Here is a 53421-nt window from a genome sequence, read left to right as displayed (position 1 = left end):
GTCGAGATACCCCTCAGCTATGGAAGGGTCACCGTCAGGGGAAGGTATCCCATAAGATTCATGTACGTTAGCAACATCCCCATCATCCTGACATTCGCCCTTTATGCAAACGTCCAGCTGTGGGCAAGAATGCTTGAGAGGCTCGGCCACCCATGGCTCGGAACATTTGATCCCCAGACAGGTGCCGCCTTGAGCGGTTTCGTTACCTATGTCATTCCTCCGAGGGATATCTATCACGTCATGGCGGATCCATTCAGGGCACTGGTTTTTGCTCTAATGACAATATTCTGGGCACTGATCTTCGGGTTCCTCTGGGTCGACCTGACGGGGCTGGATGCCAAGAGCATAGCAAGGCAGCTCCAGCGTGCCGGCCTCCAGATACCGGGTTTCAGGAGAGACCCGAGGATTCTTGAGAGGGTGCTCAACAGGTACATCCCCTACGTAACATTCTGGGGGTCATTTACGCTGGCAATAGTTGCCGTGCTGGCCGACTTCCTCGGGGCCCTCGGTACGGGAACGGGCATACTGCTGACCGTGGGTATCCTGTACAGATTCTACGAGGAGATAGCCAGAGAACAGGCGAGCGAAATGTTCCCCGCATTGAGAAGGTTCTTCAGCACCTGAAGTTTTTCTTTTTATTCCAATAAACCTTTTAAACCAAGCCTCTTTTATTATTGCGGGACTCTCATTTTGGGTGATCTCAATGCCGTTTGTAGTCATCATAACCGGAATTCCAGGGGTTGGGAAGAGCACGATAACAAGACTTGCCCTGAGAAAGACCAGGGCTAAGTTCAGGCTGGTTAATTTCGGGGATTTGATGTTCAATGAGGCGGTCAGGCTGGGGCTTGTGAAGCACAGGGATGAGATGAGGAGGCTCAGCTTCACGGTTCAGAGAACACTCCAGATGAAGGTTGCAAAAAGGATAGGGGATATTGCAGAAAAGGAACCCGTCCTCCTGGATACCCATGCCACAATCCGAACGCCCGCCGGCTATCTCCTTGGATTTCCGAAGGAGGTTATCGAGGCCATAAACCCCAACTTCATTGTCATTATAGAGGCCACACCGAGCGAAATACTCGGCAGACGTTTAAGGGATCTTAAGAGGGACAGAGATGTTGAAACAGAGGAGCAGATAGAGAGGCATCAGGACTTGAACCGGGCTGCCGCAATAAGCTATGCCATGCATTCCAATGCACTTATAAAGATAATTGAGAATCATGAAGATAAAGGTCTTGAAGAGGCTGTAAATGAACTGGTGGAAATACTTGATCTGGCGGTGAGTGAATATGCTTGAGGGAATATATGAATTTCTGGACAAGGTGTTCGGGCCGATGATACTCAATTACCATCCCCTCTGGGTGGTTACAGTATCCGGCATCATCCTCGGTGCCTTCTTCACGCTCCTGAACTACGTCCTCGTCGACCAGGAAAAGATGAAGAAGCTCCAGAAGATGAGCAGGGAATTCCAGAAGGAGTATAAAGCGGCTCAGGCTGCAAAAGACGAGAAGAAGATGAGAAAGCTCCAGCAGAAACAGATGGAGCTCTTAAAACTGCAGAATGAGGTAATGAAGGACTCAATGCTCAAACCAATGATATTCACGCTCCCGATATTCTGGATATTCTTCGGCTGGCTGAGGAGATGGTATGTTGAAGTCGGTGTCGTTAAAGCTCCGTTCAACTTTTTCATCTTCGACTGGTTCCATAAGATGTATCACTCGGGACTTCCTGCAAACGAACTCGGCTACATCGGGTGGTACGTGCTAACATCAATGGCGGTCGGCTACATCCTGAGGAAATTCCTCGACATGGCTTAGTTAAATTTAAAAATGAATTGCAAAAAGCTAAAGCAGGTGATGAGAATGAAGCCAATGTACAGGTCAAGATCATGGAGAAGAAAGTACGTTAGGACTCCAGGAGGAAGGACAGTCATACACTTCGAGAGAAAGAAGCCCAAGGTTGCCCACTGTGCTCTCTGCGGAAGGCCGCTCAACGGCTATCCCAGGGGCAGACCGAGTGAAATCAGGAGGCTCTCAAAGACCCAGAAGAGGCCAGAAAGACCATATCCAAACCTCTGCCCGAGCTGCATGAGGAAGCTCATAAAGGCCCAGGTAAGGGCAGCTCTTTGAAGGGATTTCCATGCCAAAGAACTGCCTCGTAATAACCGTCAGCGGCTTAGCAGGCTCTGGAACAACGACGCTGTGCAGAAACCTTGCAAGGTACTACGGCTTCAAGCACATCTATGCGGGGCTCATCTTCAGGCAGATGGCAAGGGAGATGGGCATGACACTTGAGGAATTTCAGAAATATGCCGAGCTTCATCCCGAAGTTGACAGGGAAGTCGACAGGAGACAGGTAGAGGCGGCTGAGGAGTGCAACGTCGTTATTGAGGGCCGCCTGGCCGGGTGGATGGTTGAAAAAGCAGATTTAAAAATCTGGCTTGATGCTCCCATAAGGGAGAGGGCCAGAAGGGTTGCCCGCAGGGAGGGCATCTCCGTGGAGAAGGCCTTCATGGCCATAGCCGAGAGGGAAAAGCAGAACAGAAAAAGATATTTAAACCTCTACGGCATTGACATAGACGACATGTCAATTTATGATCTGGTAATTGACACTTCGAAATGGGGTCCCGATGGGGTCTTTAGCATAGTAAAGGCCGCCATCGACCACCTTTACCCCGACGGTGACGCGGGGTCGGGTGCAAACCCGGGCAACAAAAAATGAGGAGGTGGAATGAAATGCCTGCAATTGAGGTTGGAAGACTTGCTGTTATAATCGCCGGAAGGAGGGCCGGGGAAAAGGTAGTGGTCGTTGACGTCATCGACAGGAACTTCGTCCTCGTTACCGGTGCCGGGCTGAACAAGGTCAAGCGCAGGAGGATGAACGTCAAGCACCTCGAGCCCCTCCCGGAGAGGGTCAGCATCGAGCGCGGCGCCGACGACGAAGCCGTTAAGGCCGCCCTTGAGCAGGCCGGAATCAGCCTTGAGTGATACGAGGCCTTCTGGCCTCTTCTTACTTCTCAACGCTTTTAAGTCCCGTTTCCTAAATACTTCTGGTGATCTCATGAAAACTGCACTCCTTACAGGTGCCACAGGTGGCATAGGAACGCTTCTCGTTGAGGGCCTCATCGAGAGGAACTACCGTGTTGTTGGGGTGGCCAAGAACGAGGAAAAACTCCGTGAACTTCAGAAAAAACTGCCGGCTTTTGAATACATAGTTGCCGACCTGAGTAAAGAGGACTTTTCCAGCACGATTTTGGAGGGGCTTGAGAGGCTCGGTGTGGAGAAGGTTGACCTTCTCATAAACAACGCCGGCCTTGCGGTGAGGAAACCTCTTCTTGAGCAGTCTGCGGAGGAGATGAAGACTCTGTTCCGGGTGAATGTATTTGCACCCCTGGAACTTACAAGGACACTCCTTCCAATGCTCCCCAGGGGTTCGACCCTGGTGTTTATAATCAGCGGCGTTGCATTTATCAACGTGCCGGAGATCCCCTCCTACTGCGCCTCCAAGGGGGCCCTGCATTACCTAGCGATAAACCTCGAACGCGAGCTGAAACCTAGGGGAATCCACCTCATGCGTGTCTACCCGAAGCAGGTCAAGACCGGATTCTGGAACGGAAAGGTTCCGAGGGGCTCGATAGAGCCGGAAGATGTTGCACAGGCCGTGTTTAAGGGGCTTGAAAAGGGCAAGAGGGAGGTTTTTGTGCCGGGCTACCTGAAGCTCGTTAAATACCTCCCGAACTGGCCGGTTTTTACCTACATGTTTAGGTATTAGGTGGTTTTATAAAATGTTGCACCTTTGTATTATTCGGAGGTGAGCTGAATGGAGCTTCATGCGGTCATATGGGAAGAAGGGGGTGTCTATGTAATCAGAGAGGTTTTTACTGGAGTCACAACGCAGGGGGAGACACTGGAGGAGGCTATTGAAAATCTAAAGGAGGCCGTTGAGCTTTATCTTGAGGAATTTCCGGAGCTGAGAGAGGAACTGGAAAAAATCAAATTTGTAGGCGATTTCAATGTCCAGATTGCCAAAGCTATCGGGTGAGCAAGTTGTTAAAATCCTTGTCAAAAAGTTCGGTTTTGTGGTTTCCAGACGAAGAGGAAGCCACATGGTTCTGGTTAAATATAAAGATGGCAGGAAGATTGGAACCGTTGTCCCCCTTCATAAAGAGTTAAAAGCAGGAACACTTATGGGTGTTCTAAAACTGGCCGGAATCGAAAAGGATGAGTTTATAGAAGCTTTGAATGATCCATAGGTGATGCTCATGGCTAGAGATGAAGTGCAAAAACTTCCGGCTGACATAAGGAGAGAGGTTCTGGTTAAAGACGAAAAGGCCGAGACGAATCCGAAGTGGGGCTTTCCGCCGGAGAAGAGGCCCATGGAGATGCACATGCAGTTCGGAATAATAAACCTCGACAAACCCCCGGGGCCGACGAGCCACGAGGTCGTTGCCTGGATTAAGAGGCTGTTCAACCTGAACAAGGCCGGCCACGGAGGAACACTCGACCCCAAGGTCAGCGGTGTTCTCCCGGTGGCACTTGAAAGGGCGACGAGGGTGGTTCAGGCATTACTCCCGGCGGGAAAGGAGTATGTGGCTTTAATGCATCTTCACGGCGATGTTCCGGAGGATAGGATTAGAGCAGTCATGAAGGAGTTTGAGGGTGAGATAATCCAGAGGCCGCCGCTGAGGAGCGCGGTCAAGAGAAGACTGAGGACGAGGAAGGTCTACTACATCGAGATTCTTGAGATAGACGGCAAGGACGTGCTCTTCCGCGTTGGAGTTGAGGCCGGAACCTACATAAGGTCGCTTATCCACCACATCGGCCTTGCCCTCGGGGTTGGAGCACACATGGCCGAACTCCGCCGTACCAGAAGCGGTCCCTTCAAAGAGGATGAAACTTTGGTGACTCTCCACGACCTCATAGACTACTATCACTTCTGGAAGGACGATGGAATAGAGGAGTACTTCCGCAGAGCGATTCAGCCGATGGAGAAGGCCGTTGAACACCTGCCGAAGGTCTGGATTAGAGATTCGGCTGTTGCGGCAGTAACCCATGGCGCTGATTTGGCCGTTCCGGGAATAGTCAAGGTCCACAAGGGCATCAAGAGGGGCGACTTGGTTGCCGTCATGACCCTCAAGGATGAACTCGTTGCACTCGGAAAAGCAGCCATGACGAGCGGTGAAATGCTCCAGAGGAGCAAGGGAATAGCCGTTGATGTCGACAAGGTCTTTATGCCGAGGGACTGGTATCCGAAGATGTGGTAGCGGCCCTTGCTTCGCATGTTGAGGCAAAGCCTCAACACCTCGGAAGCTTCGCTTCCCAAGGAGCGCCGGCGGAAGGTTGGGTGCTTTTTTGATTTTCAGTTTTTTAGTGGGTTTGTTCTCAACTTTGCTTTTTGGTGAATGTTCCACTTTAAAACGGCGTCCTTCGGACGCCAATAATGAGTTGGAACCGCTTTAAAGTTTTCATTGACGTTAAACCCCTACCTGGGATTATTCAATCAGTGCACAACTGATTTTCTGCTCCTTGGAATGGGAAGGTGCTTTTTTCGCCAGCCTTTTCTAAAGGCTGTGCGCGAAGTTTCATCAAGGTTTGTGATTCTCTCATTGATCTCTCTTCTGTGTGTTTGCCTTTTGAGATTTGTTTCTTGGATTTAGAATTCTACCCAAGTGGGGATAGTTGCTAGGTTTACTTTTCTCGCGCTCCGAAGGAGCGCTTTTGGGTTAAACCCTTGTTCGGAAGTTATGGGGGTGAATTCTCGTTTAAGGAGCTTGTGGGTGAGAGTGCAAATGCTCTCCAAATTGCACCTTAAAAAAGGAATCACTATCCTTTGGTCAAGCTTTCCTAAAGCTTGCTCTGTACTCTCAAACCCCGAAGTGGGGCTTCGCCCTACGGAAAGAAACTTTACCTTCGCAAAGTTTCATCAAAGTTTGTACGTGCTTTTAAGGTGCCGTAATTCTGGAGGCTTTTTCTTAAGCGGATTTTTCTAAGAGGGGTTACTTTCAGTAGCGCCCAGAGGGCGCGGAAAGAATAAACCCAGCAAATATTGACCCCCCCACCTAAGAAAGCCCACTAAAACTCCCCCTACTACAAAGCACGTACGAACTACCCAAGATGATTAAATAGTGTTGGAACCATTTGGTCAAGCTTTGTGCAAGCAAAGATTGATAAACCCCCTTTCTTATCCCCACACATGAGCCACTACTACTCCGAAGAACCGAAAGTCCCGCTGAGGACGAAGACCATAGAAGTCTGCATCAGAGGCCACTGCTTCAGGTTCATCACAGCGAGCGGGGTCTTTTCCTTCGGGAAACTCGATCGCGGAACCGAGCTTTTAATCGAGAGCATGATTCTCAATGAAGGCTGGCGCGTCCTCGATTTGGGCTGCGGCTACGGGGCGGTGGGAATAGTGGCCTCCAGGTTTGTCGGGCAGGTTGTAATGACGGACATCAACAGGAGAGCAATAAGCATAGCAAAGAAAAACTTAAAAATCAACGGCGTTAAAAACGCAGAGGTAAGGTGGGGAAGTCTCTACGAGCCCGTTAGGGGTGAGAGGTTCCACAGCATAATAACAAACCCGCCTGTGCACGCCGGCAAAGAAGTGCTGAGGGAAATAGTTATAAATGCTCCCCTGCATCTTCACGATGAAGGCCTGCTTCAGCTCGTGATTAAAACGAAGCAGGGCGCAAAATATATTAAGGGTTTAATGGAGGAGAACTTCGCCGAAGTGAGAGAGCTGGCAAAGGGCTCTGGTTACAGGGTGTATGCCGGGATCGCCTAGCCTGGGATGGCGCGGGCCTTGAGAGCCCGTGGGCGTCCTGCCCACCGGGGTTCAAATCCCCGTCCCGGCGCCAAAATCCTTGCACAGGATTTGGAGGTGTATTCGTAATGACGGACAATTTCAGGCACATAGTGCGTGTAGCAGGTGTTGATTTAAACGGAAATAAACAGCTCAGATGGGCGCTCACAGGAATTAGAGGGATAGGAATAAACTTCGCTACAATGGTGCTCAGAATAGCAGGAATAGACCCGTACATGAAGGCAGGGTACCTCACAGCGGAGCAGGTTAAAAAGATAGAGGAAATCTTGGCTGACCCAATAAAGCACGGCATTCCTGCCTGGGCGGTCAACAGACCCAAGGACTACGATACCGGGCTTGACAGGCACCTCATCACGGCCAAGCTCGTCATGGCATGGCGTGAAGATGTGAACAGGCTCAGGCGCATAAGGGCATACAGAGGAATAAGACACGAACTCGGTCTGCCTATGAGAGGGCAGAGAACAAGATCAAACTTCAGACACGGTGCTACCCTCGGTGTTAGCAGAAGGAAGAAGTGAGGTGATTTGAATGGGAGACCCAAAGAGGCAGAGGAAGAGGTATGAAACTCCCTCTCACCCGTGGATTAAGGAGAGGCTCGACAGCGAGAGAGTTTTGATGAGGAAATACGCCCTCAAGAACAAGAAGGAGCTCTGGAAGCACGAAACCCAGCTTAAGGAATTCAGAAGAAGGGCCAGAAGGCTGCTGGCAGCGAGAGGAAGGCAGGCCGAGGTTGAGAGGCAGCAGCTCCTCCAGAGGCTTGCAAGACTTGGTCTCCTCCCAGAGGGAGCGGCTCTCGATGACGTTCTCTCTCTGACCCTTGAGGACATCCTTGAGCGGAGGCTTCAGACCATGGTCTTCAAGAAGGGCCTCGCGAGAACTGTGAAGCAGGCAAGACAGCTTATAGTCCACGGACACATAGAGGTTGCAGGTCAGGTCATAAGATCACCGAGCTACCTTGTCCTCAAAGAGGAGGAAACGGGCATAACCTATGCGAGAAACTCACCGTTCACAAAGGAAAGCCACCCTGAGAGAATGGTTATTGAACAGGCAAAGGGTGAGGCACAATGAGTGAAGGTCAGGTCAACCTCAGGAAGAAGGAGAAGTGGGGTGTCGCCCACATATATTCCTCCTACAACAACACCATAATCCACATCACGGATCTCACAGGTGCTGAGACAGTCTCAAGATGGAGCGGAGGTATGGTCGTCAAGGCTGACAGGGATGAGCCATCACCTTACGCCGCCATGATAGCTGCAAAGAGAGCCGCCGAAGAGGCCATGGAGAAGGGCTTCACCGGAGTGCACATCAAGGTGCGCGCCCCCGGAGGAAGCAAGAGCAAATCCCCGGGACCAGGTGCCCAGGCGGCAATTAGGGCTTTGGCCAGGGCAGGTCTCAGGATAGGCCGCGTTGAGGATGTTACACCGATTCCCCACGACGGAACAAGACCAAAGGGCGGCAGAAGGGGCAGGAGAGTCTGACCCCTTTAAAACTTCTTTTTTGGTGAGAAGGTGAGAAAAATGGAAGTTAAAATTCTTGAAAAACGGGAGGACTCGGTTCGTTTTATCCTCGGAGGGGTTAGTCACACGTTTGCAAATGCCCTCAGGAGGGCCATAATTGGCGAGGTTCCGACGTTTGCTGTTGATGAGGTTGAGTTCTTTGAAAATGACTCTGCTCTCTTTGATGAGATTATCGCCCACAGACTGGCCATGGTGCCGCTAACGACCCCTGTTGATAGATTTGAGCTCGATGCGCTTGATCTCGATGATTACACTGTAACACTGGGCCTTGAGTTCGAGGGGCCTGGGATGGTTTATTCGGGAGATTTGAAGAGCGACGACCCGGATATAAAGCCCGCCAATCCCAGCATCCCGATAGTCAAGCTGGCTGAGGGGCAGAGGATAACCCTCAATGCATATGCAAGGCTTGGAAGGGGCAGGGACCATGCCAAATGGCAGCCGGGTTATGCATACTACAAGTATCTGACAAGGATACACATAAGCAAGGAAATTCCGGGATGGAAAAAGCTTAAAAACCTTGCAGAAAGAAGAAAGCTGCCGGTTGAAGAAACCGGGAGTGAAATCATAATAACCACGTACAAAAGCTTTTACTTCCCCAGAGAATTTGAGGGCTACATGGGGAGTCTGATAAAGGAAGAGGTTATACCTGATACATTTGTCTTCACGGTTGAAAGCAATGGAGAGCTGCCTGTTGAGGAAATGGTGGCCATAGCGCTCAAAATCCTCATGAGGAAGAGCGATAGGTTTATAAACGAGCTTCATAAATTAGCCGTCTGAGCGGGGGTTGCCGAGCCTGGTCAAAGGCGCGGGATTCAGGGTCCCGTCCCGTAGGGGTTCCGGGGTTCAAATCCCCGCCCCCGCACCATAATGATCACCCCGTCCCTCGGTGCGAGAAATTTAGGAGGAATGATCATGAAGAGGACAGGTCCGACTGATATTAATTTGAGAAGGCTCATTCGCTATCTTAGAAAAAAGTCAAATGAGGAAGGAGTAAGGATATGGAAGGATATAGCCTGGCGTTTGGAGAGGCCAAGGAGACAGAGGGCTGAGGTAAATATAAGCAGGATTAACCGCTATACCAGGGAAGGCGACACGGTCATCGTCCCAGGAAGCGTCCTCGGCGCAGGGAAGCTCGGCCACAGGGTTACCGTTGCGGCATGGAAATTCAGTGAAAAGGCCAGGGAGAAGATAGTTGAGGCTGGCGGCGAGGCGATAACGATTGAGGAGCTCATGGAGAGAAATCCCAAAGGTAGTGGAGTAGTTATAATGGAGTGATGGGCTATGAGGATAATTAACGCTGAAGGTTTGATCCTTGGAAGGCTTGCATCAAAAGTTGCCAAGATGCTCCTTGAGGGCGAGGAGGTCATCATAGTCAACGCTGACAAGGCCATCATCACCGGCAACAGGGAGGACATTTTTGCAAAATTCAAGCAGAGGACAGAGCTAAGAACCAGGACTAACCCAAGGAGAGGTCCGTTTTATCCGAAGAGAAGCGATGAGCTTGTAAGGAGAACTATAAGAGGAATGCTGCCGTGGAAGACCAACAGGGGAAGAAGGGCATTCAAGAAGCTCAGGGTTTATGCGGGGATTCCAAGGGAGTTCGAGGGAAAGGAGTTTGAGACGATAGCGGAGGCCCACATGGCAAGGCTGGCAACTCCGAAGTACGTCACTGTTGGAGAGGTTGCCAGGTTCCTCGGTGGAAAGTTCTGAGGTGGTAGAAATGAAGGTTATCCAGACATCCGGAAAGAGAAAAACAGCCGTTGCGAGAGCCACGATAAGAGAGGGGAAGGGCAGGATCAGGATCAACCACAGGCCGGTGGAGATCATTGAGCCGGAGATGATAAGATTCACAATTATGGAACCTCTGGTTCTGGCAGGTGAAGAGATAGTCAGCAAGGTCGACATAGACGTCAAGGTAGAAGGCGGTGGAATCATGGGACAGGCTGAGGCCGCCCGTGTTGCAATCGCAAGGGCCCTTGTGGAGTGGACAAACGACATGAACCTCAAGGACAAGTTCGTAAAATACGACAGAACGATGCTCGTGGGAGATTCAAGAAGGACGGAGCCGCACAAGCCGAACAGATCAACAAAGGGTCCGAGGGCCAAGAGGCAGAAGTCATACCGTTGAGGTTTTCATTTAATTTCCTTTGAAAGTTTGAGAAGGTGATCTGGGTGATAGTGCCCGTAAGATGCTTCACATGCGGGAAGGTCATTGGAGATAAATACTACGTGTTCAAAGAGCGGGTTGAGCAGGGTGAGGATCCCGAGAAGGTGCTCGACGACCTCGGGATTGAGAGATACTGCTGCAGGAGAACATTCCTCAGCCATGTTGAGCTGATCGACGACATAATGAAGTACAGGGTGTATTGAAAAACCACATTTCTGGGGGGGCCGTGGGGTAGCTTGGCCCATCCTCCCGGCTTGGGGTGCCGGAGACCCGGGTTCAAATCCCGGCGGCCCCACCATACTGATGTGGAAACGACGGGGATGGGTTGGACTGGAATGGGTGGTGACTATGTTCAGATATACGAGATTTGAAAAGGCGAGGATTATAGGGGCAAGGGCTCTGCAGATCGCCATGGGGGCGCCGGTGCTCATAGACGTCCCGGAGGGCATAACCCCCTTGGATGCCGCAATGCTTGAGTTTGAGAAGGGTGTTGTGCCGATTACGGTAATAAGGCCGAGTTGATGACCATGACAGTAATAGAGAACGTGATTGGAAGGGTTGCTGTCCTCAAGGGTGGGAGATACTCCATTGAGGTCGACGTTGTAACCAGCTCCGGCTTTGGAAGATTTGCCGCTCCCGTTGATAAAGACCCTTCACTTTATATCGCAGAGGCGCACAGGGCTGTCAGTGAGGTTGATGAGATTATAGGGCCTGAGCTGATAGGTTTTGATGCCCAGGAGCAGGAGATTATTGACAGCTACCTGTGGGAAATAGATGGCACGGATAATCTGAGCCACATAGGTGCAAACACGGCATTAGCGGTGTCCGTTGCAGTGGCAAAAGCTGCTGCGAGTGTTAAAAAACTGCCCCTTTACAGCTACATCGGCGGGACATTTACAACTGAACTGCCTGTTCCCATAATGAGCGTGGGCAGTGATGGGATGTTTGATTACTATATCCTGGTAAGGGATCTGATGGAGATTACCGACATTGTGGATGCTCTCGTGAAGGTTGAGGAGCATGCGGGGAATATCTCACTTGAGAATCTCTCCGTGGCGTCAGAAAAGGCGAGCGATGAACTCGGTCTTGAAGTTGCCGTGGGAATAATCCAGAAAAGTCCCCTTGAGATGGAGAAGGTGCTCAGTCTGGTTGAGGACAACAACATCGCATACATAAAGCCAATGGGGGATGAAGAACTCTTCCTTGAGCTGATTGCCGGAACCCACGGTGTTTTCATAGATGGGGAGTACCTCTTCAAGGAGAAGGACATACTTGACAGGCGCTATTACAACGCGCTTTCCATAAAACCCATAAACCTGGGCACGCTCACCGATTTATACAATCTTGTGAACGATGCCAAATCGGAGAGGATAACTCCGATTCTGGCCGAGGCAGAGTTTGAATCTGCGGATGGGGCTCTGCCCCATCTGGCCGTGGGGCTTAACTGCCCCGCTTTAATGCTCCACAGGGATTCGATTGCCAAGATAAATGAGCTGATTAGAATCGCTGAAGATTTGGGTGAAAGGGGAAGAATAATAACATTTGAGGGGTGAAGAAGATGGAAGAATATTTAGTTCCACTTGACCAGTATCTGGCAGCCGGAATACACATCGGAACCCAGCAGAAGACTAAGGACATGAAGAAGTTCATCTACCGCGTTAGGCAGGACGGTCTCTATGTCCTTGACGTCAGGAAGACCGACGAGAGGCTCCGCACGGCAGGGAGATTCCTGGCCAAGTTCGACCCGCAGAACATTCTTGCTGTTAGCGTCAGGCTCTACGGGCAAAAACCCGTGAAGAAGTTCGGTGAGGTCACGGGTGCCAGGGCAATACCCGGCAGATTCCTTCCGGGGACGATGACAAACCCTGCAGTCAAGAACTTCATGGAGCCCGATGTTCTCATAGTAACCGATCCGAGGGCGGATCATCAGGCGCTGAAGGAAGCCGTTGAGATAGGCATACCCATAGTGGCCCTCGTGGATACGGAGAACTTCCTCAGCTACGTTGACCTTGCGATCCCGACAAACAACAAGGGCAGAAAGGCCCTCGCGCTGATATACTGGATACTTGCGAGGGAGATACTCTACAACAGGAAGGAAATTGAGACCAGAGAGGACTTCAAAATACCTGTTGAAGACTTTGAAATGAGGATTATAAGAACCTGAGCGGTGCTGTTGGGATAAGCCCGACAACGCCCTGAAAAGGCCACCGAAACCTTTTTAATTTTCCCTAGTGGGCTTATTCATGAGCGGGGGTGCCCGAGCCTGGCCAAAGGGGGCGGACTTAAGATCCGCTGCCGCAGGGCTGCGCGGGTTCGAATCCCGTCCCCCGCACCAGCGGATTCAAGATCATGAGGTGATTAACATGGCGAGATTTCCGGAAGCTGAGGCAAGGATATTTAAGAAGTACATCTGTATGAGATGCGGCGCCACCAATCCATGGAAGGCGAAGAAATGCAGGAAATGCGGCTACAAAGGACTCAGGCCAAAGGCAAAAGAGCCGAGAGGTGGAATGGGCCGCTGATGGCTCATTCTTCCAATTTCTCTATTGTGTTTCTAAGGAACTTCAGACCTTCATCAAGAAGCTTTCTGCCATCCTCTGTGAGCCGGTAGTATTTCCTTGAGGGTTTTCCAGTTTCACTCTCCTGCCATTCCGCTGTTACGTATCCTTCCTTTTCGAGCTTGTACAGGACGACATAGGAGCTCACGGTTGCGGGCTCAAACCCGAATCTGTCCTTTATCTTCTCCTTGAGCTCATAGGCATACATCGGTCTCTTCTTCAGGAGGGTCAGTATGTATATCCACAAAACTTCCTTGGTTAGCTTGTCCTTCAGTCTCTCCATAGGGCCAGTCATAAATATCACCGGTGGCATTCATATGCTGTAAATATTTTCATGCCGTGAAATTTAAACGTTTTGGAGTCCTGATGTTACGGGGGAGGATAAACTATTTATTCTCTCACTCCAATTCTCTGTGGTGGTGAAACATGGCAACGCTTGACATGAACGGCATGCTTGGTGATGTCGGGGTCGGAGGTGTGGTGGGCTTTATAACGGGCTTTGCCCTGAAAAAGCTGATGAAACTAGCAATGGCTTTAATCGGAGCCTATGTCCTGAGCCTCTTCTGGCTTCAGCAGAAGGGAGTAATAACGATTAACACGGACAAGCTCTTCAACCTTGCGGGGAGCGTGACCTCCCAGATCACAACCATCGGCGAGAAGGTCCTCGGAATACTGCCCGGGACAGGTGCCTTTGTTGCGGGGTTCTATCTGGGATTCCACAAAGGTTAAATTTCCTCTCCCCTTTACAGATTTTATGAGCTATGAAAGGAACCTTATCATCAGGCATTCTATTGCCTCTGTAGTCGCACTGGCAGTCTTCGGGAGCACGCGCTTCCTCTACAGCGTCATGATTTCACGGAGATATGGCATTGAGGTTCTCGGTTCCGCCAATTCCCTCATCTCCCAGGCGTTCCTGCTTGCAATTCCCCTGAGCTTCTTTGCGGTTGCCCTCGGGAAGTATTCCTCGGAGTTCCTCGGGCGGGGCGATGAGGAAAGGATAAAGTCCATAACCTCGGTTGCATTTCTATTCCCCCTTCTGGGGCTCTTCATAATCCCCTTTAATGCATACATCGGTCTGATCTCGGTTCTTCGGGCCCTTCAGCTTACTGTGAGAAATTTCTTCTATGGGATACACAGGGGCGAGGTTTATGCCTATGTTGTCCTGCTGGCTTTTGCTGGATTTCTGGCGGGATTTATGGGCTCCCTTGTGTACCTGCCGTACCTCCTCTTCCTGGGGGTGATATCTGCAGCCGCAGGGACATATCTGATTAAAAACCGCCTTGTTAGGAGACCTGGAGCCCGGGACATCCGGCTCCTCATTTCGTATTCATCCTTTGCATTCCTCGGAACGCTCTCGGGTGTTTTTCTGATTCAGGGCCCGTATTTTCTGAGCGAGAAGCTTGGAAGCGCCGGTATAGCGGGCAGGGTTTCGGCCTCCCTTTCGGCCGCTTTCCTCCTCACATACCTTCCTCAGGTTCTCCAGTCTGCCATAATGCCCCTGTATTCCTACAAATACGGCAGGGAGGAGATGGGGTATGTTAAAAACCTGTCCGAAAGGCTAACAGGGGTTCTGATTCTGGCAACCGCCATCATCGTATTCCTCCTGCTCCTCTTCGGCAGGGAGGTGCTTTCGATTTTCTTTGGCTTCTCGCTGGGAGATGAGTTCTACATTGCGCTCATTGCGGTTGAGGTTTACATTGCCTATAACCCGAGCATAGTCGCTTTAAGTTCAACAAAATATGTTAAGAGGGCAAGCATGGTGGCATTGCTTGGTGCGCTCGCTTCTCTTATTTCCTGGTTTTTCCTGATACCTTCCTCGGGGGAGTACGGCACGATGATTGGACTATTGGCAGGGTATTCATTGATTCTGCTGGGAACGGCATACGTTTCGATGAAGACCCTGGGTGTATCCCCCTCGGTCTATAAACCTCTCCTCCTGGCAGCTATCCTCCAGATGTCTGTATTCATTTCAAAAACCGCCCTTGCCGTGGCATTTCTTGTATTTCTGATGGTCTTAAGGGGGGAGCTGATGGATCTTATCAGACTCTTCCGTGGTAGAGAATTTTAACCAGCTCGGCCGGCAGTCCTTCATTCCTTATGCGTTCTTCTATGATTTTTTTATCGTACTCGACTTCCACGAACTTCGTGTGGAGCGTGCTAACATCTATGAGCGCGAATGTTGCCCTGTGCTCCCTCCCCGGAGGGAGCCCTATGCTGCCGGGGCACACAACCCTTCCGTATCTCGTCATGGCATTCACAGGATATTTCGGCGATGAGACAAGCAGAATCTCGTAATCCTTTACCGGCCGCATTATGGCCTCGTAGTATGAAGTTGGCTGTTCCGGCAGCACCCTTCCTTCAAATGGGTTCAGAGGACTGCCATAAACCCCGAATATGCTGTTCTTTCCAATCCTGTCCACGAGGTATATCGGGATGTCTCTGATGAATTCCCTTCCTTCATGGCCCAGCTTCTCCCACGTGTATTTAAGCGCCCTCCTGAGATAGCCGGGAATGCCCAGACTGTCAATATAATCAGGCCTCTCAGCTTGGGCGATGATCTGGTCATACTCACCGCGGATAATCTTTACGCTGCTGTTCTTGATGAGGCTTTTTACGCTCTTCACAATCTCCCGGGGGTATGGGAATGTCCCTGTGATGTTGCCGAGGATGTAGTATTTTTCTATCTCATATCCTTCCTCTTTGAGTTCTTCTATCCTTTCCAGGGCCTTTATCAGTGCGGGAAAATTCCCGTTTATGTTTGCAAGAACAGCCACATGGGTCATCGGCTCACCCCCCGATATTTTTCTTACCCAAATTAACTAAAAGCATCAAAAATATTTAAAGGTTTCGGGGCCCGGGGTGAGAAAAGCTCTCCTCTCACATCCCTCCAGAGCGCTAAACTCCTAAAACCAAGCTTTTTAACAGCACGTTTAGATGTGAAATCCTTCTGGAGAAGTTCTTAACTGAGAATCACATTGATGGCGGACCGGCGGGGATTTGAACCCCGGACCTGCGGCTTAGGAGGCCGCCGCCCTGTCCTAGCTAGGCTACCGGTCCACTGCCCGCTATCTCCTCAAGGAGAAGGATATTTAAACTTTGCGGTGGATTTGGGAATGGTGATGCTTTTGGTGGATGAGCTTGACAGGAAGATATTATCCCTGTTGCAGAGAGATGCCCGGCTTTCATACAGGGAGATTGCGAAAGAGCTTAAAGTTGCTGTTGGGACGGTTTACAACCGCCTCAAACGGATGGAGGAGAGAGGAATTATCCTGGGCTTTGCACCGAAGCTTAACTATGAAAAACTGGGCTATGAGCTAACCGCGATAATAGGAATAAAGGCCCAGGGAAAGAAGATCATAGAGATTGAAAGGGAGATAGCGAAGAACGAGCACGTGACGTGCGTCTATGACGTTACGGGGGAATACGACATCATAGCGGTGGCCAAGTTCAGGGGACGGGAGGACATGAACAGGTTCGTCAAGTGGCTGCTCTCAATTGATGGAGTGGAGAAAACCAACACGCACGTTGCCATGGATATAGTAAAGGAGGATCTGCAGCTTCCCCTTTAGCCTGTTAAGACAAAAACCTCCTTCATAAACCTCTCCGTGAACTCCTCCATGGATTCTGCGGGCAGTTTTACATTTTCTCCATTCACACTGCCCTCAAAAATGAAGGAACCGTGTATATCCTCCAGCCCGGCGAATACGCTGTTCCCTTCTATCGCAGCCTTCAAAACCCTCCGGAACTCCTCCCCGCTGACCCTCTTTATGGTTCCCCGGAGCATGATTTCCTTTCCGCATTCCTCTTCGGGACAGTGGAGAGTAAACAGGGTTCCCTCCTCGGCATCCACGGGAATGCTCATTCCGAGAACGTTATAAATGATAAAGCTGGGGATTTGAATCACTCCCCTATCTCAACGAGGGCATCAACGGGGATTTCATACTCCCCCTTCAGATGCTCGATAACATTCCCAACGCTTATGAGGAAGAACATTCCCACGGGTGTTGCCCCCGCCTGACGGCACATCTCCACAAGGGCCTTCTGGGTCTCCCCGCTCCTTATAACGTCATCGACGATGAGAACCCTCTCTCCTTTTTTGAGTGCCCAGTGCGGCAGGTAGAGCGTGGTAACGCTTCCGGAGGCGCTTGGAACATAACTAACCTCATAGAACTTCTCAACACCCACCTCTTTCTTTTTCTTGGCATAAACAACATCGGCATTTAGTTCCTTTGCTATATGGACGCCCAGGGGAATTCCGTCGGTTGCTGCCGTGAGAATCTTGGTGACGTTTTTATCCATGTATCTGGAGGCGACCTCCTCCGCAATCAGGCTCATAAGGGGGGTGTCGCTTAGAACCATCATATTGTCAAAGAACCCCATTTCATCGAATTTTATCCTCTTTCTGACTTCCTCTTCCAGGTTCACATACGGGGAAAGCATCTTCAGGAGCTCCTTTGTTCTCTCGGTGCTCGGGAGGACTTTTCCCCTCACGTATCTGTTCAGCACGGTTATCGGGAGACCCGTCATCTTCGAGAGCTCCTCGTAGGTATATGACTTTTTCAGTATCTTCAGCACCCTGACAAGCCTCAACTTCTCCTGTACTGCTCTTATCTGACTCATGCCCTTTCACCTCCGAGTAACCCAAATTAACAAGAAAATGTATAAATAGGTTTCGGTTCCCTGAATCTTTCTCAAAAACGGAATACTTCAGATTCCGGAGGACTTGAGTTTCCGCCCGTACTCCTCGATTATCTCGCTGAAATATTCTCTGATAAACTCCTGGTCTATCGTCTCTCCCTCCGGGTGGTTTATGCCCGGGCAGAACTCATCATTCCTGATGTAAACCTCCATAACCGAACCGTTTCTGATGAGAACAAATGGGTAAAGCCTGCATGCTCTGGGCCTGTGGGGGTATATCCTGCATCTGCTGTTCTCATCCAGGAAGATGCACGCATCATCGAATGGCCTCTTCTTCAGGGCATACCCGAGGAATCTGTCACCCCTGTAGAACATCTTTTCATAGTCCACAAACTCCCAGGCACTGTATCCGAGGTCTTCAATGGCGGCTATGTCCTCATCCCTGAGGGGGATGTCAAGCTCCATGCAGCACTTCCCGCAGTTTTTAACACATTTAAATTTAAAAGAAGAGCGCACCTCAATTTCCATCGTGTCCAGATGGATGACCGCAACGAGTGTTCTTTCCAAGCACCTGCCCCCTAGCTCCCGTAAGAGCTGGCTATTAAGGTCTCGGTCATTTCTATCTCCTTAATCCTCCTCAGGACACTGTCGTGGAACTCATCGAGCTCCCTGATGCTGTTAACCTCTATCCTGACAACGATGTCATACTCCCCATAGAGCCTGTATATCTCCCTGACCCGGGGATTGTCCTTGAGTCTGTTGAAAACCTTCTCCTCATTCCCGGGCTTCACAACAATAAGGATGAAGACCTCCATCATTTTCAGATACCTCCCAGATTAAATCCCCTTGCAAGTTTAGAAAGTTTTCTCTTGTCCATGCTCTTGAAGAACTTTTTCATCTGGTTGTACTGGTTCAGGAGTTCCTTCACGTCCCTGGGGGTTGTCCCGGAACCTCTCGCAATCCTTTTTATGCGTGAGTAGTTTATAATCTCCGGGCGCTCAAGCTCCTCCTCCGTCATGGAGTCCATTATTATTTTGAACTTCTTCAGCCTCTCCTCGCTAACCCTCACCGCATCGTCGGGCAGGGAATAGCCCAGGCCGGGGATCATCTGGAGTATCTGCTTCAGCGGCCCCATTTTGCTCATGGCCTCAAGCTGGGCATACATGTCCTTCAGGTTGAACTTTCCTTTGAGGAACTTATCTACATCCTGTTCCCTGATCTTCTGCTCCTTGCTCAGCTCCTCGAATTTCTCAAGGAGACCTTCTATGTCCCCCATCCCGAGCAGTCTTGAGACGAACCTCTTGGGGTCAAAAGGTTCGAGGTCATCAATTTTTTCCCCCGTCCCTATGAACTTTATGGGTGCCCCGGTGGCCGCGACCGCCGAAAGCGCCCCTCCTCCCTTGGCCGAGCCGTCCAGCTTGGTTACTATTATTGAACCCAGAGGGGTTGCCTCCTTGAAGGCCAGCGCCTGATTGTGGGCCTGCTGACCGATTGTTCCATCCACAACGAGGATAACCTCGTGGGGGTTTATTGAGCTGCTTATCTGTCTCATCTCCTCCAGGAGGCCTTTCTCTTCCTTGTGTCTTCCGGCGGAGTCAACGATAATTATGTCGACACCCTTCTTTCTGAAGTACTCAACCCCCTCCCTCGCAAGCTTCACGGCGTCCTTCTCATCCGGATCTCCGAAGACCTCAATTCCGAAGGGCTCCACAAGCTGCTTCAGCTGCTGGTAGGCACCGGGACGCCAGGTGTCGGAGCACACCAGACCGACCCTGTACCCCCTTTTCTGGAAGTATCTGGCCAGCTTAGCTATGCTCGTTGTCTTGCCCGAACCCTGTATGCCGACTGCCAGCAGAACCGTGGGTTTCTCCCTTATCTCAATCGGCTTGGCCTCCCTTCCGAGAAAGTTTGTGAGCTCTTCATAGACGATTTTTATTATGTGTTCCTTCCTTGAAACACCTGCAGGGGGCTTCTCCTCCAGCGCCCTCTTTTCAATCTTCTTGGTCAGCTGAAGGACGAGACGGACGTTAACATCAGCCTGAATGAGGGCCCTCTGAATATCTCTCACAACTTCCCTGATGAGAGCCTGGTCAACGGTGTTTGAACGGGCCAGCTTCCTTAATGCATTATTGAGTGCCTTCCCGAGGTTTTCTAAAGCCATTTTCACTCACCATAAGAAACAATGCTCGGGAGTTTATAATCCTTAGGGGTCTGTCCGTCATGTTTGCTGTCCCGGAGGGCTTAAAAATGGACATGCCCAGATACCTCTGGTGATCTGGATGAAGGTTCACTACGAATGCTTATCCTGCATAGTAACCCAGTCACAGAGGGTGGCGGAGCTGAGCACGGAGGATGCCGGGAAAAGGAGGGAAGCGATGATAAAGGCTGCAAAATTTCTGGGGGAACATTTTAATCATGATGCCATCCCCGCTATCCTCGGGAGCGAGGTCTTTCTGATGCTCTATGACTATCTGGAAAATGATGATCCCTTTAAGGCGTATAAGGTGAGGTCAAACCTTCTGGCAAAATCCCTCGTTGAAGACCTCAGGAAAAAGCTAACCATCGACCTTAAGTGCGCACTTAAGCTTTCAATAGCTGGAAATGTCATAGACTTCGCTGTGGGATATGATCCTGAGAAAATTGAGGAGGACATCATGAAAATGCTCGATGAGGAGCTTTACATAGATGAGAGCGGGGAGTTATTTGAAAGGCTCAAAAACGCCAAAACTTTGCTCTACCTTACCGACAACTGCGGCGAGATATACTTTGACAGACTTTTCATCGAGAGGATAAAAGAGGAATTCCCTGAGCTCAGGATTTATATCGCCGCCAAGGAGGGACCGATAATCAACGATGCCACCGTGGAGGATCTCCTGGCTGCGGGCTTTGGGGATGTGGGAATTGTGATTTCCACAGGCAGCAGGATCGTGGGGGTTCCCTCCGGTGGCCTGAGCAGCGAGTTCATGGAGGCATTTAAGGAGGCAGACCTCATAATAGCCAAGGGTCAGGGCAATTTTGAAACCCTGAGTGAATTTAAGGACGGGAGGGTGTTCTACCTCCTGAAGGCGAAGTGCCCTCCCCTAGCCAGGGAACTGGGGGTGCCCAGAGGGGCAATGCTGTGCCTGAGGCGGTGAATTCGACAATCAACGATATTATCTTTAACGAACGACGATTAGAAAGCTTTTTATATTTAAAGGTAGTATATAGTACCGGTGATGTCTATGCCAACGATAGTTAAGAAGGATATTGATAAGTTTGTCAGGGAGTTAAAGATGCATTACAGCGATGTCTGGAAGATGCCCAGGAGTGAATACCTGAAAAAGCCAGACTTCGTGGTTGTTGACCCCAAATCGGGCAAGAAGATAAAGGTGAGCTATGTATCCCTCGATGACGGGGAGATTATCAGCGTTGTCTATGACGACCTGAGCTGATTTTCGTTTTTTGTCTAATTCAATCTCAACACATTTCTAATTCCGCGGCTATTTTGAAAATTATTAAATACCCTGAGGTTTCAAAAAGTAATGGTGGAAATATGGATAATCCCGGTATCTACCGTGAGGTTCTTGAGCTGGCATCCCGGATAAGCGACAGATATCTCCGGGCTATAACATATGCCAGAATAGGGTATTACCTGCATAAACTGGAGGATGAAACGTATAAGGACGCCTTCAAGCAGTCCTTTGATGCAGTCAGCAGGATAGAGAGCCCCATCAGTGCTGTGCGGGCTCTGATTGAAATAGGGGGCTATCTGTATAAGTCCGGGCTTGTGAAGGCATCAAACAAGGTTTTTTATCAGGCATATGAGATAGTCAGGGGCTTTCCCCAGCCCCTTCATGATGAGATGATAGAGGCACTCGTCAACCGGCTTATGGGGCTTGGACTGCTGAACGATGCTCTGTTCTATGGCAGAAACATCAAAAGCAATGTTAAAAGAAATGACGTGCTCCTCAAGATACTCAGGGAATATCTGAAGGGCCGGAACATAAAGAGGGCATATGTTACCCTTAAATACATTCAGGGCGAGCCGTGGCACTCGATAGCGGCGGTTGAAATCCTTAAGGTTCACCTGGAGCGGGAGGAATTTGGAAGTGCAATAAAAATCCTGAGGAACCTCACCAGCGAATACTGGCTGTCCGAAGCAATGCGTGAAGTGGCGGTGCACTTGAAGAACGCGGATGTCCCGAAGGAGACCTACGAGAAATTTGTTGACATAGCCCTCAGCATGCCCAAATCAGTAAGCCCCGAGGTTCTGAGGGCTCTCCTCATAGGACTTGGCAGCTACGGGGAAACATCATTTGTGCTCGGGATTATACGGAATCTCCCTGAAGAGGAGAGGGTGAAGATTCTCTCGGGTCTGATTTCGAATATAATTGATCAGGAGAAACTTCTGGAGAGCATTGTGGATAATCTGCACGGGAGCGAGCTTGATCTTGTGGCGAAGATAATCCTTGATGGGCTTCTCTCCAGGCCCGCAAATCCGAGGTATAAGCAGCTTGTTGAGCATGTGGGATTCAAAGCGGGTGATGATTCCATCAAAGCGAAGGCGGTCACATACCTCGCAAAAATCGGGGAATATGAAGATGCTATGAAGCTCGCAGGGGAAATAATGGACACCCACGTGCGCTCCCTTGCATTCGGCAGCATAGCGGTCAGCAGGCTGAAGGAGGGCGACATAGATGGTGCCATAGATGCCGCACTTGAGGTTAAAGACCCTAAATGGGGCTCATGGCTGCTGAGCGAAATCCTGACGAAGATACTTGAGCTACAGGCGGGTGAAAGCGTCAGGGATGATCTGGAGGACAAATCCCATAAGCAGAAGAAAATCTGGGAAAAAGAATAATGTTTTAAACATGCTGCTGAACTCTTTTAAGGTGATGATATGCCGAGGATAGCCTTAATCGGTGGTTCTGGAGTTTATGACCCAAAGCTGCTGGAGAATATCCGGGAGGAAGAGGTGAAAACACCCTACGGAACTGTCAGGGTGAAGATTGGGACATACAGGGGGGAGGAGATAGCCTTTCTGCCAAGACACGGTGAGAAACACAGCGTTCCGCCGCACAGAATAAACTATCACGCGAATATATGGGCACTTCATGAGCTCGGGGTTGAGAGGATTCTTTCAACGTCAGCCGTTGGCTCGCTCAACGAGGAGATGAAGCCAGGAGACTTCGTAGTCCTTGACCAGCTTCTCGACTTCAGCAAGAGCAGGCACTACACCTTCTATGACGGCGATGAGAGTCCCCATGAGAGGAAGTTCGTGGCTCATGTGGACTTCACGGATCCCTACTGTCCGGAGCTCAGGAAGGCGGTTATCAGGGCAGCGAGGGAGCTTGGGTTCAGGTATCATCCGGTTGGCACCTATGCCTGCATGGAGGGGCCCCGATTTGAGACGAGGGCGGAGATTAGAGCATTGAGAATACTCGGAGCGGATGTCGTTGGAATGACCCAGTGCCCTGAGGCTATACTTGCGAGGGAGCTTGAGATGTGCTACTCCAGTGTCGCCATAGTTACCAACTTTGCCGCTGGGATAAGCAGCACAAAGCTAACGCACAGCGAGGTCGTCGAACTGATGGCGGAGAAGAGCGAGGAGATAAAGTACCTGCTGATGAAGGCCGTTGAATACATCCCGAAGGAAAGAAGATGCGCCTGCAAGGATGCCCTGAAAGGAGCAACGGGTGAGTGATTTTTCGAACCTGGGATGCAGTCTGCCGGAAAATCTGGTGGCGCCCCGGCGGGGATTCGAACCCCGGATCTCGAGGTCCGCAGCCTCGCGCCCTATCCAGACTAGGCCACCGGGGCAAACCAGTTAATTCTTCAGGTGTGGATTTATAAATCTATCCGTGGAAAAGAGCGAAAAGCTTATAAATCACCCCCAGCTCATTAACTAACGGCAGCAGAGCGGTGGTAGTCTAGTCTGGTCTAGGACTGCGGCCTGCCACGCCGCAAGCCCGGGTTCAAATCCCGGCCACCGCACCATTCATGTTTCTAACCCTGAAAGCTCATCAATGAGTTCCTTCCATCTGAGTTTTCCCTGATTCAGAATCGGTCTGCCGTGGCTGGGCAGGACATGCTCAAAATCCAGCTTCAGGATGTTTTTTATGGCTCCTCTGTTCATTTCAGGATCCATTGAGTACCTGTGAGGGATTTCATGCAGTTTGCCCCCTTCCTCGTGGACCAAATCTCCCGGAAAAACTGCCCTAAGCTCCTCTGAATACAGGACTATGCTGCCCGGTGTGTGCCCCGGCGAGTGGATCACCCTCAGGCCGGCAATCTCGTCCCCATCTTTGAGGGGAATATCCACCCCGACAGGCTCGCTGCTCCACCTTTCACCCATTATGTACGGGATTTCCTCCCTGTGGGCCGCCACCTTAGCACCCGTAAGCTCTTTCAAAGCCTTAAGCGATCCTATGTGATCATGATGTCCGTGGGTCGCTATTATAACCTTGACATCCCTTGGGGCAAACCCGAGCCCCTTAAGATATTCCAGAACTTTCTTATGCTCCCCCGGAAGGCCGGCATCTATAACCGCCACCCATCCCTCCTGCAGGATAAGATAAACGTTTGCCGTCGTGCCATCAACGAGGTGCACGTTTTTAAGAACCCTCATGAGACCACCGGAATAATCTATGCTTTGAACTTAAAGAAATTTTCCCGTGATTCAGGAGTACTGGAACAAGACTAACAGTGTTTGAAAGCCTGTGATACCGATTTAGAGAAAACAGAAAAGCGAAAACCGCATCAGGGCTTTTTCAGCCCCGGGAACCACACTTTCTTCCCTGCCTTCTCCTTCTCCTCATCCCACTCGGCGAGTATCTTCACAGCCTCACTGGCAACCAGTGCTGCCTCCTTTTCCCCGGCCTTCCCGAATTCGTTCGTAACGCGGTTGGCAAAGACCGCACACACACATCCTGCACGCAGTCCGTAGATGCCCGCAAGGGTGAAGAGCGTCGCTGCCTCCATCTCGAAGTTGGTGACGTTTGCCTGCCTGAGGTCATTCACTATGTTTCCGGCAAAGCTCGGGAAGTAGCCTTTCAGCCCGGGCCTGCCCTGACCGAGGTAGAAGCTGTCGGTTGAGGCCGTTATGCCGATGTGGTAGCGCACGCCGAGGGTTTCGGCAGCCTCTATTAGGGCCATGGTAACCTCCAAATCCGCAGCCGCCGGATACTCGACCCTCACATACTGCTTTGACGTCCCCTCAAGCCTCACCGCCGCCCTGGCTATTATCAGGTCTCCTATCTCCATTCCCGGCTGTATCGCTCCGGTCGAACCGACGCGGATGAAGGTATCCGCACCTATCGCCGCGAGCTCCTCTATGGCTATCGCCGTTGATGGGCCGCCTATCCCTGTCGAGGTAACGCTTATGGGAACTCCCTTATATTTCCCGGTGTGTGTCCTGTACTCCCTGTGGAAGGCTATCTCCTTAGCTTCGTCCCAGAGGGAGCTTATCTTCGGCACCCTCTCGGGGTCGCCGGGGAGCAAAACATACCTCGCCACATCCCCGGGTTTGCATGCTATGTGGTACTGATAGCCTTCTTTAGTCTGCGGTCTATCCGCCGATACGAACTTCATATCCCTCACCTGATATCGGTTCTCAAAAGATAAATAAAAGCCTTTGCGTAATATCCAGGGGTGGGAAAATGCTCAGATGCATAAAATGCGGCAGGGCATATCCGGGGTTCCGGCTTGTTTGTGAATGCGGCGGACTTCTTGATGCCGTCAGCAACTTTGAGAAACCCTTTGGAGACCTCCTCAGGAAGGAGTATCTTGATATCAGAAGGTATCTCGGTTTCCTCCCGATCAGGGAGGAGCATGCTCCACGTTTAATCCCTCCGGTAACCCCAATTGTGGAGAGGGAGATAAAGGGGGTCAGGGCTCTTTTCAAGCTCGAATATCTGATGCCATCAGGCTCGTTCAAGGACAGGGGCACTTACGTAACCGTTGCCAAGCTTAAGGAGGAGGGAATATGGGAGGTTGTCCTCGATTCCTCCGGAAACGCCGCGATAAGCCTGGCGATGTTTGCGAAATCGGAGGGGCTGAAGGCACATCTATTTATTCCGAAGTCCACAGGTGAGGGAAAGAAGAGGCTGCTTGAGATGCTGGGTGCGGAAGTTCATGAAGTTGAAGGCTCAAGGATGGAAACCCATGAAGCGGCTTTGGGGTTTGATGGTGGAACCTACATCTCCCACTGGCTCAATCCCTACTTTCTGGCGGGGACGAAGACGGCGGCCTATGAAGCTTTCGAGCAGATCGGGCATGTTGACTACGTCATCTCGCCGGTCGGGAGCGGTTCGCTTTTCCTCGGCCTCTGGAAGGGATTCTCTGAACTGAGAAAGATGGGTGAAATCGAGAGGCTTCCTGTCTTTATCGCTGTTCAGGCGGAGGGATTCGAGAGTCTCTGCACCCGGAGCCGGGAGAGGAGCAGACTGGCGGAGGGCATAGCGATTCCCGAGCCTCCAAGGAGGGAGCAGATGCTGGAGGTTCTCAGAGAAACGAAGGGTGTGTGCGTTTCGGTTGGGGATGGGGAGATAGGGAATGCCCTCCACGAGCTCTGGAACATGGGCTTTTTGGTTGAGCCCACCTCTGCGGTGGTTCTGGCTGCACTGAAAAAGCTAACGGCTTCAGGCAGAATTGAAGAAAAATCGAGGGTTCTTCTGCCCCTTACGGGTTCGGGACTGAAAACTGGTTTTGGGCACTGAGCATGTTGAAATCAGCTGCTGCTGGGATAAGCTCAACAGTGCCCCAAAAGACCTGCGGTGTCTGGGCTCAAACACTATAAATATAAATCCTGAAGCGGAATTAAGAGGGGGTGAGAACATGAGGTATCCTGTGGTTGCAGGGCAGTTTTATCCTGCTGGTGATGAGCTTGTGGCAATGCTTGAGGGGTTTTTCAGGGATCTGGGCGGAGAGGGCAGCGGGAGAAAGATAACGGCGGGAGTTGCTCCCCATGCGGGCTACATCTTTTCGGGATACACCGCTTCGAGAACGTATAGGGCGATATTCGAGGATGGTCTTCCGGAGACATTCGTTATAATAGGGCCGAATCACACGGGACTGGGCTCTCCTGTGGCGGTTTATCCTTCCGGAAAATGGAGCACACCCCTCGGTGGGGTTGAGGTGGATTTTGAGCTTGGCAGAGAAATTGCAAAACGTTCTGAAATCGCTGATCTCGATGAGCTTGCCCACAAATACGAGCACTCCATAGAGGTTCAGCTGCCGTTCATCCAGTACCTTGCCGGGAAAGCCGGAAAGGAGGTTCGGATAGTGCCGGTTGCCCTCGGCCTGCAGGATGCTGAAACCGCAGAAGCCCTTGGAAAGGCCATATTTGAAGCTTCCAGGGAACTCGGCAGGGACGTTGTCGTTATTGCAAGCACAGACTTCATGCACTACGGCTATGCCTACGGCTACGTGCCCTTCAGGGCGAGGGGGGAGGATCTGCTGGGCAGGATAAAGGAGTGGGACTTCAGGGTTATTCAGAAGATCCTTGAATTTGATTACAGGGGCATGTTCAGCGAGATAAGGAAGATGGGGCACACGATGTGCGGCCCGGGAGGAGTGGCGGCTGCAGTGGTGTTTTCAAGAATGCAGGGGGCGGTTGAGGCTGAAATCCTGCACTACACGACGAGCTATGAGGTGAGCCGTTCGACCGATGCAATAGTAGGATATGCAAGCATCGTGATGAGGAAGTGAACGAAAGAGTGATAAGGGACTTTTCCCATTTTTCACACATGAAACTGGAAGACGCCGTGGAGAGAATCCTTGAGCTCGGCGGGAATAGGGTTAAGTTCCTCATTCTCTTCGGATCCCATGCACGCGGTGAGGCAGGGAAGGACAGCGATATAGGCCTCTGCGTTTACTATGAAGGAAACCCAAAAGGTTCAGGGAGCTGGTTTTTGGATACCTGCCGGATGAATACGACGTCCAGATTTTCCAGCTCCTTCCGATTTATCTCAAAAGGGAGTGCCTCAGGGGAAGGGTTCTCTTCTGCAGGGATGAGACCTTCCTCTACGACCTCGCGTATGAAACGCTCAAGGAGCGGGAGGACTTTAAGAGGTATTACTACGACTACCTCGGGCTGGAGGCGATAGAATGAGGGGAAAAATTAACGACGAGCTGGCTTTTGAGGTGCTCCATGAGCACTTGGAGGACATTTACGAGTTCGTTGCACTGATTGAAAAATTCTTGGAGGGTCAGAAATGAGGGTTTTAGCTTCTGCACCCGCTAAAATTATACTCTTCGGCGAGCACAGCGTCGTTTACGGAAAGCCCGCGATAGCCGCTGCCATAGATTTGAGAACCTACGTTAGAGCGGAGTTCAACAGCAATGGGGCGATAAAGATTGAAGCGAAGGACATACGCGTTCCTGGTTTGACCGTTTCCTTCTCCGAGGATGAGATATACTTCGAGAGCGACTACGGGAAAGCTGCTGAGGTTCTCAGCTACGTCAGGCAGGCGATAGAGCTGGTGAGGGAGGAAGCTGGCAAGGACAAGGGTGTAACGGTCTCGATAACGTCCCAGATTCCTGTTGGAGCGGGCCTTGGAAGCTCTGCGGCGGTAGCTGTTGCCACCATCGGAGCCGTTTCGAGACTCTTCGGCCTGGAGCTTACCAACGAGGAGATAGGAAAACTCGGCCACAGGGTTGAGCTCCTCGTTCAGGGGGCATCGAGCGGGATAGACCCGACCGTCTCGGCCATAGGCGGCTTCATCCACTACGAGAAGGGGAACTTCGAGCACCTCCCCTTCATGGAGCTGCCCATAGTTGTGGGCTACACCGGCTCAAGCGGCTCCACCAAGGAGCTCGTTGCAATGGTGAGGAGAACCTACGAGGAGATGCCGGAGGTTATAGATCCCCTTCTCGTTGCGATGGGCAAGATAGTCGAGAAGGCTAAGGAGTTCATAATTTCCGACCTCGACGAAGAGCTCCGCTTAGTCCAGCTCGGAAGGCTCATGAACATCAACCACGGCCTCTTAGACGCCCTTGGAGTTTCAACAAAGAAGCTCAGCGAGCTGGTTTATGCCGCGAGGGTTGCGGGGGCGATAGGCGCTAAAATAACCGGTGCCGGCGGTGGTGGCTGTATGTACGCTTTAGCCCCGGAGAACCAGAGCGAGGTTGCAACGGCCATAACGATAGCCGGCGGGACGCCGATGATAACGAGGATAAGCCGTGAAGGGCTTCGCATAGAGGAGGTTCTGCCATGATAATCGTCAAGGTCGGCGGCAGCGTCTTCAGCGATAAGAAGGGTGAGCCCGGGAACTTCGACCGTGAAACTGTGGGGAACATAGCTAAGGAGATAGCGGGCTTTTACCCCCGCGAGAGCTTCATCATCGTCCACGGAGGAGGGAGCTTCGGGCATCCTGAGGCGAAGAAGTATAAGATACGGGAGGGCCTTCCTGAGGACTGGGAGAGGGCCAGCTTCCGGAGGATAGGCTTTACGCTCACCCACCAGGCCATGCTCAGGGCCAACGCTCGCTTTATAGAGGCCTTCGTGCGCGAGGGCTTGCCGGCTTTTTCCGTCTCAACTTCCTCCGTTTTCATAACCGAGAACGGCGAGGTAACCTACGGGGACCTTGAGGTCGTGGAAAGACTTCTGGAGCTGGGCTTCATCCCCGTTCTTTTCGGGGACGTCTCGATAGACCTCGCGAAGGGCATCGACATCCTTTCAGGCGATCAAATAATAACCTACCTCTCCAAGATGCTCGAACCGGAGAAGGTGATCTTCCTTATGGACGTCGACGGAATCTACGACGGAAAGCCCGGTGAAGGGGGGCTGATCCAGAACCTCTCGAAGGACGAGATACCCGCTCTCCTCGAAAGGCTCCACTGCACCGCTGCCGGAACCGATGTCACCGGCGGTATCTGCAACAAGCTGAGCGAAGCTGAGAAGATAGCCGAGCACTCAGAGGTGTGGTTCGTAAACGGCAAAGTCCCGGGGAGGCTGAGCGGGGCGATAAGGGGCGATGGCTTCGGGACGAGGATAAATCCTGAAAGTTAGTCTCTTACTCCTCTTTCTGGTGGGTTTAGCTGCTTTGATGTTGGTTTGGATAAACTTTGCCATAAAGATATTCTGGAAAAGAGTCAGCCGATAGAAAACGAGCATCCAAAAACCTCTTAACTTTTCCCGCCATTCTTCCGTTGGTGGTATGAATGCAGGCGTTCGATAGGGAAGAACTCACGATCATCAGGAAGTTCGAGCACATAGAGCACTGCCTTAAAAGAAACGTCCAGGCCCACGTTTCCAACGGTTTTGAAGATGTCCACTTCGTCCACATGAGTTTGCCCGAGATAGACAAGGACGAGATAGACCTGAGCGTCGAGTTCCTAGGGAGGCGCTTTGACTATCCGATTTTCATAGCCGGCATGACCGGCGGAACAAGGGGCTCCCAGCTGGCCGGAAAGATAAACAGGACTTTAGCGAAGGCCGCTCAGGAACTGAACATCCCGATGGGCGTCGGCAGTCAGAGGGCAATGATAAGGAAGCCCGAGACCTGGGAGAGCTACTACGTTAGAGACGTTGCCCCCGACGTTTTTCTCGTCGGAAACCTCGGCGCTCCGCAGTTCTCGGAGACCATTCCGGGGCGCTACGGCATAGAGGAGGCGTTAAAGGCGGTGGAGACGATTCAGGCCGATGCCCTCGCTATACACATGAACCCCCTTCAGGAGAGCGTCCAGCCGGAAGGAGACACGCAGTATCGGGGTGTTCTTAAAGCTTTGGCGGAGCTTAAGGCCGAGTTTCCATACCCGATAATAGCTAAGGAAACGGGGGCAGGGGTTTCAAAGGAAGTCGCGGTAAGGATTGAGAGCATCGGCATTGATGCCATCGATGTCGGCGGCCTCGGAGGAACGAGCTGGAGCGCCGTTGAGTACTACCGTGCCAAGGACGGGATGGGAAGGAATCTCGCCCTTAAGTTCTGGGACTGGGGGATTAAGACCGCTATAAGCGTCGCTGAGGTTCGCTACTCAACGGATCTGCCCATCATAGCCACCGGTGGCATGCGCGATGGCATAACGATGGCAAAGGCACTGGCGATGGGCGCGAGCTTTGCAGGCGTTGCTCTGCCCCTTCTAAAACCAGCGGTGAAGGGCGACGTTGAGGGCGTCATCAAGGTTCTCAGGCGCTACATCGAGGAAATAAGGAACGCAATGTTTTTAGTGGGAGCTAAAAACGTCGAGGAGCTCAGAAAGGTTCCTCTCGTGATTACGGGATTCACACGGGAGTGGCTTGAGCAGAGGATTTATTTGAGGGGGTATCTGAGGAGCCGATGTGCCCCTTGCGGTTCTTAATGTCTTGTCCATGGCTTTTTATTTTATTGTGAGCACATGATTTTTGGCGGGACGACGGCTTCTGTCTGTGTTGCATTCCAGCGCGGCCTCTTCTGTTTTCTTTTTCCCTTTTGTCTGGAACACCGCAGTTACCGGGCATACACCGGTTGTCCTAACAATTATGCAACTCCAAAATGCACACCTTTTTAAACCCCGCCCTCAACTATTACTCAGCGTGGCCTTATGCTCGTCTGAGCTTAGAGGCCAGAAGGGAGGATAAGATATGATAAAGATACACACACTTAGCGGTTACGAGGAAGTAGGAAAGAACATGACTGCCGTTGAATACAACGGAGAGGTTGTTATAATCGATATGGGGATCAGGCTTGACCGTGTTCTGATCCATGAGGATGTTAGCATTCAGCACTTTCCGACAAAGGAGCTCCAGAAGCTTGGAGCTATCCCGGATGATAGATCAATCAGAGATAAGAAGGTTGTGGCGATAGCTTTTTCTCACGGCCACCTTGATCACATCGGTGCGGTGGCAAAGCTTGCCCCCCACTACCCCAATGTGCCAATTTACGGCACGCCCTACACAATAAAGCTCGCCAAGAGCGAGGTCAAAAGCGAGCAGTACTTCGAGGTTAAAAACCCCATGTATGAAACCCACTACGGCGAAATCGTGCAGGTGAGCGAGAACCTCGCGATAGAGTTTGTCCAGATAACCCATTCGATTCCCCAGTCTTCCATGGTTGTCGTGCACACTCCTGAGGGAGCCGTCGTCTATGCATGCGACTACAAATTTGACAATAACAACCCCCTTGGAGAGAGACCCGATTATAAACGCCTGAAGGAGCTCGGGAAGGAGGGTGTTAAGGTTCTGATTCCGGAATCCACCCGCGTTGCCCAGCCGACAAAGACACCGAGCGAGGCTGTTGCAAAGATGCTAATTGAGGATTTCTTTCTCTATGAGGGAATGGAGGAGAACGGTCTAATAACAACGACGTTTGCCTCTCATATAGCCCGTCTTCAGGAGCTGATTGAGGTTTCAAACGCCATGGGCAGGCAGGCCGTGCTGATAGGCCGCTCGCTCGCAAAATACACCGGAATAGCCAAGCAGCTCGGCCTCATCAAAATGAAGGGTTCGCGGGTTCTGAGGAGCCCGAATGCCATCAAAAAGGTTCTCAAGGAGGTCTCCGGAGCGAGGGAGAACTACCTCCTCATAGTCACAGGCCACCAGGGGGAGCCGGGAGCGGTTTTAACGAGGATGGCAAACGGTGAGCTCTATGATATCGGCAGGGATGATACTGTTGTCTTCTCCGCAGGGGTTATTCCCAATCCCCTCAACGTGGCCCAGCGGTATGCACTGGAGACAAAGCTTAAAATGAAGGGTGTGAGAATGATTAAAGACTTACATGTTTCAGGCCATGCGAGCAGGGAAGACCACCGCTACCTGGTCAGAATCCTCAATCCTGAAAATATAATCCCGGCACACGGCGACTTCAGAATGCTAACCCACTATGCCGAGCTTGCTGAAGAGGAAGGTTATTTAATAGGAAGGGATGTCTTTGTATCGAGGAACGGGTACTCTGTGGAAATAGGGTGAGGTGATAAAATGGGAAAGTTTGATGCTCTCTTCAGGAGGATAAAGGAGCAGGCAGGGATTGTTGATGATGTCATATTCAAACTTATCCCTGAAAAAGACCCCGAAGAGCTCTACAGTGCGGTAAGACACTACCCCCTTGCTGGGGGGAAGAGAGTCAGACCGTTTGTCGTCCTCAGGGCGGCTGAAGCTGTTGGCGGCGACCCTGAAAAGGCGCTCTACCCGGCAGCTGCGGTGGAGCTCCTTCACAACTACTCCCTTGTTCATGACGACATAATGGACATGGATGAGTTGCGCAGAGGGAGGCCAACCGTGCATAAGCTCTGGGGAGTCAACATGGCGATTTTAGCGGGAGACCTGCTGTTCTCAAAGGTTTTTGAGGCCATAGCAAAGACGCCTGTGGAACCTTCAAAGGTGGTCAGGATTCTGGACGTCATGGCAAAGACCTCAAATGAGCTCTGCGAAGGGCAGGCACTGGATATTGAGTTCGAAACCCGGGAGGAGGTTTCCGTTGAGGAGTATCTCAGAATGATAAGCGGGAAAACGGGGGCACTTTTTGACGGTTCGGCGACGATAGGGGCTATAGTTGGGACGGACAACGAGGAGTACATACAGGCTCTGTCAAAGTGGGGCAGAAACGTGGGTATAGCATTCCAGATATGGGACGACGTGCTCGACCTAATAGCCGACGAGGAGAAGCTCGGGAAGCCCGTGGGGAGCGACATAAGAAAGGGCAAGAAGACGCTCATAGTCAGCCACTTCTTTGACAATGCGAGCGAGGAGGACAAGGAGGAGTTCCTGAAGGTCTTTGGAAAATATGCGGGAGATGCAAAGGGCGACGCTTTAATCCATGAGGACATCATGGGAGAGGTGGCCAGAGCCATAGAACTCCTGCGGAAGTACGGCAGCATTGACTATGCGGCGGAATACGCCAAGAACCTCGTGAAAGAGGCCAACGAAGCATTAAAGGTTCTTCCGGAGAGCGAGGCGAGGAAGGATTTGGAGCTTCTCGCGGAATTTTTGGTGGAGAGGGAATTCTGAGCTTTATCCTCCATTGCTTTTGAGTTTGTTAAACTTTAACAAGCATCCACAGAACTTTGGCAGGTTTATCCGTTTTGTTCACCGTGTAATGGGGGGTGTTGGGTTCGTTGTATATGAATTCTCCACTCCTTGCTGGGAATTCCCCCTTATCTGTAACCAGCGTAACTTCGCCTTCGATGATATAGGCAAATTCATGATGCTCCTTATGGAGGCTGAGTCCTTCCTCCGGAAGTCTGGCGTGTGGGGGCATTGTGAGTATTCCAGCTTGAATTTTCTCATTTACGTTGAGAATCTCCACTGCCTGTCCAGCATTCTCCATCCACCTTTTATTAAGATTGAACACTTTAACCATATCAGTTACCTCCTTTAAAATTTCAAATTTTTGTCAAATCTGGTTCTATAAAAGGGTTATGTGTTAAGTTTTAACTCAAATAAATGCACAAATTTAGCTTTAACCGTTACTATAGTCAAACTCTGTATAGGTATAGTAGTTAAATATTGCTCAAAAATATTTAAATAATATCAGCGTATTTTCGTATTTGTATATAATTTGGGCGCATAATATGGAAAATTTAAACATACACTCCAGGAGGCGAAACCATGGGGTATAGATTGGGTGTTGATATCGGCGGTGCTTTTACGGACCTAGTTGGGTATGACGATGAGAGCGGTGATTTCGTATGGGTAAAAGGAGAAACTACGCCCTTTGAACCTTCAGTGGGTGTTTTAAATACCGTTAGGAAGAGCCAGCTCGACATGTCCAATGTGACAATGGTTATTCACGGCCAGACCCTTGTCATAAACTCCATAATTACGAGGGATGGTGCCAAAGTTGGATTGCTAACCACATGGGGCCATAGGGACGTTCTGGAACTGCAGAGAGCCAACCGGAGGGACATGTATAACTTCAGATACAGAAAACCCAAGCCATTTGTACCGCGGTATCTGAGCCTTGAGATTAATGAAAGGATACTGGGTGATGGAAGTGTGCTCAAGCCATTGGATGTTGAAGGGGTAAGGGAAGCCGTCAAGAAGCTCCTAGGTGAGGGTGTTGAATCAATATGCATCAGCTTTCTCAACTCATACGCAAATCCAGAGCATGAAATTGAAGCGGCTAAAATTGTTAAAGAAGTTTTGAAAGAGGAAGGCAGGGAGGATGTGCCCGTAACACTGGCCCATGAAATCACGAGGGAATGGGGTGAATATGAGCGCACCAGCACAGCTGTGCTCAATGCCTTTGTTAAGCCCAAGATGGTGCGTTACCTATCGATACTTGAAAAGGAAATAAGGGGCATGGGGTATGAGGGTTCTTTCTTCTCTATGCTCTCTAACGGTGGAATGGCCTCCTTTGATTTTGTCAAGGAGTTTCCGATATACTCGATAGAGTCGGGGCCGATTGCGGGAGTTATTGGAGGCATAGCAATAGCCGAACTTTTAGGTGAAAGGAACGTGATCATCCTCGATGGGGGAAGCACCACGACAAAGGCCAGCCTCGTTGAGAATCTGACACCAAAGGTTCACAGCGAATACTTTGTGGGACGTGATAAATTCAACCCCGGCTATCCCGTGAAGGTTCCTGTAATAGAGATCGAGGAGGTTGGAAATGGAGGGACGAGTATAGCATGGATCGATGAAGTTGGAAATCTGAGGGTAGGCCCGAAGGCTATGGGTGCCGACCCCGGCCCGGCATGCTACGGAAAGGGGGGAGAAGAACCAACGGTTACCGATGCGTATGCTATAAACGGCCTCATCAATCCTGAATACCTGCTGGGTGGTGAGATGAAGATATACAGGGATTTGGCTGTGAAGGCTGTGAAGAAGATAGCCGATTACTATAACATCTCTGTTGAGGAAGCCGCTGAGGGCATCGTTAAGATTGCAAATGAAAACGCCGCCAATGCAATAAGGATAATCTCCGTGCAGAAGGGTTATGATCCCAGGGAGTTCTCCTTGATAGCTCACGGTGGTTCTGGGCCGATGTTTGCCCCGTTCATAGCCGAGGATCTTGAAATCAAAAAGATAATAATCCCAACCATCCCACCCGGGGTTTTCTCGGCATGGGGAATGCTTCTGACGGATATAAGGCACGATGTTATTACAACAAACGTCCTTAAGGTTGGGCCTGAAAGCGTTGAGGCCATCAATGAAACGTATTCCCAGGTCGACAGCAGGCTAACCAGAATTTTTGAGGAGGAGGAAGGTTTTGGTGTTGAGGATCTGGTAATATTCCACTATGCCGACATGAGGTACAAAGGACAGGAGCACACCGTTAAGGTGCCGATAAAGAGTGGTGTCATTGAAGAGAAGGACATCCCGGACATTATAGAGAAGTTCCATGTGTATCATGAGAGAGCATACAGCTTCAGGCTTCCAGACAGTCCTGTTGAGATAGTGAACTTCCATGGGGTTGGTGTCGTAAAAGTCAAACGGCCGGCAATAAGGGAGATTAGGAAAGCGGAATTCTCAGTGGACGATGCTATAAAAGAACAGAGGGATGTTTTCATACACGGTGATTTCATTAACATGCCCGTGTTTGACAGGAGGAAGATACCTGTTGAAAAGAGGATCAGAGGACCTGCTATTCTTGAAGATCCAACATCAACAGTGCTTGTCCTCGAAAATCAGGAGCTTATGAGGGATAGATACGGAAACATCATCATTTATAGGGGGTGATTGAATGAGTGTGGATCCTTTCACTCTGGAGATAATAAAGAACGGTCTTGTCGTTGCCAATGAGGAGATGTTCCAGGCCTTTGCAAGAACGGCCAAGAGTCCGGTTATATATGAAGTCTTGGACTTTGCAGTTGGCATGACAGACTCCGAAGGAAAACTCATTGCCCAAGCTCCCGGTGTCCCGGCGTTCTCGGGAGTCCTGGATTTTGCCGCCAGGGAGGTGCTGGAGAAATGGGGAAGCGACCTTCACCCGGGAGACGTCATTGTGAGTAACGTGCCCTATGAATCAGGAACCCATCTGAACGACGTAACCTTGGCTTTGCCTGTTTTCTATAGGGATGAGCTCATTGGAATGATACTGAACAAGGGGCACTGGACTGAAGTTGGGGGCATGGCTTTTGGAAGCTGGAACCCCAACGCCACGGAGATATATCAGGAAGGAATTCAGCTCCCCTGTGTTAAGCTCTACAAGGAAGGAAAGCCAAACAGGGATGTTATAGACATAATCCTTGAAAACTCAAGGATGCCTGAGTACACGCTCGGGGATATGGAGGCGCAGGCAGCATCAATGAAGGTTGCTGAGAGAAGGATACAGTCCCTGATTGAAAAATACGGCGTTGATAACGTGTTGCTGGCGATGAAAAAACTCCTTAGAGATGGGGAGAAGTATGCACTCCTGAAGCTCAAGGAACTGCCGAAGGGAGTGTTTGAGGCGGAGGATTACATCGACAGTTCAATTGCCGGGACTGAAGAGCCCGTCTATGTGAGGGCGAAGATCACAATAACGGATGAGGAGTTCATTGTCGACTTCACGGGAAGTGCTGAGCAGGTCACGAGTCCCATAAACTCTCCTTACCCGGCAACGGTTTCAGGCGTTAGGGAGGTTTACATGGCCCTAACCGACCCCCATGCCTATCCAAACGGTGGGTTCTTCAGCCCCTTGAAGGTTATAGCCCCTGAAGGCACCATATTCCATCCAATAAAACCTGCCCCCACGTCAACAGACTGGGAGGCCATAGCCTTTGCAACTGACTTGGTCTGGAAAGCACTGGCACCTCACGTCCCGGAAAAACTAACAGCGGGTCACTTCCTCTCGATAATAGCAACGATAGTCGGTGGCATCAATGACAGAACAGGAGAGCCATTTGCCATTGTTGAACCTCAGCCCGGAGGATGGGGTGCAGGCTATGACATGGACGGAACAAGCGGCCTCGTGGCCTGTGGAGATGGGGAAACATACATAGCCTCGTCTGAGGTCTATGAGCGGAACTTCCCGATTCTCGTTGAGAGATATATGCTGAACGTTGAGGATGGGGTTGGACATGGAAAACACAGGGGTGGCTTTGGTGTCATCAGGGAATACAGAATCCTGAACAGCCAGGCCCTGGTTACAATTCAGGTGGGCAGGCATGACTTCCCGCCGTGGGGTGTTGATGGCGGCCTTCCCGGACCCGGTAACAGGGTTATTGTATACCGGGACGGAAAGGGAGAGGAGATACGCAGGATCTCAGCAGAGCTGCTGAAGAAAGGAGATCTGATAAGCATCAGAACCTCTGGTGGCGGAGGCTGGGGCGATCCCCTTGAAAGGGATCCGGAGCTTGTTCTTGAGGACTACAGAAATGACCTGATTTTCCTTGAAACTGCGAGGGAAGTTTATGGTGTCGTTATTGATCCAGAACGGATGGAGATTGACTGGGAAAAAACAAAATCCCTGAGGGAACGGAGGAGGAAGGGCTGATGGACTATTGGAGGAGGCTCTTGAAACTTCAGGAGATGATGAAAGAAAGGGAAGCCGGTGGGGCCCTCATCGCCCCTGGCTCCAACTTCTATTACCTCACGGGAATAAACCCTCTTGGATCACTGGAGCGGCTTTTCCTTTTGCTCATTCCTGCGGAAGGGGAACCGGTCATAATAGCTCCCAAGCTGTATGAAAATGAGCTCAGTGAATGGGAATTCGGCAGAGTTTTCCTCTGGCGCGACGGGGAGAACCCTTACACAATCTTCGGCAAAATCTTCGCTGAGAGTATTCCAAGGAAAGGCAAAGTACTTGTGGATGACAACATGCCTGTTGGAATACTCTTAAAAGCTGAGTTTCTTAAAAACTACGAGCTAGGCACCCTTAACTCGCTTCTCTCAAAGCTCAGAATTATTAAAAGCGGTGAAGAGACCAGACTCCTAAAAAGAGCAGCTGAGATTGTTGATAAAGTCTTCTACGCTCTAATAGATGAAAAGATCGAGGGAAGGAGTGAGAGGGAGCTCGCCGCATGGATCGAGTATCTCATAAAAAGCCTCGGAGCCGATGGGGTTTCTTTTGAACCAATCGTGGCATCAGGGCCGAATGGTGCAAATCCGCATCACAGACCAAGCGATCGGAAGATCCTGCGGGGAGATGTTGTTGTCCTCGATTATGGTGCCAGATACAAGGGCTACTGCTCCGACATAACGAGGACTGTGGTGATTGGAGAACCTTCTGAAGAAGTGAAGAGGGTCTATGAAACGGTTAAGGAAGCTCAGGAGAGGGCTTTCCAAACCGTAAGAGATGGCATAGCTGCTGGAGATGTTGACAGGGCTGCGAGGGAGACTATAGTCAAAGCGGGTTATGGAGAGTACTTTACCCACAGGACAGGACACGGTCTTGGCCTTGATGTGCATGAAGAGCCATACATTTCACCGGGTGCTTCCACAGTTCTCCGTGAAGGTATGGTTTTCACAATTGAGCCGGGGATTTATCTTCCGGGGAAATTTGGGATTAGGATAGAGGATGATGTTCTTGTAAATGGAATGGGGGTCCGGCTTACTGGAGCTGAAAGGGAGCTGATGCGTATTTGATTATCTTTATAGCTTTGTGGAGGTGTGAAATTTGGGAATAGTAGAAAAGTTGAAGACATCGGAAGAGAAAGATAGAGCCATAGATATGGTGCCGCTGACAAGCAGAGAGTCTTGGATAAGCCCTGCAGTAGTATATGCAGGTGTTGAGTTCTGCCTTCCTGTTGTTATGGTAGGAGCGGGACTCATAAAAGGCCTAAGCGTCAAAGAAGTTGCGGCAGTTGTGGCATTAGCCCTCTTTATTACGTGGATAGGAGATGCACTCCAGGCATATATCGGCGCAAAAGTCGGAAGACCATCTACAGTTATAGCCCGACAGGCTTTTGGCAGTCTTCAAGCAAGGACTTTAATAGCACTTGCAGTGATTCTAATGGGTCTTGGATGGTGGGGAATTCAAACCGCAGTTATGGGGAATGCAATATGTGCAGCTTTGGGCATTAACTACCAGGCAAACTGGGCTGCGTGGGCAGTTATAACCTTAATACTCGGGATAATCTTTGCAATTCCAGCAATTATCGGGTATACGTCAATAAAGTGGACTGACTATCTGGCGGTTCCAATAGGACTGTTCATATTTGGTCTTGGTGTCTATCTCTCAATAAGGCTTCATGGCGTTTCAGGTATAGCAGGCTGGAAGCCATCACATGCCATGGCGTGGACATTGGCTGTTTCAACAGTCATAGGTGTCAATGTATGTCAGTGGGTTATGATATCGGACTATAGCAGAATGTGCAAACCAACATGGAAGGATGCAGCGCTCATGCCATCATTGACTATGATAGTGGGCTTCGTTCTCATGATCGTTGGTGCTATAATGGCAGTGGGCGTGGGATCGTGGGATATAGTTGCTGTTATGGTTGCACTGGGTTATCCCTTCTGGGCATACTTCATGATGTTCATTGCTCAGTGGACTACACAGATTGTCAATGTTTACACGCCAGGACTGGCTCTTTCCAACATGCTTAACCTTAGAACGGGCAGAGGGAGAGCAATAGCAACAGCTGCCTTAACTGTGATAGGCATAATCCTTGCTCTTGCAGGTATTCTCGGCAGATATATGCAGTTTCTCCTGCTGCTTGGCATTGTTTTTCCGGCAATGGCTGCAATTATAATGACAGACTTCTTTGTACTTAGAAAGGAGGAGTGGGAGGACATTGAGGGATGGAATTGGATAGCAACATTAACACTTGCTATTGGCATTGTAGTTGGATATTACATGCAGTACAGGCATTTTGTCGGGATACCCCCGGTACAGACATTCATACTGACAGGGATCATTTATTACATCCTAATGAAAATAAAGGCCTCAATAGCTCCAGACCAGTTCACACCAAGGCACTGGGTCTCTTGAGTCTTCTTTTTGGTCTTCTATCTTTTTGTGTTCCTTTATGGTGAAAATTGATTTTAGGTTCTAAAATCACGAAAAATTTATTTTAGTATAGCGACAAAATCATCCACATGGAGGGCCATATAATGGAGATAGAGAATGAGGAAATTCTGGTGCTGAAAAGCGTATTCAAGAACAAACTGGATGATATTGACCTTAAGATATATCAGGCACTGAGGGAGAACGGCAGAATGAGCGACACCGAGATAGCAAAGAGAATTGGGGTGTCAATAACAACCGTCCGACGCCGCAGGCTCAGGCTTCAGGAAAAGGGTTACCTGCAGATTATCGGACTTTTGCTGCTGAGGGCTGCAGACGTGGCTTATGCTGATGTGATGGTAAAGCTAAATCAGCATGCAAGAGTGGAGGAGATAAATGAGTTTCTCACAGAGGCCATTAACAATCCGAGAATATATGAGGTAACTGAGTATCTCGGAGGGGATTATGATGTTCTTCTCAGATTCCTCGAAAGTAACAACGAAAAGCTCAGATACCACATAGACAAGTTCCTGAGGAATAATAACGCCGTTGAGCGGTATATGGTTTATCCTGCAATTGGCAGTCCTAAAGCGTGGTACAAGTCATTCAAGATAAAGTTTTAATTTTGGTTTTTTAGTTTTAGTTTTAGTTTCAGCCCTCTGCCACCAGCCAGCCGATCGGCGGATGCTCCGCCCCCCTCTTCCACATTTCGTATGCTTTATCCCACCGCTCCAGAAGTTCGGTGCGCTTTTTCTCGTCTTTTATCTGCGCAACGTACTCCCTCGGGATGTATGCGAGGTAATGCGGTAGAGCCGGCTCGAAGGTTCCACTTTTGAGGAGATATCCCCCGGCCTTCTCCACGAGCTCTCCCAGCTTTTCCAGCGGGAAATAGTGCAGGTCGTCCTTTCTCCCAAAGAGGACTTCAAAGATTTCCTCGCGCAGGTTGTAGAGCTCAAGGTGGGCTTTCTGGCGCTCGTTGTTCACTATGGGAAGGCTCTCAGCTATGAAAACCCTCTCCGAAACGCGGAGCAGCTCGGAGAAGACCTTAACGATGGTTTCCTCACTCCTCAGGCTCCTCACGCCGTGGACGAGGACTGCCAAATCGAAGGCTTTAAAGGGAAAGGGAAGCTCACTGGCGTCCACCTTAAGCGGGATTATCCTGTGTTTTAACCCTGCGGCAGTGGTTACCTCCTCAAAGAAGCGCCATCTGCTCAGCTCAACGGCAACAACGCGGCCGGTTTCTCCAACTGAATAAGCTAAAGGAACAGTTGTTAGGGCATGTGCACCGCAACCCACCTCAAGCACGTTCATGCCCTCTCTAATCGGCGCAAACTGAAGGACGCGGAAGCGTTCGAGCATTTCCACATGCAACCAATCTGGTGGTAAAGGCGGCTCGTTTCGAAGCGGAATTCTTGAAAGGATTTCTCTCTTAGACCTTTCCTCTCCAGCAGGCATGGAAAACACCAAAAAATGTTAAAAACGTTCTCTTTAAGGCTTTTTTGGAGAAAAAGATTTATAAGATGGGGTTGAATTAATGGCAGGGTTGAAATTCTTCTTATTGTGGCCTCTGACGCTGGTGAGTCATCATCTTAGTTACATATTGCATGATTGCATCGTCATGCAACTCTTTTACTCGGGCTTCTTTTGAACGGTTCTAAGTGTTAAACTTATGTTGGAATAAATTTATACTCGAAAAAAAGAAAGAACAGTTACAATAAGTAATAGGAAAAATTTATAAAGCAAAGTTGCACAGTATTGAGTGCAGACAACCTCATGGAGGTGAACCATGTGAAGTGGAAGCCACTGTTCGCAGTCCTGTTAGGACTGCTGATGGTTGGAGTGACTGCTGGGAGTGCAAGTGCAGGCCTCTCAAACCTCCCCTCCGGGAAAGTGGGGCATGTAGCTTTGAATGGAGTCTATGACCCCACACCTAAAAACGGAAATGGTGTTACTTATGGAGCATCAGGAAAACTTGAATTTGATCTAAACAACCATAGGTTATATGGATGGATAGCATACAATGGCAGGAGAGTTCCGATTTTTTGGAGGTATAATGTGATTAAATCCACGGATTTCGATGGATATGCCATGTTTCCGGCAAGCAGTAGAGCAGGGAGATTAAACGTTTTGGAATTGGTTGTTTACGCCAATGGTACCGTCTGGCTTTTTGCTAGGGATTCAAATGGTGGCTTGGTGGCCCTAAAGGGTATCTCCAGAGAGCTTATTAATGCGCTTAATTGTGCGCAAGTGTCAACTTCCTCAGTCTCGGACAAGGAGTGGCTTTGGATGATATTCACACCACATGTTGAGAAGAGAGAGATACCAGTACCACCGATATCACTGCATCCGGATCGCGTGGGAACTATGTCAGCTCCAGAAACATCAACCTCACAGGAGACTTTTGAATACATATACACCGTGGGATGGTGGATTTTTAAGAGTACCCTTTACATCGATGTCGCATTGGAACTCCATGGCCCCACTATTTTGAAAGATAACGGAATGTACGGCTTTGATATCAGGATTTTGGATGAGGGAGAGATCTCCAATGGGCAAAAACACTCAAAATTTACCCCCCTCTTTGTTGGGGATGATGGGACATCTTTAACCGAACCTGTGGAGGTGGGAATAGTTGTACCACATGCCAGTTCCCTATCCTTAGAAATTCAAAAAATCTTCTTTGATTATGTTGGAGATGTGGTCCCGTCCCTTGGTAAAATAGGATTGGGATGGGACATTCTAACCGCTCCCTTTGACGGCTCTGGGATAAATCCAATAAATGCCGTGTCTCTCTTCACAAGTACAGAGCCTAAGGTGCTGTATGATAAGTTTCCACCGGCTCATCCACCAAACGTGCTTCATGCGGCCTATAGGAACATCAGGATATCTTCAAAGTCTCAGTGGCTGGGTGGGGATGTATACGTACAGCGTGCTGGGGGTAGCGGTTTAGGGGCGATTAGAGTGTATTTCAAAGCCCCGGTATATTACAGGATATCAGTCACCCAAAGCGGAGGATTCAAACGGGTGGGTCTTTTGCAGGACAGTGTGTCTCTTTCTGTTTTCAATCCATAACTCCTTTTAATTATTTACTCTATTGGTACTTCGGGGAGGTGATACAATGAAAAAGCTATGGATACTCCTGATCGTGCTCTACGCGGCTGGATTCCTGTCTGGACTGGCTCTTGAGAGTCATTACTCCACACAGCGAATCATAAACGCGCGGAATCACGCTGAAATCTCGTGTGTGAGGGAAAAGACGTTCATGGAACTTCGTGACATGGAATTCCATTCGGGGAATTCCTTGAATGCCCTTAAAACTAACTCTCCTGGAGTGTTTAACCTTTCCATGATGGAATTGGAGGGGGATCTTAGCCGGTTGTCCACCCAGCTGTCGGAGGCGGCTATATATCTCTATCCCGGTAGAAGGCCGACTGACGAAGAGATAACAAACCTCACGGATACATCTCCATGCATCAATTTCGTTGAAGCCTCTCGCGCGGCCGCTCTCGAAGGAGAAGTCAATGTATCTGCCGTTGAAGAAGGTCTTCAAATGATTCAGAGTTTTGCAAGCGAATGGCTTGATAGCGGTGATTATCCAAGTAAAGAGCTCCTCAACGCCAATAGAGAGCTTCAGGAGCAATGCAGGTTGCTACTTCCAGGGATAAAAGAGAAATAGGCGGAGGAGACTTCTCACTCCACAAACACCGCCGGCTTCAGCGGCATCGCCTGCTTTTTCTTCCCTCCCTTGTCTTCCTCCGGGTTGATGACTATCTCGACCCCGAGCTCCTTCTCCATGAAGTCCTTCGCCTCCCTCAGGGCCTTCTCCTCGCTGATGCGCTTGACGTCAAAGGCCCTCTCCTTTATCAGCCTCTGGATAAGCCTGCTGACCTCCTTGCTGTGCTTCCTCATCTCTGGGTCCTTCATCAGCTCTGTCATGGCCCCCTTGAAGTCCCTCTTTTCAGCAACAACCTCAAGGACGCGCCACTTCCACTCCGGAGCCGTGTAGATGTATGCCCTCTTGGCGTCCTCTATCTTTGCCACGCGGATTATCTCCTTGATGTCCTCTATCAGGGATTTGACGAACTCCTCCTCTGCCTCAATCGTCTCGTTCCACCACTCCGGAACCGGCTCCGGCCACTTCGCCAGGCTGACGAAGCCCTCTCCGCCGAGCTTCTCCCAGAGCTCCTCGCTGATGTGCGGTGTGAACGGAGCCATGAGCCTGACCCATACGTCGGCGAGGGTTCTCAGGACGTAGCGCTTGGCCTCGTCGTCCCTGCCCTCGGTTCTCCTCATGTACCAGCGCAGGTCATTGAGGACGCTGTAAAACGCCCACTGCACGGCAGTCCTCGTCCTGAACTCCTCCAGGGCCTGGGTGGCTCCCTCGATGGCCCTGTTCAGCCTGTGGAGCATCCACCTGTCTATGTCCTTGAGTTCGACATCCTCCTTTGTCTCATAGCCCGCGAACTCGCTCACCAGCTCGTAGAACCTTTCGACCTGCCTGCGGAGCTTACCCACCTCCTTCCTGCGCCAGTCGAAGTCGCTGTCGTGCTCGGCCAAACCCATTATGTAGAGCCTGACGACATCTGCACCGTTCTCCTCGATGGCGTCGATGAAGTTCAGCACGTTGCCCTTGCTCTTGCTCATCTTGGTGCCCTCGAGCGTTCCGAAGCCGTTGACGGCTATGCCTTTCGGCCAGTGCTCCTTTCTGAATATGGCCGTGTGGTTGAAGATGAAGAACGTCAGGTGGTTCGGGATGAGGTCTTTCGCCGAGCAGCGCCAGTCGAGCGGGTACCAGTACTCGAACTCCTCCTTCATCTCGTGGATAACCTGGGCCGGGATTCCGGTCTTCTCCTCAAGTTCCCTCTCGCGTTCCCCGCTGAACTCCTCCAGGAACAGGTAGTCGAAGAACTCCCTGTCGAGCTTCTCCGGGTCGAGCCTGCCCTCCTCCCTCAGCCTGTTCATATGTCTGCTTATCGTGTAGTAGGCCATGTAGATAGTCGAGTCGCTCAGGCTCTCGATGACCCAGTCCGGGTCCCACGGGAGCGGGGTTCCCAATCCAACTTTCCTCGCGCAGGCCTTCTTGTCGAGCCAGTCTATCACCGCCTCGAACTGGTTCCTCCTTGACTCCGGATAAACCGTCATGTTTGCCAGAGCTTCCCTAGCCTTCTCCTTCCACTCGGGGTTGCCGTAGTCGATGAACCACTGGTCGTGGATTATCTTGATGACCGCCTGGTTGCCGAACCTTGAAATGACCGGCTTCTCGGCGAACTCGTACATTATCTCGGCCTTCCCTCTCTCAAGCAGCTCCTTGGCTATCAGGTCCTTCGCCTCCTGGACGGGCTTGCCGGCGTAGGGCTCTATCTTGAAGACTCCCTTGTGGTATTCCGCTTTATAGATGTTCTTGGTGGCCTCTTCGAGCTTCCCAACGTCTCTCTGGCTTTTCACGCCGAGCCTCTCAGCCTCTTCAACCGCCGGGAAGTCGCCGTAGCCCTCAAGCTTTATCAGAGAGATGTAGCTTATCTCTTCAACAACGCGCGGGTCGATGTCGTATTTGAGCAGGATTTCGGTCTCCTTCTTGAGGTCTTCAATGGCTACATGGTCGAAGGGGGCATGGGCCGGAACGCTCATGACAACTCCGGTCGCGTTGTCTGGGTCAACGAACTCAGCCGGCAGGATTATGACCTCGTCGCCGGTGACGGGGTTCTTCACGTATTTTCCGATCAGCCTCTCACCCCTGAACTCCTCGATGACCTCTATCTCCCTGTCCTGGAAGGAGAGCTTGTACGCAGCCTCTTTGCTGATTATCCACGTCTCTTCCCTTCCGTTGCGCCGGACCTTGGCCTTTACGTAGGTTGCCTCGGGGTTCAGCCACATGTTGGTTACGCCGTATACTGTTTCAGGCCTCAGCGTTGCGGCAGGCATGTAGACTTCCTCGCCGTTCTCCTCCAGGATGAACTTGATGATGACGTAGTCGAGTATCTGAACGTCCTCACCCTCCATTATGTCGTGGTCTCCCAGGGGAGTTCCAACGACCGGGTCCCACCTCACGCGGTGCGCTCCCTTGACGACCAGTCCCTTGTCCTTGAGCGTCCAGAACTGCCACTCTATGAACTTGCTGAAGGGCGGGAAAAGAGAAGTCGTGTGGAATTCCCTGCTCCAGTCAACCGAAAAGCCCGCTCTTATGAAGGTCTCCCTTGCGGTCTTCATGAAGTATTTAACTATGTTCTTCGGGTCTTCGAATGTCCACAGGATTTCCTCCGGCACCTTGTAGACATCCCGGTAAATCCAGATGGTCTTCGGGTCACGGTGCTTTATCCTCTCGGCGATTCCGACTATCGGTGCGCCGGTTATGTGCCAGGCCATGGGGAACAGCACGTTGTAGCCCTGCATGCGCTTGAAGCGCGCTATGACGTCTGGAATCGTGTAGGTTCTCGCGTGGCCGACGTGCAAATGCCCCGATAGGTACGGGAACGCGACGGTTATGTAAAATTTATCCCTCCCATCTATTTCCGGTTCAAATGCCTTCTCCTCAAGCCATTTTTTCTGCCATTTCTCTTCAATAGCTCTGAAATCTACCATACTCCAACCTCCCTGGAGCTGTTGAACAAATGGGAGCACCAGAAAGAGCATGCATGAAAGTGCCATCTAGGGGGATTATCGAAGAAATCAGCAGCCGATGAAACGAAGGAGAACTCGATCCCCCCTCATAGGCATCGGGCTTAATATGGAGCTTGAGTATTTAAAAGTTTTGGCATGAGCTTTTTATATCCTTTCGATGAGAATCTCAACGGTGATCCCATGCCCACGGTTATTGTTGAAGGCCCGAAAATAGATGTTGGGAAGAAGAGGGAGCTCGTCAGGAGAATAACGGAGGTCATTAAAGAGGTGTATGGAATACCCCATGTTACCGTTCTGATAAAGGAGAACCCGCCCGAAAATGTCGGCATTGATGGTGAGCTCCTTCTGGATAGGAAGAGGGGTGAAGAAGTTGATTAGGGCATTCGTGAACGGGAAAATCTACGTCTCATTCAACCCCAAAAGGACTGCTGAAGCCATCTTGGTGGCTTTCGGCAGGGTTCTTTATGCGGGTTCCCGTGAAAAAGCTGAGAAAATCGCCGGAGAGCTCGGCGGGGAAATCATTGACCTCCGCGGTAAGGTCGTCCTCCCGGGGTTCATTGACTCCCACCTCCACCTTGAGGAACTCGGCATGTACCTCAACATGGCTGACCTGAGGGGCGTTGGGAGCATAGAGGAGCTCAAGGAGAGGGTTAGGGAGCACGCTAAAAAGGGCGGCACATGGATTCTCGGCCACGGCTGGGATCAGGAGCTTTTTGAGGAAAAAAGGTGGCCCACGCGCTGGGATATTGATGAAGTCGTCAAAGACAGGCCCGTGATGCTCTCACGTGTTTGCCTTCATGCCGCAGTTCTCAACACAAAGGCCATGGAAATGGCGGGGCTTTTGGATCTGGACTCCCCGGGCATCATGAGGGACGGGGAGGGAGAAGCAACGGGAGTTGTGAAGGAGGAGGCCTTTGAGCTCGCCAGGGAGAAGTTCAAGGAGACGCTGACTTTGGAGGACTACGAGCGCTTCATAAAAGACGCCGTTGAACACGCCGCTTCCCTCGGTGTCACCGCTGTGGGCACCGTGAGCGTTGAGGAGAGAACGCTGAAGGCCCTGTCGAATCTTGAGGCAAGGGGAGGGCTGAAGGTGCGTGTCTTTGCATACCTCGACCCGGGACGAAGGTCGGGGGGTATGTACGGCAGCACCGACATCCTCCGGGCCCTCAAAAAGCTTGGGATGAGATGGGGCTTTGGCGGTGGGATGCTCAAAATAAACGGCATCAAAATCCTTGCGGATGGCTCCCTCGGGGCAAGAACAGCCTGGCTTTCAATGCCTTACAGCGATGCCCGAACCCGGGGCTATCCAAACATCTCAAAGGAGACCCTCGAAGCCATCGTTAGAGAGGCTCATGAAGCGGGGCTCCAGGTTGCGGTTCATGCCATAGGGGACGCCACAATGGACATGGTTCTCGATGTGTACGAACACCTCGGAAATGCCGGGAGGCACCGCATAGAGCACGCCTCCATTTTAAGGGAAGAGCAGATTGAGCGCATTTCAAGGCTCGGCGCTGTCCTGGCTGTCCAGCCCCATTTTGTCATTACGGACTGGTGGGTTCTGGAGCGCGTTGGTGAGGAGAGAGCTGGGTGGGTGTATCCATTTAAGAGCGCCCTGAAAAAGGGCATTGTGCTCGGCCTGAGCACGGACTCCCCGATAGAGCCCCTCAACCCCTGGGAGACGGTCTATGCCGCGGTAACGCGCGGAAAATTTGAGGGAGTTCCTCTATATAAGCGTACTCCAGATGAAGCCCTGACACTGGAGGAGGCCCTGCACGCCTATACCCATGGCTCAGCCTGCATTCTGGGAGAAGAAAGGGAACTCGGCACGCTGGAGGAGGGGAAGTTTGCGGACTTCATAGTCGTGGATAGGGACCCCTTCGAGGTGGATGAAAGGGAACTGAGGAGCATAAAGGTGCTTGAAACATATGTGGGCGGAAGGAGTGTCTTCAAAGCTTAAAGCTGTATGAGCTCCCTATCCGCCTTTGTGAGCCTCCTCCCTTTTCCCTCAACGACAACGTCATCCTCAATTCTAACGCCGCCGATGCCGGGAATGTAGATGCCGGGCTCTATGGTAAATGTCATGCCATTCTCCAGCACTGTCCCGCTGTTCTGCGCTATGTATGGCTCCTCATGGACATCAAGGCCAAGACCGTGCCCTGTCCTGTGGATGAAGTACATCCCATAGCCCGCCTTTTCTATGGTCTCCCTCGCGGCCCTGTCCACCTCTCCCGCTTTGATGCCCTTCCCAACCGCCCTAAAGGCGTTTTCCTGTGCCTCCCTAACGACCCCGTAAATTTCCACAAGCCTCCCGTCGGGCCTTCCGAGGGCTATGGTGCGCGTTATGTCGGAGCAGTAGCCTTTCCACCTCGCCCCGTAGTCAAGTATCACCATGTCGCCCTTCCTTAGCCTTCTGTTTCCCGGCTCGTGGTGGGGATTGGCCGCGTTTTCACCGCTCGCCACTATCGGCGGGAAGGAGATTCCATCGCTGAGCTCCCTGATGGCGAGCTCTATCTTCAGGGCAAGCTCCCGCTCGCGCATGCCAAGCAAATCCCAGCTCAAAATCTCCTCGAAAACCCTGTCTGCTACCTTTGCCGCATGTCCCATCATCTCTATCTCGTGCTTATCCTTCCTCATGCGGAGCTCCCTCACGAGCGAGCTGAGCGGATAGAACTCGAAGGGGCCGAGACGCATGACGTTCATCAGCCAGTCCGCCCTCATAGTGTCCTCCACCAGGAGTCTGCCGTTGGAAAGGTGGAGCTCTGCCAGAATCCACGCGAGCTTGTCGTAGGGGTTCTCCCAGTCGCGCCAGAAGGTAACAGGGAAATTCATTATGGTGTTCTCGTAGAGGCTCGGCGCCAGAAGCCTGTAGTCACCGTCGGCACTTACAACCAAAACCGTGAGCCTCTCACCAGCCTCGTGTATACTCAGCCCCGTGAGGTAGTAGAGGTTCGTCCCGGGGCTTATTAGAGCACCGTCGAAGTTTTTCTCATTCATGAGGGATACGAGTCTTTGAAGGCGCATCGGTTTCACCAAGATGCCTTCTGTGCATAATATTTTTAACACATTCGGGGGATTGAAATTAATAGGTGGGGCCTATGTCTGAGGAGAGTGTAACCCTGGTAGACATTCTCGAGTGGTACTTATACAAAGAAGACTTACAACGGCTTCTTGAAGATGCAGGGCTAAAGAAATCTGGCAATAAACGAGAACTAGCTGAAAGACTAGTTTTTGAATCAGATTATGATCCTGTGTATCTGTTGTCAAAATTGACAAAAGACGAGCTATTTCTAATTTTGGATGAGGAATTTGGTATAACTCTTCCAAAGTCCACGCCAAAGCAGGCATTAATTGAGACACTATTAGAGCAACTTGATGAAACCGAACCAATAGATGAAACTCCTTCGTATGTCTCAAAAACAAAGAACAAAGGATATTCAAAAAGAAACTTGCAGAGAGAAAAGAGAGAGTATATCTTTGAGTCTATTTATGAAGCACTTAAGTCATTTAAACCTTACAGAATTGAAGGCGAGTCAGACCTCGAAAAGCAAGTTGTCGCTTATCTTAGAGGCAGTATTTCTGTTGAAGTCACACCACAAAAAGCCGGGGCAAGATATGGTGCCCTTTCTATTCCGGATATTGTTGTAGAAGACATTGCAGTTGAGATAAAATTCTTCAGAAGAGGGAGCAATCGAAGTGAGTGGGATAGAGCTATAGGGCAAATTATACGATATTATATCGAGGGGGATTATCGTGCGGTCATACTATTTGTATTGGATAACGCTGGAATAGTTCCAGAACATTCTCTTGAGGAGTACGAGAGGCTACTGCCCTGGCTTAGCATTATTGTGAAGCGATAACTCAAAAGCAAAATCCTTAAAAACTCAACCTCGAACTCACCACGACTTGGCGGGGCAAACCCGCGGGATGTTCCCGTAAGGGAGAACCACAAGCTAAGGAGGGAGCAAGATGGGAATGTACAAGTACATTAGGGAAGCCTGGAAGAGCCCCAAGAAGAGCTACGTCGGGGAGCTTCTCAAGCAGAGGATGATAAAGTGGAGGAGAGAGCCGGTCGTTGTGAGAATCGAGAGGCCGACGAGGCTTGATAGAGCAAGAAGCCTCGGCTACCAGGCCAAGCAGGGCTATGTTATGGTGCGCGTTCGCGTGAGGAAAGGCGGAAGGAAGAGGCCCAGGTGGAAGGGCGGAAGGAAGCCGAGCAAGATGGGTATGGTTAAATACAGCCCGAAGAAGAGTCTCCAGTGGATTGCCGAGGAGAAAGCGGCAAGAAAGTTCCCGAACCTTGAGGTCCTCAACAGCTACTGGGTCGGCGAGGACGGAATGTACAGGTGGTTTGAGGTCATCATGGTCGACCCGCACCACCCGGTCATCAAGGCCGATCCAAAGATAGCCTGGATTGCCGGAAAGGCCCACAAGGGCAGGGTCTTTAGAGGACTCACCTCAGCGGGCAGGAAAAGCCGCGGATTGAGGAACAAGGGTAAGGGCGCCGAGAAAATAAGGCCAAGCATTAGGGCCAACAAAGGCAAGGGCAAGTGAAGCTTCCCTGCCTTTTCTGTTGAATTTTGTTCATTTTCATTTCACATTTCATTCTGTGCAGTTTTAATAGCCCTGCTGGTCATTATCAGCGGGCGTTTAAGTGCTCTCTAACCATCTGAGACATTGCAATCTGGGCAGGAGCTCCGGCTCCCTGAGAAAAGCTTATAAACGAACCCCCCAAAGAGGCGTTAGAGTTAAGCTCATAAGAGGTGAGAGAAATGAGTATATGGCAGGGAAGGTCACTTAAAAAGCCTTCAGGTGGAAGGATCATCTTCGCAAGGAAAAAGAGAAAGAGGGAGCTCGGAAGAGAGCCGGCTTTCACGAGGGTTGCCGAGGAAAATGAAAAGAAGAAGTTTATCAGGACATACGGTGGAAACAGGAAGGTGCGTCTGGTTGAGGCGCTCTATGCCAACGTCTTCGAGAACGGCAAGGGCAGGAAGGTTAAGATACTCAACGTCATCGAGAACCCGGCCAACAGACAGTACGTCAGGAGGAACATCATCACAAAGGGTGCCATAATCGAGACCGAGGCTGGCAGGGCGATAGTTACATCAAGGCCCGGCCAGCACGGCGTTGTTAATGCCGTTCTCATAAAGGAGGAGAACGCCTGACTTTTCTTTCACTTTTAAATCCTACCGTTAAGTACCGTTAACTCTCCGAGGTTTACGGTGTTAACGGTAAAAAGGCATCAGAGCTCAAGCTCCTCCCGATACTTTCTCAGTTCCTTCTCCATTATTCTCCTCGCCTGCTCCTCGACCATGGGCTTTACGAGCTCTATTACCTTCGCCTTCAGCCTGTCCAGCCCGTAACCGTTCAGTGCTGAAATCCGGAATGGTTCGAGCCCCTTGGAGCGAACGAGTTCCTCAACTTGTTTGATCTTCTCCTCCTCTGCAATGTCCACCTTGTTGAGAACGACTATGAACGGGAACTCGCCGAACTCGGCATAAATTTCCTCAAAGAGGTGCATCTGTTCCTCTACCGGGTATCCGCAGTGCTCGCTCGGGTCGAAGATGTAGATGATAACCTTCCCCAGGTGCTTCAAAGCTAAGATTGCCTGCCTCTCCACCTCGTTCCTCTCGCTCAGCGGCCTGTCGAGTAAACCTGGCGTGTCTATGACCTGATACCTGAGGTAGTGCTCCTCAAACTGGCCGACGTTTATGCCCTTGGTGGTGAATGGGTAGCTCGCGACTTCGGGTTTTGCATTCGTCAGGGCTCTGAGCAGCGTTGATTTGCCAACATTGGGGTGGCCGGCTATGACAATCGTCGGAAGCTCAAGCTCAATGACCGGCAGCTCCTTGAGCACATTCCTCGCCTGATTGAGATACTCAAGATTATCCGCAATGTCCTTGATGATGCTGGCAGCCCTGCCGTAGAACTGCCTCCTGAGCCGGGCAATCTCATCGGGGTCTTTTGAGTACCTTATCTTCTCCGCATACCTCTGCTCAAGGGTTCGTATGGTCTTCACGGCCCAGTTTACGGAGGCTAGGGCTCTGTGAAACTGATCCCTGTCGACCAGCGTATCCACCAGCTCCTTATAAAAGTCCGGCAGAGTTGAAACGCCCGGTGTTCTGTCCAGAATCTTTTTCAGGCTGTCCCTGAGGATGTTTGAGACTGTTCTTACCCTCAGCTCCTCTCTCTGTCGTGCCTTACTAACTCTGCTGCCCCTCGGCGTAAAGGCGGAAGCAGCTTTCTCTGCCCTCCTGAAGGCCTTATCGATGAGTTCATCCGCGGTAAGAACCGTCGGCATTTTTTCAAAGGGATTTTTCATACTCTCACCTCTCCTTTCTCTC

At 50.8% G+C, this 53421-nt stretch carries 64 protein-coding genes and 7 tRNA genes (1 of these 71 cut by a window edge); 55 read left to right on the top strand and 16 right to left on the bottom strand.

Features of this window, described 5'->3' with window-relative positions; all coding sequences use genetic code 11:
- The 27 genes from secY to ACYQ27_RS09800 all read left to right on the top strand — a co-directional run.
- Positions 1–624, top strand: the 3' portion of a protein-coding gene (secY, locus tag ACYQ27_RS09930) for a preprotein translocase subunit SecY (RefSeq protein WP_456395388.1). The gene continues 771 nt to the left of window position 1, outside the view; only the last 624 of its 1395 coding nucleotides appear in the window; its start codon lies off the left edge, out of view; its stop codon occupies positions 622–624.
- A gap of 79 nt (positions 625–703) precedes the next feature.
- Positions 704–1294, top strand: coding sequence for an adenylate kinase (locus ACYQ27_RS09925; protein ID WP_460041562.1), 591 nt, complete (start codon positions 704–706; stop codon positions 1292–1294).
- Positions 1287–1814 (top strand): DUF106 domain-containing protein, encoded by a 528-nt coding sequence (locus ACYQ27_RS09920; protein WP_456395384.1) that lies wholly within the window; start codon positions 1287–1289, stop codon positions 1812–1814. Before ACYQ27_RS09925 ends, ACYQ27_RS09920 begins: the two co-directional genes overlap by 8 nt.
- Positions 1815–1859: 45 nt before the next feature.
- The gene (locus ACYQ27_RS09915) at positions 1860–2126 is read left to right on the top strand and encodes a 50S ribosomal protein L34e (RefSeq protein ID WP_456395492.1); all 267 of its coding nucleotides are present in this window, start codon (positions 1860–1862) and stop codon (positions 2124–2126) included.
- Positions 2127–2136: 10 nt separating this feature from the next.
- A complete protein-coding gene (gene cmk, locus ACYQ27_RS09910) occupies positions 2137–2718 on the top strand; it encodes a (d)CMP kinase (RefSeq protein WP_456453388.1) in 582 nt (193 codons plus the stop codon).
- 14 nt (positions 2719–2732) lie between these two features.
- Entirely contained in the window at positions 2733–2984 is a 252-nt protein-coding gene (locus tag ACYQ27_RS09905) for a 50S ribosomal protein L14e (protein ID WP_456453387.1), read from the top strand.
- Positions 2985–3057: 73 nt separating this feature from the next.
- Positions 3058–3768 carry an SDR family NAD(P)-dependent oxidoreductase gene (locus ACYQ27_RS09900; protein ID WP_460041561.1) on the top strand — a complete coding sequence of 237 codons (711 nt, stop codon included), beginning with the start codon at positions 3058–3060 and terminating at the stop codon, positions 3766–3768.
- Positions 3769–3816: 48 nt separating this feature from the next.
- Positions 3817–4038 carry a type II toxin-antitoxin system HicB family antitoxin gene (locus tag ACYQ27_RS09895; protein ID WP_456453382.1) on the top strand — a complete coding sequence of 74 codons (222 nt, stop codon included), beginning with the start codon at positions 3817–3819 and terminating at the stop codon, positions 4036–4038.
- Positions 4010–4249 carry a type II toxin-antitoxin system HicA family toxin gene (locus ACYQ27_RS09890; protein WP_456453377.1) on the top strand — a complete coding sequence of 80 codons (240 nt, stop codon included), beginning with the start codon at positions 4010–4012 and terminating at the stop codon, positions 4247–4249. Before ACYQ27_RS09895 ends, ACYQ27_RS09890 begins: the two co-directional genes overlap by 29 nt.
- 9 nt (positions 4250–4258) lie before the next feature.
- Positions 4259–5260, top strand: a complete 1002-nt coding sequence (locus ACYQ27_RS09885) for an RNA-guided pseudouridylation complex pseudouridine synthase subunit Cbf5 (RefSeq protein ID WP_460041861.1) — start codon at positions 4259–4261, stop codon at positions 5258–5260.
- A gap of 929 nt (positions 5261–6189) precedes the next feature.
- The gene (locus ACYQ27_RS09880) at positions 6190–6777 is read left to right on the top strand and encodes a class I SAM-dependent methyltransferase (RefSeq protein WP_460041560.1); all 588 of its coding nucleotides are present in this window, start codon (positions 6190–6192) and stop codon (positions 6775–6777) included.
- Positions 6763–6850: transfer RNA gene (locus ACYQ27_RS09875), tRNA-Ser, on the top strand. Before ACYQ27_RS09880 ends, ACYQ27_RS09875 begins: the two co-directional genes overlap by 15 nt.
- Before the next feature lie 34 nt (positions 6851–6884).
- On the top strand, positions 6885–7334 hold the full coding sequence (locus tag ACYQ27_RS09870; RefSeq protein WP_456394977.1) for a 30S ribosomal protein S13: 450 nt from the start codon (positions 6885–6887) through the stop codon (positions 7332–7334).
- 10 nt (positions 7335–7344) lie between these two features.
- Positions 7345–7884, top strand: coding sequence for a 30S ribosomal protein S4 (locus ACYQ27_RS09865; protein WP_456394976.1), 540 nt, complete (start codon positions 7345–7347; stop codon positions 7882–7884).
- Entirely contained in the window at positions 7881–8294 is a 414-nt protein-coding gene (locus tag ACYQ27_RS09860) for a 30S ribosomal protein S11 (protein WP_456394975.1), read from the top strand. Before ACYQ27_RS09865 ends, ACYQ27_RS09860 begins: the two co-directional genes overlap by 4 nt.
- Positions 8295–8333: 39 nt before the next feature.
- Entirely contained in the window at positions 8334–9110 is a 777-nt protein-coding gene (locus tag ACYQ27_RS09855) for a DNA-directed RNA polymerase subunit D (RefSeq protein ID WP_460041559.1), read from the top strand.
- Positions 9111–9198: transfer RNA gene (locus tag ACYQ27_RS09850), tRNA-Leu, on the top strand.
- 47 nt (positions 9199–9245) lie between these two features.
- Positions 9246–9608 (top strand): 50S ribosomal protein L18e, encoded by a 363-nt coding sequence (locus tag ACYQ27_RS09845; RefSeq protein ID WP_456454306.1) that lies wholly within the window; start codon positions 9246–9248, stop codon positions 9606–9608.
- A gap of 6 nt (positions 9609–9614) precedes the next feature.
- On the top strand, positions 9615–10043 hold the full coding sequence (locus ACYQ27_RS09840) for a 50S ribosomal protein L13 (protein ID WP_456454304.1): 429 nt from the start codon (positions 9615–9617) through the stop codon (positions 10041–10043).
- A 10-nt stretch (positions 10044–10053) separates the two neighbouring features.
- Complete coding sequence (locus tag ACYQ27_RS09835; protein WP_456394971.1) at positions 10054–10461, top strand: 30S ribosomal protein S9; 408 nt, start codon at positions 10054–10056, stop codon at positions 10459–10461.
- A gap of 44 nt (positions 10462–10505) precedes the next feature.
- The gene (locus tag ACYQ27_RS09830; RefSeq protein WP_456394970.1) at positions 10506–10703 is read left to right on the top strand and encodes a DNA-directed RNA polymerase subunit N; all 198 of its coding nucleotides are present in this window, start codon (positions 10506–10508) and stop codon (positions 10701–10703) included.
- A 17-nt stretch (positions 10704–10720) separates the two neighbouring features.
- A tRNA-Pro gene (locus tag ACYQ27_RS09825) sits at positions 10721–10798 on the top strand.
- A 50-nt stretch (positions 10799–10848) separates the two neighbouring features.
- Complete coding sequence (locus ACYQ27_RS09820; RefSeq protein ID WP_456394969.1) at positions 10849–11022, top strand: DNA-directed RNA polymerase subunit K; 174 nt, start codon at positions 10849–10851, stop codon at positions 11020–11022.
- A 5-nt stretch (positions 11023–11027) separates the two neighbouring features.
- Entirely contained in the window at positions 11028–12053 is a 1026-nt protein-coding gene (locus ACYQ27_RS09815) for a hypothetical protein (protein ID WP_456394986.1), read from the top strand.
- 5 nt (positions 12054–12058) lie between these two features.
- The gene (gene rpsB / locus ACYQ27_RS09810; protein WP_456394968.1) at positions 12059–12664 is read left to right on the top strand and encodes a 30S ribosomal protein S2; all 606 of its coding nucleotides are present in this window, start codon (positions 12059–12061) and stop codon (positions 12662–12664) included.
- Between the two features lie 83 nt (positions 12665–12747).
- Positions 12748–12835 (top strand) — tRNA-Leu (locus ACYQ27_RS09805).
- 28 nt (positions 12836–12863) lie between these two features.
- Positions 12864–13022, top strand: a complete 159-nt coding sequence (locus tag ACYQ27_RS09800; protein WP_068665969.1) for a 50S ribosomal protein L40e — start codon at positions 12864–12866, stop codon at positions 13020–13022.
- A gap of 4 nt (positions 13023–13026) precedes the next feature.
- Here the strand turns inward: ACYQ27_RS09800 and ACYQ27_RS09795 are convergent, their stop codons facing one another.
- The gene (locus ACYQ27_RS09795) at positions 13027–13353 is read right to left on the bottom strand and encodes a PadR family transcriptional regulator (RefSeq protein WP_456394967.1); all 327 of its coding nucleotides are present in this window, start codon (positions 13351–13353) and stop codon (positions 13027–13029) included.
- Between the two features lie 131 nt (positions 13354–13484).
- Between ACYQ27_RS09795 and ACYQ27_RS09790 the strand changes: the two genes are divergently transcribed.
- Both ACYQ27_RS09790 and ACYQ27_RS09785 read left to right on the top strand, forming a co-directional pair.
- Entirely contained in the window at positions 13485–13787 is a 303-nt protein-coding gene (locus ACYQ27_RS09790; RefSeq protein ID WP_456394966.1) for an FUN14 domain-containing protein, read from the top strand.
- A gap of 25 nt (positions 13788–13812) precedes the next feature.
- Positions 13813–15126: a lipopolysaccharide biosynthesis protein gene (locus ACYQ27_RS09785; protein ID WP_460041558.1), complete on the top strand. Its 1314-nt coding sequence runs from the start codon at positions 13813–13815 to the stop codon at positions 15124–15126.
- Here ACYQ27_RS09785 and ACYQ27_RS09780 read toward each other — a convergent pair.
- Positions 15098–15841: a metallophosphoesterase family protein gene (locus ACYQ27_RS09780; protein ID WP_456454300.1), complete on the bottom strand. Its 744-nt coding sequence runs from the start codon at positions 15839–15841 to the stop codon at positions 15098–15100. The two genes, ACYQ27_RS09785 and ACYQ27_RS09780, sit on opposite strands and share 29 nt — an antisense overlap.
- A gap of 196 nt (positions 15842–16037) precedes the next feature.
- A tRNA-Arg gene (locus tag ACYQ27_RS09775) sits at positions 16038–16115 on the bottom strand.
- 62 nt (positions 16116–16177) lie between these two features.
- Between ACYQ27_RS09775 and ACYQ27_RS09770 the strand changes: the two genes are divergently transcribed.
- On the top strand, positions 16178–16627 hold the full coding sequence (locus ACYQ27_RS09770; RefSeq protein WP_456394984.1) for an Lrp/AsnC family transcriptional regulator: 450 nt from the start codon (positions 16178–16180) through the stop codon (positions 16625–16627).
- Here ACYQ27_RS09770 and ACYQ27_RS09765 read toward each other — a convergent pair.
- From ACYQ27_RS09765 to ACYQ27_RS09745, 5 genes are all read right to left on the bottom strand, one after another.
- A complete protein-coding gene (locus tag ACYQ27_RS09765) occupies positions 16624–16920 on the bottom strand; it encodes a hypothetical protein (RefSeq protein WP_460041557.1) in 297 nt (98 codons plus the stop codon). The two genes, ACYQ27_RS09770 and ACYQ27_RS09765, sit on opposite strands and share 4 nt — an antisense overlap.
- Positions 16921–16958: 38 nt before the next feature.
- The gene (locus ACYQ27_RS09760; RefSeq protein WP_456454298.1) at positions 16959–17678 is read right to left on the bottom strand and encodes a phosphoribosyltransferase family protein; all 720 of its coding nucleotides are present in this window, start codon (positions 17676–17678) and stop codon (positions 16959–16961) included.
- Between the two features lie 87 nt (positions 17679–17765).
- Entirely contained in the window at positions 17766–18263 is a 498-nt protein-coding gene (locus ACYQ27_RS09755; protein WP_456454296.1) for a YkgJ family cysteine cluster protein, read from the bottom strand.
- Positions 18264–18274: 11 nt separating this feature from the next.
- Complete coding sequence (locus ACYQ27_RS09750; RefSeq protein WP_456394962.1) at positions 18275–18514, bottom strand: Lrp/AsnC ligand binding domain-containing protein; 240 nt, start codon at positions 18512–18514, stop codon at positions 18275–18277.
- 2 nt (positions 18515–18516) lie between these two features.
- On the bottom strand, positions 18517–19857 hold the full coding sequence (locus tag ACYQ27_RS09745; RefSeq protein WP_456454312.1) for a signal recognition particle protein Srp54: 1341 nt from the start codon (positions 19855–19857) through the stop codon (positions 18517–18519).
- Positions 19858–19975: 118 nt separating this feature from the next.
- On the opposite strand from ACYQ27_RS09745, the gene ACYQ27_RS09740 reads away from it, so the two are divergent.
- From ACYQ27_RS09740 to mtnP, 4 genes are all read left to right on the top strand, one after another.
- Positions 19976–20830, top strand: coding sequence for a damage-control phosphatase (locus tag ACYQ27_RS09740; RefSeq protein ID WP_456454310.1), 855 nt, complete (start codon positions 19976–19978; stop codon positions 20828–20830).
- 87 nt (positions 20831–20917) lie between these two features.
- A complete protein-coding gene (locus ACYQ27_RS09735; RefSeq protein WP_456394981.1) occupies positions 20918–21127 on the top strand; it encodes an RNA chaperone in 210 nt (69 codons plus the stop codon).
- 101 nt (positions 21128–21228) lie between these two features.
- Positions 21229–22536 carry a hypothetical protein gene (locus ACYQ27_RS09730; protein ID WP_460041556.1) on the top strand — a complete coding sequence of 436 codons (1308 nt, stop codon included), beginning with the start codon at positions 21229–21231 and terminating at the stop codon, positions 22534–22536.
- 39 nt (positions 22537–22575) lie between these two features.
- A complete protein-coding gene (gene mtnP, locus ACYQ27_RS09725; RefSeq protein WP_460041555.1) occupies positions 22576–23379 on the top strand; it encodes an S-methyl-5'-thioadenosine phosphorylase in 804 nt (267 codons plus the stop codon).
- Positions 23380–23417: 38 nt separating this feature from the next.
- Here the strand turns inward: mtnP and ACYQ27_RS09720 are convergent.
- Positions 23418–23495 (bottom strand) — tRNA-Arg (locus tag ACYQ27_RS09720).
- Between the two features lie 99 nt (positions 23496–23594).
- Here ACYQ27_RS09720 and ACYQ27_RS09715 point away from each other — a divergent pair.
- Positions 23595–23672: transfer RNA gene (locus ACYQ27_RS09715), tRNA-Gly, on the top strand.
- A 1-nt stretch (position 23673) separates the two neighbouring features.
- Here ACYQ27_RS09715 and ACYQ27_RS09710 read toward each other — a convergent pair.
- Together ACYQ27_RS09710 and udp are read right to left on the bottom strand one after the other, a co-directional pair.
- Positions 23674–24303: an MBL fold metallo-hydrolase gene (locus tag ACYQ27_RS09710; protein ID WP_460041554.1), complete on the bottom strand. Its 630-nt coding sequence runs from the start codon at positions 24301–24303 to the stop codon at positions 23674–23676.
- Positions 24304–24434: 131 nt separating this feature from the next.
- Positions 24435–25265 carry a uridine phosphorylase gene (gene udp / locus ACYQ27_RS09705; protein WP_460041860.1) on the bottom strand — a complete coding sequence of 277 codons (831 nt, stop codon included), beginning with the start codon at positions 25263–25265 and terminating at the stop codon, positions 24435–24437.
- A 68-nt stretch (positions 25266–25333) separates the two neighbouring features.
- Here udp and ACYQ27_RS09700 point away from each other — a divergent pair, with 68 nt between their 5' ends.
- From ACYQ27_RS09700 to ACYQ27_RS09665, 8 genes are all read left to right on the top strand, one after another.
- Complete coding sequence (locus ACYQ27_RS09700; protein ID WP_460041553.1) at positions 25334–26392, top strand: pyridoxal-phosphate dependent enzyme; 1059 nt, start codon at positions 25334–25336, stop codon at positions 26390–26392.
- Between the two features lie 118 nt (positions 26393–26510).
- Positions 26511–27383 carry an MEMO1 family protein gene (locus ACYQ27_RS09695; protein ID WP_460041552.1) on the top strand — a complete coding sequence of 291 codons (873 nt, stop codon included), beginning with the start codon at positions 26511–26513 and terminating at the stop codon, positions 27381–27383.
- Positions 27380–27781 carry a nucleotidyltransferase domain-containing protein gene (locus ACYQ27_RS09690; RefSeq protein ID WP_460041551.1) on the top strand — a complete coding sequence of 134 codons (402 nt, stop codon included), beginning with the start codon at positions 27380–27382 and terminating at the stop codon, positions 27779–27781. The genes ACYQ27_RS09695 and ACYQ27_RS09690 overlap by 4 nt, the downstream gene beginning before the upstream one ends.
- A 108-nt stretch (positions 27782–27889) precedes the next feature.
- On the top strand, positions 27890–28891 hold the full coding sequence (locus ACYQ27_RS09685; protein WP_460041550.1) for a mevalonate kinase: 1002 nt from the start codon (positions 27890–27892) through the stop codon (positions 28889–28891).
- Positions 28888–29685, top strand: a complete 798-nt coding sequence (locus tag ACYQ27_RS09680; protein ID WP_456394951.1) for an isopentenyl phosphate kinase — start codon at positions 28888–28890, stop codon at positions 29683–29685. The genes ACYQ27_RS09685 and ACYQ27_RS09680 overlap by 4 nt, the downstream gene beginning before the upstream one ends.
- 152 nt (positions 29686–29837) lie before the next feature.
- Entirely contained in the window at positions 29838–30974 is a 1137-nt protein-coding gene (fni, locus tag ACYQ27_RS09675; protein WP_456453864.1) for a type 2 isopentenyl-diphosphate Delta-isomerase, read from the top strand.
- A gap of 262 nt (positions 30975–31236) precedes the next feature.
- Entirely contained in the window at positions 31237–32559 is a 1323-nt protein-coding gene (locus ACYQ27_RS09670) for an RNase J family beta-CASP ribonuclease (RefSeq protein ID WP_456453863.1), read from the top strand.
- Between the two features lie 9 nt (positions 32560–32568).
- The gene (locus ACYQ27_RS09665; protein WP_456453862.1) at positions 32569–33597 is read left to right on the top strand and encodes a polyprenyl synthetase family protein; all 1029 of its coding nucleotides are present in this window, start codon (positions 32569–32571) and stop codon (positions 33595–33597) included.
- 28 nt (positions 33598–33625) lie between these two features.
- Here ACYQ27_RS09665 and ACYQ27_RS09660 read toward each other — a convergent pair whose 3' ends face one another.
- Positions 33626–33949 (bottom strand): cupin domain-containing protein, encoded by a 324-nt coding sequence (locus ACYQ27_RS09660; protein ID WP_456453861.1) that lies wholly within the window; start codon positions 33947–33949, stop codon positions 33626–33628.
- A gap of 248 nt (positions 33950–34197) precedes the next feature.
- Here ACYQ27_RS09660 and ACYQ27_RS09655 point away from each other — a divergent pair, with 248 nt between their 5' ends.
- The 5 genes from ACYQ27_RS09655 to ACYQ27_RS09635 all read left to right on the top strand — a co-directional run bounded on the left by ACYQ27_RS09655 (position 34198) and on the right by ACYQ27_RS09635 (position 41085).
- Positions 34198–36270: a hydantoinase/oxoprolinase family protein gene (locus tag ACYQ27_RS09655; RefSeq protein WP_456453860.1), complete on the top strand. Its 2073-nt coding sequence runs from the start codon at positions 34198–34200 to the stop codon at positions 36268–36270.
- Between the two features lie 4 nt (positions 36271–36274).
- Positions 36275–38008: a hydantoinase B/oxoprolinase family protein gene (locus ACYQ27_RS09650; RefSeq protein ID WP_456453859.1), complete on the top strand. Its 1734-nt coding sequence runs from the start codon at positions 36275–36277 to the stop codon at positions 38006–38008.
- On the top strand, positions 38008–39099 hold the full coding sequence (locus ACYQ27_RS09645; protein WP_456453858.1) for a M24 family metallopeptidase: 1092 nt from the start codon (positions 38008–38010) through the stop codon (positions 39097–39099). Before ACYQ27_RS09650 ends, ACYQ27_RS09645 begins: the two co-directional genes overlap by 1 nt.
- A 31-nt stretch (positions 39100–39130) precedes the next feature.
- The gene (locus tag ACYQ27_RS09640; protein WP_456453857.1) at positions 39131–40447 is read left to right on the top strand and encodes a purine-cytosine permease family protein; all 1317 of its coding nucleotides are present in this window, start codon (positions 39131–39133) and stop codon (positions 40445–40447) included.
- A gap of 107 nt (positions 40448–40554) precedes the next feature.
- Positions 40555–41085, top strand: coding sequence for an Lrp/AsnC family transcriptional regulator (locus ACYQ27_RS09635; protein WP_456453856.1), 531 nt, complete (start codon positions 40555–40557; stop codon positions 41083–41085).
- Positions 41086–41113: 28 nt separating this feature from the next.
- Here ACYQ27_RS09635 and ACYQ27_RS09630 read toward each other — a convergent pair whose 3' ends face one another.
- Entirely contained in the window at positions 41114–41917 is an 804-nt protein-coding gene (locus tag ACYQ27_RS09630) for a class I SAM-dependent methyltransferase (RefSeq protein ID WP_460041859.1), read from the bottom strand.
- A gap of 333 nt (positions 41918–42250) precedes the next feature.
- Here ACYQ27_RS09630 and ACYQ27_RS09625 point away from each other — a divergent pair, with 333 nt between their 5' ends.
- Both ACYQ27_RS09625 and ACYQ27_RS09620 read left to right on the top strand, forming a co-directional pair.
- Positions 42251–43534: a phospholipase D-like domain-containing protein gene (locus tag ACYQ27_RS09625; RefSeq protein ID WP_460041549.1), complete on the top strand. Its 1284-nt coding sequence runs from the start codon at positions 42251–42253 to the stop codon at positions 43532–43534.
- Between the two features lie 46 nt (positions 43535–43580).
- Entirely contained in the window at positions 43581–44138 is a 558-nt protein-coding gene (locus ACYQ27_RS09620) for a hypothetical protein (protein ID WP_460041548.1), read from the top strand.
- Positions 44139–44152: 14 nt separating this feature from the next.
- Here ACYQ27_RS09620 and leuS read toward each other — a convergent pair whose 3' ends face one another.
- The gene (gene leuS / locus ACYQ27_RS09615; protein WP_460041547.1) at positions 44153–47041 is read right to left on the bottom strand and encodes a leucine--tRNA ligase; all 2889 of its coding nucleotides are present in this window, start codon (positions 47039–47041) and stop codon (positions 44153–44155) included.
- Positions 47042–47260: 219 nt separating this feature from the next.
- Between leuS and dmpI the strand changes: the two genes are divergently transcribed.
- Both dmpI and ACYQ27_RS09605 read left to right on the top strand, forming a co-directional pair.
- Positions 47261–47458, top strand: coding sequence for a 4-oxalocrotonate tautomerase DmpI (dmpI, locus tag ACYQ27_RS09610; protein WP_456395577.1), 198 nt, complete (start codon positions 47261–47263; stop codon positions 47456–47458).
- Positions 47442–49037, top strand: coding sequence for an amidohydrolase (locus ACYQ27_RS09605; protein ID WP_460041546.1), 1596 nt, complete (start codon positions 47442–47444; stop codon positions 49035–49037). Before dmpI ends, ACYQ27_RS09605 begins: the two co-directional genes overlap by 17 nt.
- On the opposite strand, the gene ACYQ27_RS09600 is transcribed toward ACYQ27_RS09605, so the two are convergent.
- The gene (locus tag ACYQ27_RS09600; protein ID WP_460041545.1) at positions 49034–50101 is read right to left on the bottom strand and encodes a M24 family metallopeptidase; all 1068 of its coding nucleotides are present in this window, start codon (positions 50099–50101) and stop codon (positions 49034–49036) included. The two genes, ACYQ27_RS09605 and ACYQ27_RS09600, sit on opposite strands and share 4 nt — an antisense overlap.
- Positions 50102–50175: 74 nt before the next feature.
- Here ACYQ27_RS09600 and ACYQ27_RS09595 point away from each other — a divergent pair, with 74 nt between their 5' ends.
- The 3 genes from ACYQ27_RS09595 to ACYQ27_RS09585 all read left to right on the top strand — a co-directional run bounded on the left by ACYQ27_RS09595 (position 50176) and on the right by ACYQ27_RS09585 (position 52242).
- Positions 50176–50937 (top strand): SAP domain-containing protein, encoded by a 762-nt coding sequence (locus ACYQ27_RS09595; protein ID WP_460041544.1) that lies wholly within the window; start codon positions 50176–50178, stop codon positions 50935–50937.
- A 109-nt stretch (positions 50938–51046) separates the two neighbouring features.
- Complete coding sequence (locus ACYQ27_RS09590; RefSeq protein WP_460041543.1) at positions 51047–51631, top strand: 50S ribosomal protein L15e; 585 nt, start codon at positions 51047–51049, stop codon at positions 51629–51631.
- 218 nt (positions 51632–51849) lie between these two features.
- Positions 51850–52242 (top strand): 30S ribosomal protein S8e, encoded by a 393-nt coding sequence (locus ACYQ27_RS09585; RefSeq protein WP_456453721.1) that lies wholly within the window; start codon positions 51850–51852, stop codon positions 52240–52242.
- A gap of 77 nt (positions 52243–52319) precedes the next feature.
- Here the strand turns inward: ACYQ27_RS09585 and ACYQ27_RS09580 are convergent, their stop codons facing one another.
- Positions 52320–53399 carry an NOG1 family protein gene (locus tag ACYQ27_RS09580; RefSeq protein WP_456453722.1) on the bottom strand — a complete coding sequence of 360 codons (1080 nt, stop codon included), beginning with the start codon at positions 53397–53399 and terminating at the stop codon, positions 52320–52322.
- Positions 53400–53421: the final 22 nt, after the last annotated feature.

Source organism: Thermococcus atlanticus, assembly GCF_054657855.1.
This window is presented reverse-complemented; position numbering and strand designations above follow the sequence as displayed.

Coding starts and splice junctions, on each gene's coding strand:
- ACYQ27_RS09870 (WP_456394977.1), top strand. CDS start 6,885: ATGACGGACAATTTCAGGCACATAGTGCGTGTAGCAGGTGTTGATTTA.
- ACYQ27_RS09680 (WP_456394951.1), top strand. CDS start 28,888: ATGATAATCGTCAAGGTCGGCGGCAGCGTCTTCAGCGATAAGAAGGGT.
- ACYQ27_RS09580 (WP_456453722.1), bottom strand. CDS start 53,399: ATGAAAAATCCCTTTGAAAAAATGCCGACGGTTCTTACCGCGGATGAA.
- ACYQ27_RS09845 (WP_456454306.1), top strand. CDS start 9,246: ATGAAGAGGACAGGTCCGACTGATATTAATTTGAGAAGGCTCATTCGC.
- ACYQ27_RS09635 (WP_456453856.1), top strand. CDS start 40,555: ATGGAGGGCCATATAATGGAGATAGAGAATGAGGAAATTCTGGTGCTG.
- ACYQ27_RS09770 (WP_456394984.1), top strand. CDS start 16,178: ATGCTTTTGGTGGATGAGCTTGACAGGAAGATATTATCCCTGTTGCAG.
- fni (WP_456453864.1), top strand. CDS start 29,838: ATGCAGGCGTTCGATAGGGAAGAACTCACGATCATCAGGAAGTTCGAG.
- ACYQ27_RS09655 (WP_456453860.1), top strand. CDS start 34,198: ATGGGGTATAGATTGGGTGTTGATATCGGCGGTGCTTTTACGGACCTA.
- ACYQ27_RS09650 (WP_456453859.1), top strand. CDS start 36,275: ATGAGTGTGGATCCTTTCACTCTGGAGATAATAAAGAACGGTCTTGTC.
- ACYQ27_RS09730 (WP_460041556.1), top strand. CDS start 21,229: ATGGATAATCCCGGTATCTACCGTGAGGTTCTTGAGCTGGCATCCCGG.
- ACYQ27_RS09880 (WP_460041560.1), top strand. CDS start 6,190: ATGAGCCACTACTACTCCGAAGAACCGAAAGTCCCGCTGAGGACGAAG.
- ACYQ27_RS09800 (WP_068665969.1), top strand. CDS start 12,864: ATGGCGAGATTTCCGGAAGCTGAGGCAAGGATATTTAAGAAGTACATC.
- cmk (WP_456453388.1), top strand. CDS start 2,137: ATGCCAAAGAACTGCCTCGTAATAACCGTCAGCGGCTTAGCAGGCTCT.
- ACYQ27_RS09855 (WP_460041559.1), top strand. CDS start 8,334: ATGGAAGTTAAAATTCTTGAAAAACGGGAGGACTCGGTTCGTTTTATC.
- ACYQ27_RS09750 (WP_456394962.1), bottom strand. CDS start 18,514: ATGATGGAGGTCTTCATCCTTATTGTTGTGAAGCCCGGGAATGAGGAG.
- ACYQ27_RS09735 (WP_456394981.1), top strand. CDS start 20,918: ATGCCAACGATAGTTAAGAAGGATATTGATAAGTTTGTCAGGGAGTTA.
- ACYQ27_RS09785 (WP_460041558.1), top strand. CDS start 13,813: ATGAGCTATGAAAGGAACCTTATCATCAGGCATTCTATTGCCTCTGTA.
- mtnP (WP_460041555.1), top strand. CDS start 22,576: ATGCCGAGGATAGCCTTAATCGGTGGTTCTGGAGTTTATGACCCAAAG.
- ACYQ27_RS09920 (WP_456395384.1), top strand. CDS start 1,287: ATGCTTGAGGGAATATATGAATTTCTGGACAAGGTGTTCGGGCCGATG.
- ACYQ27_RS09600 (WP_460041545.1), bottom strand. CDS start 50,101: ATGCGCCTTCAAAGACTCGTATCCCTCATGAATGAGAAAAACTTCGAC.
- rpsB (WP_456394968.1), top strand. CDS start 12,059: ATGGAAGAATATTTAGTTCCACTTGACCAGTATCTGGCAGCCGGAATA.
- ACYQ27_RS09760 (WP_456454298.1), bottom strand. CDS start 17,678: ATGAGTCAGATAAGAGCAGTACAGGAGAAGTTGAGGCTTGTCAGGGTG.
- ACYQ27_RS09630 (WP_460041859.1), bottom strand. CDS start 41,917: ATGCCTGCTGGAGAGGAAAGGTCTAAGAGAGAAATCCTTTCAAGAATT.
- ACYQ27_RS09665 (WP_456453862.1), top strand. CDS start 32,569: ATGGGAAAGTTTGATGCTCTCTTCAGGAGGATAAAGGAGCAGGCAGGG.
- leuS (WP_460041547.1), bottom strand. CDS start 47,041: ATGGTAGATTTCAGAGCTATTGAAGAGAAATGGCAGAAAAAATGGCTT.
- ACYQ27_RS09885 (WP_460041861.1), top strand. CDS start 4,259: ATGGCTAGAGATGAAGTGCAAAAACTTCCGGCTGACATAAGGAGAGAG.
- ACYQ27_RS09890 (WP_456453377.1), top strand. CDS start 4,010: ATGTCCAGATTGCCAAAGCTATCGGGTGAGCAAGTTGTTAAAATCCTT.
- ACYQ27_RS09745 (WP_456454312.1), bottom strand. CDS start 19,857: ATGGCTTTAGAAAACCTCGGGAAGGCACTCAATAATGCATTAAGGAAG.
- ACYQ27_RS09865 (WP_456394976.1), top strand. CDS start 7,345: ATGGGAGACCCAAAGAGGCAGAGGAAGAGGTATGAAACTCCCTCTCAC.
- ACYQ27_RS09815 (WP_456394986.1), top strand. CDS start 11,028: ATGACAGTAATAGAGAACGTGATTGGAAGGGTTGCTGTCCTCAAGGGT.
- ACYQ27_RS09670 (WP_456453863.1), top strand. CDS start 31,237: ATGATAAAGATACACACACTTAGCGGTTACGAGGAAGTAGGAAAGAAC.
- ACYQ27_RS09900 (WP_460041561.1), top strand. CDS start 3,058: ATGAAAACTGCACTCCTTACAGGTGCCACAGGTGGCATAGGAACGCTT.
- udp (WP_460041860.1), bottom strand. CDS start 25,265: ATGAAGTTCGTATCGGCGGATAGACCGCAGACTAAAGAAGGCTATCAG.
- ACYQ27_RS09795 (WP_456394967.1), bottom strand. CDS start 13,353: ATGACTGGCCCTATGGAGAGACTGAAGGACAAGCTAACCAAGGAAGTT.
- ACYQ27_RS09765 (WP_460041557.1), bottom strand. CDS start 16,920: ATGAGCATTCCCGTGGATGCCGAGGAGGGAACCCTGTTTACTCTCCAC.
- ACYQ27_RS09820 (WP_456394969.1), top strand. CDS start 10,849: ATGTTCAGATATACGAGATTTGAAAAGGCGAGGATTATAGGGGCAAGG.
- ACYQ27_RS09620 (WP_460041548.1), top strand. CDS start 43,581: ATGAAAAAGCTATGGATACTCCTGATCGTGCTCTACGCGGCTGGATTC.
- ACYQ27_RS09905 (WP_456453387.1), top strand. CDS start 2,733: ATGCCTGCAATTGAGGTTGGAAGACTTGCTGTTATAATCGCCGGAAGG.
- ACYQ27_RS09700 (WP_460041553.1), top strand. CDS start 25,334: ATGCTCAGATGCATAAAATGCGGCAGGGCATATCCGGGGTTCCGGCTT.
- ACYQ27_RS09710 (WP_460041554.1), bottom strand. CDS start 24,303: ATGAGGGTTCTTAAAAACGTGCACCTCGTTGATGGCACGACGGCAAAC.
- ACYQ27_RS09780 (WP_456454300.1), bottom strand. CDS start 15,841: ATGACCCATGTGGCTGTTCTTGCAAACATAAACGGGAATTTTCCCGCA.
- ACYQ27_RS09585 (WP_456453721.1), top strand. CDS start 51,850: ATGAGTATATGGCAGGGAAGGTCACTTAAAAAGCCTTCAGGTGGAAGG.
- ACYQ27_RS09685 (WP_460041550.1), top strand. CDS start 27,890: ATGAGGGTTTTAGCTTCTGCACCCGCTAAAATTATACTCTTCGGCGAG.
- ACYQ27_RS09595 (WP_460041544.1), top strand. CDS start 50,176: ATGTCTGAGGAGAGTGTAACCCTGGTAGACATTCTCGAGTGGTACTTA.
- ACYQ27_RS09790 (WP_456394966.1), top strand. CDS start 13,485: ATGGCAACGCTTGACATGAACGGCATGCTTGGTGATGTCGGGGTCGGA.
- ACYQ27_RS09660 (WP_456453861.1), bottom strand. CDS start 33,949: ATGGTTAAAGTGTTCAATCTTAATAAAAGGTGGATGGAGAATGCTGGA.
- dmpI (WP_456395577.1), top strand. CDS start 47,261: ATGCCCACGGTTATTGTTGAAGGCCCGAAAATAGATGTTGGGAAGAAG.
- ACYQ27_RS09835 (WP_456394971.1), top strand. CDS start 10,054: ATGAAGGTTATCCAGACATCCGGAAAGAGAAAAACAGCCGTTGCGAGA.
- ACYQ27_RS09590 (WP_460041543.1), top strand. CDS start 51,047: ATGGGAATGTACAAGTACATTAGGGAAGCCTGGAAGAGCCCCAAGAAG.
- ACYQ27_RS09695 (WP_460041552.1), top strand. CDS start 26,511: ATGAGGTATCCTGTGGTTGCAGGGCAGTTTTATCCTGCTGGTGATGAG.
- ACYQ27_RS09915 (WP_456395492.1), top strand. CDS start 1,860: ATGAAGCCAATGTACAGGTCAAGATCATGGAGAAGAAAGTACGTTAGG.
- ACYQ27_RS09860 (WP_456394975.1), top strand. CDS start 7,881: ATGAGTGAAGGTCAGGTCAACCTCAGGAAGAAGGAGAAGTGGGGTGTC.
- ACYQ27_RS09840 (WP_456454304.1), top strand. CDS start 9,615: ATGAGGATAATTAACGCTGAAGGTTTGATCCTTGGAAGGCTTGCATCA.
- ACYQ27_RS09645 (WP_456453858.1), top strand. CDS start 38,008: ATGGACTATTGGAGGAGGCTCTTGAAACTTCAGGAGATGATGAAAGAA.
- ACYQ27_RS09740 (WP_456454310.1), top strand. CDS start 19,976: ATGAAGGTTCACTACGAATGCTTATCCTGCATAGTAACCCAGTCACAG.
- ACYQ27_RS09895 (WP_456453382.1), top strand. CDS start 3,817: ATGGAGCTTCATGCGGTCATATGGGAAGAAGGGGGTGTCTATGTAATC.
- ACYQ27_RS09925 (WP_460041562.1), top strand. CDS start 704: ATGCCGTTTGTAGTCATCATAACCGGAATTCCAGGGGTTGGGAAGAGC.